Annotated in this window: 58 protein-coding genes and 4 tRNA genes (1 of these 62 cut by a window edge); 24 read left to right on the top strand and 38 right to left on the bottom strand. The window is 70.3% G+C overall.

Annotation, left to right across the window (positions count from 1 at the left end; all coding sequences use genetic code 11):
• The 5 genes from rplK to J4030_RS15055 all read right to left on the bottom strand — a co-directional run.
• A protein-coding gene (gene rplK, locus J4030_RS15075) for a 50S ribosomal protein L11 (RefSeq protein ID WP_208050054.1) crosses the window boundary here: on the bottom strand, window positions 1–377 show its 5' portion. The gene continues 55 nt to the left of window position 1, outside the view; only the first 377 of its 432 coding nucleotides appear in the window; the start codon lies at window positions 375–377; its stop codon lies beyond the left edge, outside the window.
• A gap of 90 nt (window positions 378–467) precedes the next feature.
• Entirely contained in the window at window positions 468–1,448 is a 981-nt protein-coding gene (gene nusG / locus J4030_RS15070) for a transcription termination/antitermination protein NusG (protein ID WP_208050053.1), read from the bottom strand.
• Between the two features lie 100 nt (window positions 1,449–1,548).
• A complete protein-coding gene (gene secE, locus J4030_RS15065; RefSeq protein WP_208050052.1) occupies window positions 1,549–1,806 on the bottom strand; it encodes a preprotein translocase subunit SecE in 258 nt (85 codons plus the stop codon).
• Between the two features lie 81 nt (window positions 1,807–1,887).
• Window positions 1,888–1,960 (bottom strand) — tRNA-Trp (locus J4030_RS15060).
• A gap of 193 nt (window positions 1,961–2,153) precedes the next feature.
• The gene (locus J4030_RS15055) at window positions 2,154–2,618 is read right to left on the bottom strand and encodes an Lrp/AsnC family transcriptional regulator (protein WP_208050051.1); all 465 of its coding nucleotides are present in this window, start codon (window positions 2,616–2,618) and stop codon (window positions 2,154–2,156) included.
• 131 nt (window positions 2,619–2,749) lie between these two features.
• Between J4030_RS15055 and pdhA the strand changes: the two genes are divergently transcribed.
• The 4 genes from pdhA (at window position 2,750) to J4030_RS15035 (ending at window position 7,278) form a co-directional block, all read left to right on the top strand.
• Window positions 2,750–3,856: a pyruvate dehydrogenase (acetyl-transferring) E1 component subunit alpha gene (pdhA, locus tag J4030_RS15050; RefSeq protein WP_208050050.1), complete on the top strand. Its 1,107-nt coding sequence runs from the start codon at window positions 2,750–2,752 to the stop codon at window positions 3,854–3,856.
• Window positions 3,853–4,854: an alpha-ketoacid dehydrogenase subunit beta gene (locus tag J4030_RS15045; protein WP_208050049.1), complete on the top strand. Its 1,002-nt coding sequence runs from the start codon at window positions 3,853–3,855 to the stop codon at window positions 4,852–4,854. The genes pdhA and J4030_RS15045 overlap by 4 nt, the downstream gene beginning before the upstream one ends.
• Window positions 4,851–6,188, top strand: a complete 1,338-nt coding sequence (locus J4030_RS15040; protein WP_208050048.1) for a dihydrolipoamide acetyltransferase family protein — start codon at window positions 4,851–4,853, stop codon at window positions 6,186–6,188. Before J4030_RS15045 ends, J4030_RS15040 begins: the two co-directional genes overlap by 4 nt.
• Window positions 6,189–6,252: 64 nt before the next feature.
• Entirely contained in the window at window positions 6,253–7,278 is a 1,026-nt protein-coding gene (locus J4030_RS15035; protein ID WP_208050047.1) for an adenosine deaminase, read from the top strand.
• 172 nt (window positions 7,279–7,450) lie between these two features.
• Here the strand turns inward: J4030_RS15035 and J4030_RS15030 are convergent, their stop codons facing one another.
• On the bottom strand, window positions 7,451–8,161 hold the full coding sequence (locus J4030_RS15030; RefSeq protein WP_208050046.1) for a TetR/AcrR family transcriptional regulator: 711 nt from the start codon (window positions 8,159–8,161) through the stop codon (window positions 7,451–7,453).
• Between the two features lie 132 nt (window positions 8,162–8,293).
• Between J4030_RS15030 and J4030_RS15025 the strand changes: the two genes are divergently transcribed.
• Window positions 8,294–9,205, top strand: coding sequence for an NAD-dependent epimerase/dehydratase family protein (locus J4030_RS15025; protein ID WP_208050045.1), 912 nt, complete (start codon window positions 8,294–8,296; stop codon window positions 9,203–9,205).
• On the opposite strand, the gene J4030_RS15020 is transcribed toward J4030_RS15025, so the two are convergent.
• From J4030_RS15020 to J4030_RS14980, 9 genes are all read right to left on the bottom strand, one after another.
• Window positions 9,193–10,263: a UDP-N-acetylmuramate dehydrogenase gene (locus J4030_RS15020; protein ID WP_208050044.1), complete on the bottom strand. Its 1,071-nt coding sequence runs from the start codon at window positions 10,261–10,263 to the stop codon at window positions 9,193–9,195. The genes J4030_RS15025 and J4030_RS15020 overlap by 13 nt on opposite strands.
• Window positions 10,260–10,673 (bottom strand): MaoC/PaaZ C-terminal domain-containing protein, encoded by a 414-nt coding sequence (locus J4030_RS15015; protein ID WP_208050043.1) that lies wholly within the window; start codon window positions 10,671–10,673, stop codon window positions 10,260–10,262. Before J4030_RS15015 ends, J4030_RS15020 begins: the two co-directional genes overlap by 4 nt.
• The gene (locus J4030_RS15010) at window positions 10,670–11,122 is read right to left on the bottom strand and encodes a MaoC family dehydratase N-terminal domain-containing protein (protein ID WP_208050042.1); all 453 of its coding nucleotides are present in this window, start codon (window positions 11,120–11,122) and stop codon (window positions 10,670–10,672) included. The genes J4030_RS15015 and J4030_RS15010 overlap by 4 nt, the downstream gene beginning before the upstream one ends.
• A gap of 124 nt (window positions 11,123–11,246) precedes the next feature.
• Window positions 11,247–11,417, bottom strand: coding sequence for a 50S ribosomal protein L33 (rpmG, locus tag J4030_RS15005; RefSeq protein ID WP_179482681.1), 171 nt, complete (start codon window positions 11,415–11,417; stop codon window positions 11,247–11,249).
• A gap of 50 nt (window positions 11,418–11,467) precedes the next feature.
• A tRNA-Met gene (locus tag J4030_RS15000) sits at window positions 11,468–11,541 on the bottom strand.
• Between the two features lie 49 nt (window positions 11,542–11,590).
• Window positions 11,591–11,663: transfer RNA gene (locus tag J4030_RS14995), tRNA-Thr, on the bottom strand.
• 94 nt (window positions 11,664–11,757) lie between these two features.
• Window positions 11,758–12,630 carry a MaoC/PaaZ C-terminal domain-containing protein gene (locus J4030_RS18345; protein WP_208050041.1) on the bottom strand — a complete coding sequence of 291 codons (873 nt, stop codon included), beginning with the start codon at window positions 12,628–12,630 and terminating at the stop codon, window positions 11,758–11,760.
• 1 nt (window position 12,631) lies between these two features.
• A complete protein-coding gene (locus tag J4030_RS14985; protein WP_208050040.1) occupies window positions 12,632–13,996 on the bottom strand; it encodes a 3-oxoacyl-ACP reductase in 1,365 nt (454 codons plus the stop codon).
• Window positions 13,993–15,273, bottom strand: coding sequence for an acetyl-CoA C-acetyltransferase (locus tag J4030_RS14980; RefSeq protein ID WP_208050039.1), 1,281 nt, complete (start codon window positions 15,271–15,273; stop codon window positions 13,993–13,995). The genes J4030_RS14985 and J4030_RS14980 overlap by 4 nt, the downstream gene beginning before the upstream one ends.
• A 94-nt stretch (window positions 15,274–15,367) precedes the next feature.
• Here J4030_RS14980 and J4030_RS14975 point away from each other — a divergent pair, with 94 nt between their 5' ends.
• From J4030_RS14975 to J4030_RS14965, 3 genes are all read left to right on the top strand, one after another.
• Window positions 15,368–16,042 carry a TetR/AcrR family transcriptional regulator gene (locus J4030_RS14975; protein ID WP_208050038.1) on the top strand — a complete coding sequence of 225 codons (675 nt, stop codon included), beginning with the start codon at window positions 15,368–15,370 and terminating at the stop codon, window positions 16,040–16,042.
• Window positions 16,039–18,057, top strand: coding sequence for an acyl-CoA dehydrogenase (locus tag J4030_RS14970; RefSeq protein ID WP_208050037.1), 2,019 nt, complete (start codon window positions 16,039–16,041; stop codon window positions 18,055–18,057). The genes J4030_RS14975 and J4030_RS14970 overlap by 4 nt, the downstream gene beginning before the upstream one ends.
• Before the next feature lie 65 nt (window positions 18,058–18,122).
• Complete coding sequence (locus tag J4030_RS14965) at window positions 18,123–19,613, top strand: ATP-binding protein (protein ID WP_208050036.1); 1,491 nt, start codon at window positions 18,123–18,125, stop codon at window positions 19,611–19,613.
• 19 nt (window positions 19,614–19,632) lie between these two features.
• Here the strand turns inward: J4030_RS14965 and J4030_RS14960 are convergent, their stop codons facing one another.
• From J4030_RS14960 to J4030_RS14950, 3 genes are all read right to left on the bottom strand, one after another.
• Window positions 19,633–21,090 (bottom strand): MFS transporter, encoded by a 1,458-nt coding sequence (locus J4030_RS14960; protein ID WP_208050035.1) that lies wholly within the window; start codon window positions 21,088–21,090, stop codon window positions 19,633–19,635.
• A complete protein-coding gene (locus J4030_RS14955) occupies window positions 21,090–21,347 on the bottom strand; it encodes a hypothetical protein (RefSeq protein ID WP_208050034.1) in 258 nt (85 codons plus the stop codon). The genes J4030_RS14960 and J4030_RS14955 overlap by 1 nt, the downstream gene beginning before the upstream one ends.
• Window positions 21,348–21,456: 109 nt before the next feature.
• Window positions 21,457–21,540, bottom strand: a tRNA-Tyr gene (locus J4030_RS14950).
• Window positions 21,541–21,701: 161 nt separating this feature from the next.
• Between J4030_RS14950 and J4030_RS14945 the strand changes: the two genes are divergently transcribed.
• Window positions 21,702–22,199 carry a YajQ family cyclic di-GMP-binding protein gene (locus tag J4030_RS14945; protein ID WP_208050033.1) on the top strand — a complete coding sequence of 166 codons (498 nt, stop codon included), beginning with the start codon at window positions 21,702–21,704 and terminating at the stop codon, window positions 22,197–22,199.
• Here the strand turns inward: J4030_RS14945 and J4030_RS14940 are convergent.
• Both J4030_RS14940 and J4030_RS14935 read right to left on the bottom strand, forming a co-directional pair.
• On the bottom strand, window positions 22,190–22,855 hold the full coding sequence (locus J4030_RS14940; RefSeq protein ID WP_208050032.1) for an HAD-IA family hydrolase: 666 nt from the start codon (window positions 22,853–22,855) through the stop codon (window positions 22,190–22,192). The two genes, J4030_RS14945 and J4030_RS14940, sit on opposite strands and share 10 nt — an antisense overlap.
• Window positions 22,855–23,448 carry a TetR/AcrR family transcriptional regulator gene (locus J4030_RS14935; protein ID WP_208050031.1) on the bottom strand — a complete coding sequence of 198 codons (594 nt, stop codon included), beginning with the start codon at window positions 23,446–23,448 and terminating at the stop codon, window positions 22,855–22,857. The genes J4030_RS14940 and J4030_RS14935 overlap by 1 nt, the downstream gene beginning before the upstream one ends.
• Window positions 23,449–23,556: 108 nt before the next feature.
• Here J4030_RS14935 and J4030_RS14930 point away from each other — a divergent pair, with 108 nt between their 5' ends.
• From J4030_RS14930 to J4030_RS14920, 3 genes are all read left to right on the top strand, one after another.
• On the top strand, window positions 23,557–24,702 hold the full coding sequence (locus J4030_RS14930) for an acyl-CoA dehydrogenase family protein (RefSeq protein ID WP_208050030.1): 1,146 nt from the start codon (window positions 23,557–23,559) through the stop codon (window positions 24,700–24,702).
• Between the two features lie 79 nt (window positions 24,703–24,781).
• Complete coding sequence (locus J4030_RS14925; RefSeq protein WP_208050029.1) at window positions 24,782–25,936, top strand: molybdopterin-dependent oxidoreductase; 1,155 nt, start codon at window positions 24,782–24,784, stop codon at window positions 25,934–25,936.
• A complete protein-coding gene (locus J4030_RS14920) occupies window positions 25,929–26,360 on the top strand; it encodes a hypothetical protein (protein WP_208050028.1) in 432 nt (143 codons plus the stop codon). The genes J4030_RS14925 and J4030_RS14920 overlap by 8 nt, the downstream gene beginning before the upstream one ends.
• Here J4030_RS14920 and J4030_RS14915 read toward each other — a convergent pair.
• The 3 genes from J4030_RS14915 to J4030_RS14905 are packed head-to-tail and all read right to left on the bottom strand — an operon-like array spanning window position 26,258 to window position 28,226.
• Window positions 26,258–26,956: a methyltransferase domain-containing protein gene (locus J4030_RS14915; protein ID WP_208050027.1), complete on the bottom strand. Its 699-nt coding sequence runs from the start codon at window positions 26,954–26,956 to the stop codon at window positions 26,258–26,260. The genes J4030_RS14920 and J4030_RS14915 overlap by 103 nt on opposite strands.
• Complete coding sequence (locus tag J4030_RS14910; protein ID WP_208050026.1) at window positions 26,953–27,585, bottom strand: DUF2064 domain-containing protein; 633 nt, start codon at window positions 27,583–27,585, stop codon at window positions 26,953–26,955. Before J4030_RS14910 ends, J4030_RS14915 begins: the two co-directional genes overlap by 4 nt.
• Window positions 27,582–28,226 (bottom strand): glycosyltransferase family 2 protein, encoded by a 645-nt coding sequence (locus J4030_RS14905; protein WP_208050025.1) that lies wholly within the window; start codon window positions 28,224–28,226, stop codon window positions 27,582–27,584. Before J4030_RS14905 ends, J4030_RS14910 begins: the two co-directional genes overlap by 4 nt.
• A 239-nt stretch (window positions 28,227–28,465) precedes the next feature.
• Between J4030_RS14905 and J4030_RS14900 the strand changes: the two genes are divergently transcribed.
• Both J4030_RS14900 and fabG read left to right on the top strand, forming a co-directional pair.
• Window positions 28,466–29,500, top strand: coding sequence for an NAD(P)-dependent oxidoreductase (locus J4030_RS14900; protein WP_208050024.1), 1,035 nt, complete (start codon window positions 28,466–28,468; stop codon window positions 29,498–29,500).
• Between the two features lie 83 nt (window positions 29,501–29,583).
• A complete protein-coding gene (fabG, locus tag J4030_RS14895; RefSeq protein WP_208050023.1) occupies window positions 29,584–30,345 on the top strand; it encodes a 3-oxoacyl-ACP reductase FabG in 762 nt (253 codons plus the stop codon).
• Window positions 30,346–30,441: 96 nt separating this feature from the next.
• Here fabG and J4030_RS14890 read toward each other — a convergent pair whose 3' ends face one another.
• The 13 genes from J4030_RS14890 to J4030_RS14830 form a co-directional block, all read right to left on the bottom strand.
• A complete protein-coding gene (locus J4030_RS14890; RefSeq protein WP_208050022.1) occupies window positions 30,442–31,239 on the bottom strand; it encodes a serine hydrolase in 798 nt (265 codons plus the stop codon).
• Window positions 31,236–33,740 carry an aminopeptidase N gene (gene pepN, locus J4030_RS14885; RefSeq protein ID WP_208050021.1) on the bottom strand — a complete coding sequence of 835 codons (2,505 nt, stop codon included), beginning with the start codon at window positions 33,738–33,740 and terminating at the stop codon, window positions 31,236–31,238. The genes J4030_RS14890 and pepN overlap by 4 nt, the downstream gene beginning before the upstream one ends.
• A 105-nt stretch (window positions 33,741–33,845) precedes the next feature.
• Complete coding sequence (gene htpX / locus J4030_RS14880) at window positions 33,846–34,721, bottom strand: zinc metalloprotease HtpX (RefSeq protein WP_208050020.1); 876 nt, start codon at window positions 34,719–34,721, stop codon at window positions 33,846–33,848.
• 53 nt (window positions 34,722–34,774) lie between these two features.
• On the bottom strand, window positions 34,775–36,217 hold the full coding sequence (locus tag J4030_RS14875) for an NADH-quinone oxidoreductase subunit N (protein WP_208050019.1): 1,443 nt from the start codon (window positions 36,215–36,217) through the stop codon (window positions 34,775–34,777).
• On the bottom strand, window positions 36,214–37,719 hold the full coding sequence (locus tag J4030_RS14870; RefSeq protein WP_208050018.1) for a NuoM family protein: 1,506 nt from the start codon (window positions 37,717–37,719) through the stop codon (window positions 36,214–36,216). The genes J4030_RS14875 and J4030_RS14870 overlap by 4 nt, the downstream gene beginning before the upstream one ends.
• Entirely contained in the window at window positions 37,713–39,728 is a 2,016-nt protein-coding gene (locus tag J4030_RS14865) for an NADH-quinone oxidoreductase subunit L (protein WP_208050017.1), read from the bottom strand. The genes J4030_RS14870 and J4030_RS14865 overlap by 7 nt, the downstream gene beginning before the upstream one ends.
• Window positions 39,728–40,036, bottom strand: coding sequence for an NADH-quinone oxidoreductase subunit NuoK (gene nuoK, locus J4030_RS14860; protein ID WP_208050016.1), 309 nt, complete (start codon window positions 40,034–40,036; stop codon window positions 39,728–39,730). Before nuoK ends, J4030_RS14865 begins: the two co-directional genes overlap by 1 nt.
• The gene (locus tag J4030_RS14855) at window positions 40,033–40,566 is read right to left on the bottom strand and encodes an NADH-quinone oxidoreductase subunit J (RefSeq protein ID WP_208050015.1); all 534 of its coding nucleotides are present in this window, start codon (window positions 40,564–40,566) and stop codon (window positions 40,033–40,035) included. Before J4030_RS14855 ends, nuoK begins: the two co-directional genes overlap by 4 nt.
• Window positions 40,563–41,123 carry an NADH-quinone oxidoreductase subunit I gene (locus J4030_RS14850; protein ID WP_208050014.1) on the bottom strand — a complete coding sequence of 187 codons (561 nt, stop codon included), beginning with the start codon at window positions 41,121–41,123 and terminating at the stop codon, window positions 40,563–40,565. The genes J4030_RS14855 and J4030_RS14850 overlap by 4 nt, the downstream gene beginning before the upstream one ends.
• Window positions 41,120–42,079, bottom strand: coding sequence for a complex I subunit 1 family protein (locus J4030_RS14845; RefSeq protein WP_208050013.1), 960 nt, complete (start codon window positions 42,077–42,079; stop codon window positions 41,120–41,122). Before J4030_RS14845 ends, J4030_RS14850 begins: the two co-directional genes overlap by 4 nt.
• Window positions 42,076–42,630, bottom strand: coding sequence for an NADH-quinone oxidoreductase subunit C (locus J4030_RS14840; RefSeq protein ID WP_307864719.1), 555 nt, complete (start codon window positions 42,628–42,630; stop codon window positions 42,076–42,078). Before J4030_RS14840 ends, J4030_RS14845 begins: the two co-directional genes overlap by 4 nt.
• Window positions 42,627–43,214, bottom strand: a complete 588-nt coding sequence (locus J4030_RS14835; protein WP_208050012.1) for an NADH-quinone oxidoreductase subunit B — start codon at window positions 43,212–43,214, stop codon at window positions 42,627–42,629. Before J4030_RS14835 ends, J4030_RS14840 begins: the two co-directional genes overlap by 4 nt.
• Before the next feature lie 13 nt (window positions 43,215–43,227).
• On the bottom strand, window positions 43,228–43,608 hold the full coding sequence (locus J4030_RS14830) for an NADH-quinone oxidoreductase subunit A (RefSeq protein ID WP_307864718.1): 381 nt from the start codon (window positions 43,606–43,608) through the stop codon (window positions 43,228–43,230).
• Window positions 43,609–43,702: 94 nt separating this feature from the next.
• Here J4030_RS14830 and J4030_RS14825 point away from each other — a divergent pair, with 94 nt between their 5' ends.
• Complete coding sequence (locus J4030_RS14825; RefSeq protein ID WP_208050011.1) at window positions 43,703–44,797, top strand: DUF2332 domain-containing protein; 1,095 nt, start codon at window positions 43,703–43,705, stop codon at window positions 44,795–44,797.
• Between the two features lie 124 nt (window positions 44,798–44,921).
• On the opposite strand, the gene J4030_RS14820 is transcribed toward J4030_RS14825, so the two are convergent.
• Window positions 44,922–45,431, bottom strand: coding sequence for an Lrp/AsnC family transcriptional regulator (locus J4030_RS14820; RefSeq protein ID WP_208050010.1), 510 nt, complete (start codon window positions 45,429–45,431; stop codon window positions 44,922–44,924).
• Window positions 45,432–45,572: 141 nt separating this feature from the next.
• Here J4030_RS14820 and ald point away from each other — a divergent pair, with 141 nt between their 5' ends.
• The 7 genes from ald to J4030_RS14785 all read left to right on the top strand — a co-directional run bounded on the left by ald (window position 45,573) and on the right by J4030_RS14785 (window position 51,285).
• Window positions 45,573–46,688 carry an alanine dehydrogenase gene (gene ald, locus J4030_RS14815; RefSeq protein ID WP_208050009.1) on the top strand — a complete coding sequence of 372 codons (1,116 nt, stop codon included), beginning with the start codon at window positions 45,573–45,575 and terminating at the stop codon, window positions 46,686–46,688.
• 156 nt (window positions 46,689–46,844) lie between these two features.
• The gene (locus tag J4030_RS14810) at window positions 46,845–47,147 is read left to right on the top strand and encodes an urease subunit gamma (protein ID WP_208050008.1); all 303 of its coding nucleotides are present in this window, start codon (window positions 46,845–46,847) and stop codon (window positions 47,145–47,147) included.
• Complete coding sequence (gene ureB / locus J4030_RS14805) at window positions 47,144–47,467, top strand: urease subunit beta (RefSeq protein ID WP_208050007.1); 324 nt, start codon at window positions 47,144–47,146, stop codon at window positions 47,465–47,467. Before J4030_RS14810 ends, ureB begins: the two co-directional genes overlap by 4 nt.
• Window positions 47,460–49,187 carry an urease subunit alpha gene (locus tag J4030_RS14800; protein ID WP_208050006.1) on the top strand — a complete coding sequence of 576 codons (1,728 nt, stop codon included), beginning with the start codon at window positions 47,460–47,462 and terminating at the stop codon, window positions 49,185–49,187. The genes ureB and J4030_RS14800 overlap by 8 nt, the downstream gene beginning before the upstream one ends.
• A gap of 1 nt (window position 49,188) precedes the next feature.
• A complete protein-coding gene (locus tag J4030_RS14795) occupies window positions 49,189–49,848 on the top strand; it encodes an urease accessory protein UreF (protein WP_208050005.1) in 660 nt (219 codons plus the stop codon).
• On the top strand, window positions 49,841–50,584 hold the full coding sequence (gene ureG, locus J4030_RS14790) for an urease accessory protein UreG (protein ID WP_208050004.1): 744 nt from the start codon (window positions 49,841–49,843) through the stop codon (window positions 50,582–50,584). The genes J4030_RS14795 and ureG overlap by 8 nt, the downstream gene beginning before the upstream one ends.
• A complete protein-coding gene (locus tag J4030_RS14785; RefSeq protein WP_208050003.1) occupies window positions 50,581–51,285 on the top strand; it encodes an urease accessory protein UreD in 705 nt (234 codons plus the stop codon). The genes ureG and J4030_RS14785 overlap by 4 nt, the downstream gene beginning before the upstream one ends.
• A 42-nt stretch (window positions 51,286–51,327) precedes the next feature.
• Here J4030_RS14785 and J4030_RS14780 read toward each other — a convergent pair whose 3' ends face one another.
• Window positions 51,328–52,173 (bottom strand): hypothetical protein, encoded by an 846-nt coding sequence (locus J4030_RS14780; protein WP_208050002.1) that lies wholly within the window; start codon window positions 52,171–52,173, stop codon window positions 51,328–51,330.
• A gap of 176 nt (window positions 52,174–52,349) precedes the next feature.
• Here J4030_RS14780 and J4030_RS14775 point away from each other — a divergent pair, with 176 nt between their 5' ends.
• Together J4030_RS14775 and J4030_RS14770 are read left to right on the top strand one after the other, a co-directional pair.
• The gene (locus J4030_RS14775) at window positions 52,350–54,209 is read left to right on the top strand and encodes a 2-oxoacid:acceptor oxidoreductase subunit alpha (RefSeq protein WP_208050001.1); all 1,860 of its coding nucleotides are present in this window, start codon (window positions 52,350–52,352) and stop codon (window positions 54,207–54,209) included.
• Window positions 54,209–55,294 carry a 2-oxoacid:ferredoxin oxidoreductase subunit beta gene (locus J4030_RS14770; RefSeq protein WP_208050000.1) on the top strand — a complete coding sequence of 362 codons (1,086 nt, stop codon included), beginning with the start codon at window positions 54,209–54,211 and terminating at the stop codon, window positions 55,292–55,294. Before J4030_RS14775 ends, J4030_RS14770 begins: the two co-directional genes overlap by 1 nt.
• The last annotated feature ends 234 nt before the right edge of the window (window positions 55,295–55,528 follow it).

The following is a 55,528-nucleotide window of genomic DNA, read 5'->3' as shown; positions in this document are numbered from 1 at the left end:
GCCTGCTCGATGTCGTGCGCGTTCAGGTCGTCCATCTTCTGCTCGGCGATCTCGCGCACCTGAGCCTTGGACAGCTTCGCGACCTTGGTCTTGTGGGGCTCACCGGAGCCCTTGGCGACGCCGGCGGCCTTCTTGATCAGCTCGGCGGCCGGCGGGGTCTTGGTGATGAAGGTGAAGGAACGGTCTTCGAAGACCGTGATCTCCACCGGGATCACGTTGCCGCGCTGGGCTTCCGTCGCGGCGTTGTACGCCTTGACGAACTCCATGATGTTGACGCCGTGCTGACCGAGCGCGGGACCCACCGGGGGTGCGGGGGTGGCGGCGCCGGCCTGGATCTGCAGCTTGATGAAGCCGGAGACCTTCTTCTTGGGGGGCATGCTGAACTTCCTTTTCCTGGTGATGGGCCCACGCCGTGGGCGATGACCCGGTTGCAAACCTCGCCGCAGCGGCGAGGGCTGTGCTGCCGATCAGATCTTGGCGACCTGCTCGAACGACAGCTCGACCGGTGTCTCCCGGCCGAAGATGGATACCAGCACCTTGAGCTTCTGGGTGTCGGGGTTGATCTCGGAGATCGTCGCGGGAAGGGTCTCGAACGGCCCTTCCATGACGGTGACGGACTCGCCGACGTTGAAGTCGACCTCGGGCGCCTCGGCGCCCTTGCCCTGCGCGCCCGAACCGGACGTCGTACGACCGGTCTCCTTGCCCTCGGGCTCTTCGAACACCGGGTTCAGCATCGTGACGACCTCGTCGATCGTCAGCGGCGAGGGCTGGTGGGAGTTGCCGACGAAGCCGGTGACGCCGGGGGTGTGGCGCACCGACCCCCAGCTCTCGTCGGTGAGGTCCATGCGGACCAGCACGTATCCGGGCATCCGGACGCGGGTGCCGACCTTGCGCTGGGAGTTCTTGATCTCGGTGAACTCCTCCATCGGCACCTCGACCTGGAAGATGTAGTCCTCCATGTTGAGGTTGGAGATGCGGGTCTCGAGGTTGGCCTTGACCCGCTTCTCGTAGCCGGCGTAGGAGTGCAGCACGTACCACTCGCCGAACTGCGAGCGCAGTTCCGCCATGTAGGTCTCACGAGGGTCCTCGTCGACGGTCAACCCGTCCTGCTCGACCTCGTCCTCGGCGGCGACGTCGGCCTCGTCGGCCTCGGCGTCGACCTCGGCCTGCGTGCCCTCCTTGACCTCCGGGGCGTCGGGGATGCCGGACAGGTCGACGTCCTCGGTGCTCGTCTCGTCGACATCGGTCACGTCGGAGTCGTCGGCGGCGACGTCACCCGGGTCGGGGGTCGCGCGCTGCTCGGAGTCGATGTCGCCGTCGGCGCTCTCCGCATCCAGCTCGGCCGCGAGGGTGTCGTCCGCGGACGCCGTCTCACCGGCTCCGGAATCGACCCTCGCTGCGTCCGCCTCGTCGGCTTCGGCGCTCTCGGGCGTCCATTGATCCGTCATTGACCTGCTTCCTTCATTGCATCGTGCGTGTGTCGTGCGGGGCCGCGCCAGGCTGCCGGTGTCGGCTCTTCCTGCGCGTACGTCGTGCGAGCGGGCTCGGTCAGTCGCCGAGCGCCCAGCTGACCAGGCGTTCGAAGACCTGGTCGAGGCCGACGACGAAGGCCATCACCAGGCAGATGAAGACGACCACCACGGCGGTGTAGTTGAGCAGCTCCTGCCGCGTGGGCCGCACCACCTTGCGCAACTCGTCGATGACCTGCCGGACGAAGAGGACGAGCCGGGCGAACAACCCGAGGCGGGCAGGCTTGCCCGATGCGCTCGCACCGCGCTGTGCAGCGTTGGTGCTGGTATCCGTCACCGGCGGTGCTCCTTCTCATCAAGCGGCTGTCTTCACCGGCGGGAACGGGACGGACGTCCTGCTCCGCCGACGCTGTCGACGCAGGGCACGAGGGACTTGAACCCCCAACCCCCGGTTTTGGAGACCGGTGCTCTACCAGTTGAGCTAGTGCCCTTCACGGGTCACCAGAACGCAACCCCGGGTGGCACGACCGACGACCGCTCGACCGCTGCCGGGGTTCCGGACAGCAAGCAGCTTGGTTGTGGTCAACCACCCAGCGATCGAGTGTACGCGACCGTCTCGACGTGGCGCGAACCCGCGCGCAGCGGCGACCCCGAGCAGGCCCGCGGCCACCTCATCGGCCGCGGTCACAGTCGCTCGAAGATCGCCGCCGTCGCGTCGAGGGCGGGCTCCTCGAAGACGAGGAAGGTGCGTGTGTTGACCACCCCGGGCATCTCCTGGATCACTCCGAGCACCAGCCGGCCGAGGTGGGCGTTGTCCGTGGCGCGCACCAGAAGGATCACATCGAACTCGCCGCCGACGAGTCCGATGTGGACCACTCCGGGCAGCTTCTGCAGCCGTTCGCGGACCACCCGCCAGTCGGCCTGACGCAGGTTCAACGTGACGTACGCGGTGGTGCCGAGTCCGGTGGCCACCGGATCGAGGTCCGCCCGGAACCCGCGGATCACCCCCGACTTCTGAAGGCGGTCCACGCGCGCGTACGCGTTCGCGCGCGAGATGTGCAGCAGTTGCGCCAGCGCACGGACCGACATACGGCCGTCCTTGGACAGCTCGACCAGGATCCGGGTGTCGATGTCGTCCAGCTGTGTCATGTGTCTCACTCTTCGGGGTCGACGGTTCCCTGTTCTGGACGAACGGCCCCCGAGAACGCGGTATTCGTGCACTCTATCTCTGCTTCGGCCGCGGTCTTGCGTACGAGTGGCACTCAGCGCAGCATCTCCCCATGACATCTGAGGACGTCCTGCGACTGCTGCCGACGGACGACCCCATCCGTCTCATCGATGCCGACGGCAGCCGGGTGGACGGATCCGGTGGCGACCGGTACGAACTGCCGTCGGACGCCGACCTGCTCCACGCGTACGAGCGCCTCGTCGTCGCCCGCCGGCTGAACGATCAGGCGAACGCCCTGGTGCGTCAGGGACGCCTCGCCGTCTACCCCTCCTCGCACGGCCAGGAGGCCTGCCAGGTGGGCGCGGCACACGTGCTGCAGAAGGGCGACTGGCTCTTCCCCACCTACCGCGACACGGTCGCGGCGATGGAACGCGGCGTGGACCCGGTCGACGTGCTCACGCTGCTCAAGGGCGACTGGCACAGCGGCTACGACCCGTACGAGACGCAGGTCGCCCCCGCGACGACGCCCCTGGCCACGCAGTTGCCGCACGCGGTCGGGGTCGCCCACGCCGCGCAGCTGCGCGGGGAGTCCACGGTCGTGATGGCGTTGACGGGCGACGGCGGCACCAGCGAGGGCGACTTCCACGAGGCGCTCAACTTCGCGGCCGTCTTCAAGGCCCCCGTCGTCTTCTTCATCCAGAACAACGAGTACGCCATCTCGGTACCGTTGGCGCGCCAGTCCGCAGCGCGGTCGCTGGCGCACAAGGGCATCGGCTACGGCGTGCCCGGCCGGCGGGTCGACGGCAACGACGTCGCCGCCGTACTCGCGGTGCTCGGCGACGCCGTCGAGCGGGCGCGTCGCGGCGAAGGTCCTCAGCTCGTCGAGGCGCACACCTACCGCATGCAGGCCCACACGAACGCCGACGACGCCACGCGCTACCGGCTCGACACCGAGGTGGCGTCCTGGGTCGACCGGGACCCCCTGACGCGGCTGGAGAAGCACCTTCGCGGCCGGGGCCTGCTGACCGACGAGACGCACGAGCAGGCCACGGCGGCCGCCGACGCGATGGCGCAGCACGTCCGCGACGGGCTCAACCGGGACATCGAGCCGGACGCCCGGGAGTTGTTCGCCCACGTCTACGCCGAGCCGACCCCGCAGCTGCGCGAGCAGGCCGCCCAGGTGGCAGAAGAAGCGAGCCGAGAGGTGGCCGGGCGATGAGCGCGGGGCAGATCGACCACGAGAAGCTGACGATGGCGCAGGCGCTCAATCGAGCGCTGCACGACGCGATGGTCGCCGACGACTCCGTGCTGATGTTCGGTGAGGACGTCGGAGCGCTGGGCGGGGTCTTCCGGGTGACCGACGGGCTCACCGCCCAGTTCGGCGACACCCGGTGCTTCGACACCCCCCTCGCCGAGTCCGGCATCGTCGGGATGGCCGTCGGGATGGCGATGAACGGCATGCGCCCCGTCGTGGAGATGCAGTTCGACGCGTTCGGCTACCCGGCGTTCGAGCAGATCGTCAGCCACGTGGCCAAGATGCGGAACCGGACGCGCGGGCGGGTCCACCTACCGATGGTGATCCGAGTGCCGTTCGGCGGCGGCATCGGGGGCGTGGAGCACCACTGCGACTCCTCGGAGGCCTACTACGCCCACACCCCCGGGCTGCATGTGGTGACGCCCGCCACCCCGAGCGACGCGTACACGCTGCTGCGCGCCGCCATCGCCTCCGACGACCCCGTGGTCTTCATGGAGCCCAAGAAGCTCTACTGGAGCAAGGAGGAGGTCGCGCTGGGGACGGACGGACCGGGCATCGGCACCGCCGTCGTACGACGCGAGGGCACCGACGCGACCCTCATCGCGTACGGCCCGACCGTGCCGGTCGCCCTCGAAGCCGCCGACGTCGCGGCGCAGGAGGGCCGCAGCCTGCAAGTGGTCGACCTGCGCTCGATCGTGCCGTTCGACGACGAGACGGTCTGCGCCGCCGTCCGTAGCACCGGTCGCGCCGTGGTGGTCGCCGAGTCCGCGGGCTTCGCGAGTGTGGCCTCCGAGATCGTCGCCCGCGTGACGCAGCGCTGCTTCCACTCGCTCGCGGCGCCGATCGGCCGGGTGACCGGTTTCGACATCCCCTTCCCCCCACCGAAGCTGGAGCACTTCCAGCTGCCAGGTGTCGACCGCGTGCTCGACGCCGTCGACGACCTGCAGTGGGAGGACCAGTGAGCGACCAGACGTTCCTGCTCCCGGATCTCGGCGAGGGGCTGACCGAGGCCGACATCGTGCGGTGGTTGGTCAGCGAGGGCGACACCGTGGTGGTGGACCAGAGCATCGTGGAGGTGGAGACGGCCAAGTCGGTCGTCGAGGTGCCATCGCCGTACGCCGGCGTCGTGGCCTCGCTGCACGCCGCGGAGGGGACCACGCTCGACGTCGGCAAGCCGCTCATCACGGTCGCGAGCGCGACGCCCTCCCCCGACGCCCCCGCGGCGCAAGGGGCCGCCGCGAGCTACCGCGAGGAGGAGCGCGCCGGGTCGGGCAACGTGCTCATCGGATACGGCACGTCCGAGGGCGGCCACACCGGCCGTCGACGACGTCCGCGAGGCGCTCGCGCCGGCTCCGCCCCCGCCAAGGCGGCTGGGCTCGCAGATCCACTGGTGCACCCGCTGCCGTCCGAACACTCCGCGCCCGCCACGAAGCGCGTGCCCCTGGTGATCTCTCCCCTGGTCCGCAATCTCGCGCGCGAGCGCGGTCTGCGGCTGGACACGATCGAGGCCAGCGGCGCCGGTGGGGTCATCACCCGCGCCGATGTCGAGCGCTCCTTCGCCGCGCGATCCGCGGCACCTGCCCTCCCGGCAGTCGGGCCGGCCGACGGCGAACGACGCATCCCGCTCAGCGGATTCCGCAAGGCGGCCGCCGCGGCCCTGAGCCGCAGCCGTTCGGAGATCCCCGAGGCGACGGTGTGGGTCGACGTGGACGCCACCGCGCTGTGGGAGCTTCGCGAGCGCACCCGCGCCGCCGGCGCCCCCGGCCCCGGCCTGCTCGCGTACCTGTCCCGTTTCACGGTCGCCGCGCTCAAGCAGTACCCCGTGCTCAATGCCCGGCTGGACACCGAGCGCCAGGAGATCGTGCAGCTGCCCCAGGTCAACCTCGGCATCGCGGTGCAGGGCGACCGGGGCCTGGTCGCGCCCGCGGTGATCGGCGCCGACACGATGACGACCTCGCAACTCGATACGGCCATCCGGCGACTGACGGCGACCGCGCGCGAGGGCCGCAACACCGCGGAGGAGTTGAGCGCCGGGACCTTCACGCTCAACAACTACGGCAGTTTCCGCGTCGACGGCAGCGCCGCGATCATCAACCACCCGCAGGTGGCGATCCTGGGCTTCGGCCGCATCCTGGACCGGCCCTGGGTGGTGGACGGGCAGATCTGCGCACGCAAGATCACCCAGATGAGCTTCGTCTTCGACCACCGCGTGTGCGACGGGGGCACCGCCGCCGGTTTCATGCGCTGCGTGGCGGACGCCGTCGAGGATCCCGCCGCGGCGATCGCCGGTCTCTGAGGGCGTCGGCGGGCGGGTGTCCGCTCGCCGATCGCCGGCCCCACTCCCGTAGCGTCGGGTCATCATGCGATCGATCGCCCGGCTCCCCAAGGCGCACCTGCACCTGCACTTCACCGGTTCCCTGCGGGTGCAGACGCTGCACGAACTGGCCGCCAAGCACGAGTTGCGACTGCCGGAGTCGTTGCGCGGCGACTGGCCGCCGACCCTGAGCGGCGCCGACGAGCGTGGGTGGTTCCGCTTCCAGCGGTTGTACGACGCCGCGCGGGCCTGTGTGCAGGACGAGTCCGACCTGCGCCGCCTGGTGCGGGAGGCGGTGCAGGACGACGCGGCCGAGGGTTCGCGCTGGCTGGAGATCCAGGTCGACCCGACGTCGTACGCCGGGCGGCTGGGCGGCATCACGCCCACCCTGGAGATCGTCCTGGACGAAGCACGCGCCGCCGGTGCGGAGGTCGGCGTCGGGGTAGGCGTCATCGTGGCGGCATCGCGCATGCGGCACCCGTTCGAGGCACGGACGCTGGCGCGGCTGGCGGCGAAGTACTCCGGCACCGACAGCGGGACCGTGATGGGCTTCGGCCTCAGCAACGACGAACGTCGCGGCGACACCTCGGAGTTCGCGCCCGCGTTCGAGATCGCCCGGTCCGCCGGCCTCGCGTCGGTGCCCCACGCCGGTGAGCTGCTCGGGCCACAGGCCGTGAGCGAGACGCTGGACAGCCTGCTGCCGGACCGGCTCGGTCACGGGGTGCGAGCCGTGGAGTCCACCGCCGTCCTCGATCGCGCGCTGGAGGCCGATGTGGCCTTCGAGGTGTGCCCGGGCTCCAACGTCGCGCTCGGCGTCTACGCCGACCCCGCGGATGTCCCGCTGCGGCGGCTCTTCGACGCCGGCGCGCAGATCGCCCTGGGCGCCGACGACCCACTGCTGTTCGGAAGCCGCCTGGTCGCTCAGTACGACTCCGCACGTGAGGATCTCGGCTTCACCGACGAGGAGCTGGCCGAGCTGGGCCGCCGGTCGCTGCACGCCTCGCGCGCCCCGATCGAGGTCAAGAGCGCTGCCCTGCGGGATATCGACACCTGGCTGACCGAGCCGGCGTAACCGCCCGTCGAACGCCAGACGGCCGCGCACCGTCGGCTACGCGCGGCGTACCGGATCGGGTGGGTTGTCGGCGCTGCGGACACTTTCCTGCGCGCGGCGTACCGGCTCGGGTGGGTTGTCGGCGCTGCGGACACTTTCCTGTACCCGCAGCGGCACAGACCGGCGGCGCAGCTCAGTGTGCTGCGGAGCGCAGACCCAGGTAGTCGCTCATGGCGCGCATCTCGAACTCGAAGAGCGCATCGGCGTCGGTGATCCCTCCCTCGAACCTGCCGAACAGCTCGAAGCTCAGCGCACCGAAGAGCTGGGTCCAGGCGACCAACCCTCGAACGACCAGCGCAGCCGGCACGTCTCCTAGATCCAGGAACTCGGCGGCAGTGACCATGTCCGCCCGCAGACCGCTGGCCAGCCGGTCGCCGGGTGCTGGAAAGACGGCGCTGCCGGCCACGGCGTCGCGCAGGATCTGCGCGAGCAGCAGCTGCGGTCTGCTCGCCGGCCCGACGGTGTCCTCCGGAGCCTGGTACCCGGGCACGGGGCTGCCGTAGAGCAGCGCGTACTCGTGCGGGTGGGCGAGCGACCAGGCCCGGATCCCGCGCGCCAGGGCCATCCACCGGGCGTGCGGGTCTCGGCGCGGCGCCGCGCGCTCGGCCTCGTCGGCGGCATCGGCGAGCTCGTCGTACGCGTCGACCACCAGCGCGGTGAGCAGATCGTCCCGGCTCGAGAAGTAGCGGTAGACCGCCGACGAGACCATGCCCACATCCCGGGCGACCGCGCGCAACGACAGGTCCGCGCCCTCCGTGGCCAGGTGCTCGCGCGCGACACGCTTGATGTCCTCGGTCATCTCAGCCCGGACCCGCTCCCGCGCACCGGTACGACGTTCTGCCATGACCCGATCATGTCACATTCGAGAGCACTGCACTCATAACAGAGCACTGCTCTTGACACGCGGGTCGACGAGAGCAATGCTCTCTAGAAGAGAGCACCGCTCTCGTAACGGAACCGACAGAGGAGAAACACCATGGACAAGCACGTCGTCATCGGAGCCGGCCCGGTCGGGTCAGCAGTGGCGCACCAGTTGCAGGAGCGCGGCGCCGAGGTCGTCGTCGTCACCCGCAGCGGCACCGAGGTGCCCGGCACCACGGCCGTCGCCGCCGACGCATCGGACGCCGCTCGCCTCAGCGAGATCTGCGCCGGCGCTCGCGCGATCTACAACTGCATCAACCCGCCGTACCACCAGTGGCAGGAGACCTGGCCTCCGATGGCCCAGGCCCTGCTCGCCGCGGCCGAGAGCTCGGGTGCGGTGCTCGTCACCACCGGCAACCTCTACCCGTACGGGCCGGTGGACGGGTCGATGACCCAGGGCATGCCGGACAGCGCGACCGGCCACAAGGCCGTGGTGCGCGCCAGGATGACCGCCGATGCCTTGGCGGCCCACCACGCCGGGCGACTGCACGCGGTGGAGGTCCGTGGCAGTGACTACCTCGGCGGCAACTCCTACCTGGAGGCCACCATCACGCCCGCCTTCCGCAAGGGCCGCACGGCGTACGTGCCGGCGGACCTGGACGCGCCGCACACCTTCACCAACGTGCAGGACATGGCGCGCACCCTGATCGCAGCAGCGCACGACCCGAGCAGCTGGGGCAAGGTCTGGCACGCGCCGAGCGCCGCACCGTCGACGATGCGCGAACTGGCGGGCCTCGCCGCGACCCAGCTCGGCGCGAAGCCCAAGGTCCGGTCGATGCCGTACGCCGCCGTGTGGATCGGCGGGGTCTTCAACCCGTTCATCAAGGAGATGCGCGAGACCCAGTACCAGTTCCGCGCGCCGTACGTGATGGATTCGACCCCGGCGCAGGAGCACTTCGGGATCACCCCGACACCCCTGGAGGATTCAGTGCGCCTCGACCTGGAGCACACCGCTCAGAGGGCGTGACCGACCATGACCGGCTCGGCGACCAGGTGCACGCCGAAGGCGTCGTGCACCCCGTCGCGCACCTCGCGCGCCAGGGCCGCGATATCGGCGGCGGTCGCGCTGCCACGGTTGGTGACCGCCAGGGTGTGCTTGGTCGACAGGGCCGCCGGACCGGGCATCGCATATCCCTTTCCGAAGCCCGCCTTGTCGATGAGCCAGGCCGCGGCGGTCTTGACGCCCTCGTCGGAGGGGAACCGCGGCGGGCGCGGGGCATCCGGGCCCAACCGGCCGGCCGCGCGCTGCTCGAAGAGGGCGAACTGTGCGGAGCTCAGGATGGGGTTGGTGAAGAACGAGCCGCAGGACCAGGTGTCGTGATCGGACTCCTGCAGCACCATCCCGCGGCGACCCCGCTGCTCGAGCACGGCGGCCCGCGCGTCGGCCAGGGGCACCCGGTCACCCACCGCGACACCGAGTCCGGCGGCCAGGTCGGCGTACGCGATCGGCTGGGAGAGGTCGGCGGGGCGCAACTGGAAGAGCACGTCGAGCACGACGTACCGCTCGCGGCCCTTGAAGAGCGAGTGCCGGTAGGTGAAGTGGCAGTCGGAGTTGGCGAAGGTGCGCACGGCCTCCTCGCGGCGGTCCCAGACCCGCACCTGCGCGATCGTCTGGGAGACGTCCTGGCCGTACGCGCCGACGTTCTGCACCGGGGTCGCACCGGTCAGGCCGGGAATCCCGGACAGCGCCTCGATGCCGGACCAGTCGCTGGCACAGGCCTGAGCCACCAGGTCGTCCCACGGCTCGCCCGCGGCGACCCGGACGAACACGCCCCCGCAGACGTCGGCGGAGTCGACCTCGACACCGCGGGTCGCGATCCGCACCACGGTGCCGTCGAACCCCTCGTCGGCGATGACGACGTTGGAGCCACCGGACAGCACCAGAAGGGGCTCCTCGGCGTCGTCGCACTCTCGCACGGCGTCGACCAGCTCGTCGGTGGTCGTCACCGTCACCAACCGGCGCGCGGGACCACCCACCCGCATGGTCGTGAGGCCCGCGAGGGGGACGTCGTGCTCCTCGTTCACGCCAGGGTCACGGTCGCGACTGCTCGCGAGAGCACGGCAGTGCCGTCGACCGTCGCCGTCAGGGCGATCGTCGCCGTGCCTGCCTGCTCGTCGACGGACTTCACGCTCGCCTCGACCCGTACGTCGGCGCCCGCGTCGTGCGGCACCGGCACCGGTGCGCTGAATCGCACCGAGTAGTCCGACACCCGGCCGGCGTCGCCCAGCCAGTCGACGACGACCTGCACGGAGGCGCCCATCGTCCACATGCCGTGCGCGATCACGTTCGGCAGTCCCACGGCAGTCGCGGTCGCCTCGTCCCAGTGGATCTGGTTGAAGTCGCCGCTGGCGCCCGCATAACGCACCAGGGTGGCTCGGTCCACATGGATCGTGCGGCCGGGCAGTTGCTCGCCGACCTGGGGAACGGTGCTCATGCGTCGCCTTCGCCGCGAATGACCAGCAGGGATGTGGCGGTGGTGGTGAGGTCGCCACCGGTCGTCGTGATCTGGGTCTCGAGGGTCACCATCGAGTGGCCGCCGGCCGCTCGGACCCGGGCGATCGTGGTCTGAGCGACGACCTCATCGCCGGCGACGAGCGGTCGGTGGTGGATGAACTTCTGCTCACCGTGCACCACCCGGGAGTAGTCGATGTCGGCATCGGGGTCGAGGATCGCGGCCGCCTCGGCGCTCTGGGAGATGCCGATCGCGTACGTCGGCGGCGCGACCACGTCGGCGTACCCACGGCGACCCGCCTCGGCCACGTCGGTGTGCGCGGTGTCGCGCGCGCCGACGGCGGCGGCGAACTCGGCGATCTTCGCCCGGGAGACGACGTACGGGTCGGTCGGCGGATAGGTGCGACCTTCCACCTGCGGATTCACAGCCATGGGACGCGAGCCTAACCGGCCCCCGCGAACCTGCCGACCGGGTGAACGAACGAACCGGCCGTACCAGGAGCGGTCGACGCTCCCGGCACGGCCGGTCCGGTGGTGATGCGGGCTGACCGAAGGGTCAGCGAGTCTCGCGGTGTGCGGTGTGCTTGCTGCAGCGCGGGCAGAACTTCGCGATCTCCAACCGGTCAGGGTCGTTGCGCTTGTTCTTCTTGGTGATGTAGTTGCGCTCCTTGCACTCCGTGCACGCCAAGGTGATCTTGGGACGGATGTCTGCGCTCTTGCTAGCCACTGGGCTACCTGCCTTCGGGTGATACCGGTTTTACTCAAGGACGATTCTCGTAGCGGGAGCGGGGCTCGATCCCGCGACCTCACGATTATGAGTCGTGCGCTCTAACCAGCTGAGCTACCCCGCCAGGTGGAACAGCTGCACCGGGAAAAATCTTCCCGGCACAGGCGTTGCCGAGCCCCCAAACGGAATCGAACCGTTGACCTTCTCCTTACCATGGAGACGCTCTACCGACTGAGCTATAGGGGCCTGCGCGACCTGGGGCGGATCCGGCGCACGCGTGAAAGCGTGCTGCCCGCCGTCCCGGCAGCGCAGCGAAGAGGCTACCTCAGAGCCGCTTCGATCATGAAATCGTCGTCGCTGCCTCCGGCACGATCGATCCGAGCATGTGAACCGTGCCCTTCCGCGCGTTCGTCAGAACCAGATCCCACGACGAGTCGTGTTGTTGTGCAACGAATTCCACCGACGACGGGATGAGGATCGGTTTCTTGAACTCCACCGCGTAGGTGAAACGGTCCGGCGTCCGGTTGGACAGAGCTCCGAGCGCCCGCGACGCACTCCACATCCCGTGCGCGATCGTCGTGGGGAACCCGAGGGCCTTGGCGCCCAGGGAACGCATATGGATCGGGTTCACGTCACCGGAGACCGCGGCGTACCGGCGTCCGATGTCTCCCGGCACTCGCCAGACAGCACCCGGCACGGTCGGCAGCACCGGCTCAGGGCCCCGATCGGCGGCCACCCCCGGCACCTTCTGGCCACGGAAGAGGTACGTGCTGCTCTCCTGCCAGACGATCTCGCCCGCCACCGACACCTCGGCGAGCAGGTCGACCTGCGCACCGCGGAAATGCGGTCGCAGGTCGGCCGCCCGCACCTCGATGTCCAGGGACTCCCCGGCGAGGACCGGGCGGTGCTGGACGATCGAGTTGGTGAGGTGCACGCTGCCGACGAGCGGGAAGGGGAACGCCGCGTCGGCCATCACCTGCGTCTGCAGCGGGAAGACCAGTACGTGGATGAACGTCGCCGGCAGGGCGTCGTTCAGATCGAATCCGCACACGTCGGCGTACGCCGCGAGCTGGTCGCGATCGACCGCGGCGCCTGCCTGCCGGACGACAAGGTCCGGCAACTCGCGCCCCTTGCGGAAGGGGGTACGGATCACGGCTTTGGCGAAGAGCGGCCCGAGGGCGGGCGCTGAGGACAACTCGACGGTACGTGTCACCTCAGGCCCCCAGCTGGCTCTGCCCGCAGACCCGCAGGACCTGCCCGGTGACTCCGGCGGCCCCGGGTTCGGCGAAGAACGCGATGGCCTCGGCCACGTCGACCGGCTGGCCGCCCTGCAACAGCGAGTTCAACCGCCGGCCGACCTCGCGCGTGGCGATCGGGATGCGCGCCGTCATCTCGGTCTCGATGAACCCAGGGGCCACCGCGTTGACCGTGATGTGTCGGTCCGCGAGCTCCTGTGACAGCTCGCGGACCAGACCGATGACGCCGGCCTTGGAGGCCGCGTAGTTGGACTGGCCCCGGTTGCCGCCGATCCCGCTGATCGAGGCGACGCTGATGATGCGGCCGCCGTCGCGCAGACCACCCGTGGTGGACGGGTCGAGCAGCACCTTGTTCATCCGGAACTGGCTGCGCAGGTTGACGTCCAGCACGCTGCCCCACCGCGCCTCGTCGGTGTTGACGAAGAGCTTGTCGCGGGTGATGCCGGCGTTGTGCACGATGACGTCGAGATGACCGGACAGGCGGCTGACGGCCGCGGCGATCCGTTCGCCGGCGTCCGCGGCCGTGACATCCAGTTGCAGCGCGGTGCCGCCGATCTCGTTCGCCACCGCGGCCAGGGAGTCGCCCGCCGCCGGGATGTCGACGGCGATCACGTCAGCGCCCGCCCGGGCGAAGACGCGGGCGATCTGCGCGCCGATGCCGCGCGCGGCGCCGGTGATGACGGCCACCTGGCCGTCCAGCGGGGCGTGCGGGTCCGCGGCCGGCTGCACCGGTGCCTCGAGCACGCGGATCGGCTGGCCGGAGACGTACGCGGAGCGGCTGGAGAGCAGGAAACGCAGCGGAGCGTCGAGCACGCCGCGATCCCCGTGCGCCTCGGGCGCCACCCAGAGCAGGTTGGCGGTGCCTCCGGCGCGCATCTCCTTGCCCAGCGACCGGGTGATGCCCTCCAGCGCCTGCTGGGTCGCGGCACCCTCGGCGTCGTGCACCTCGGCGGGTGTGGTGCCGAGCACGACGAGGCGGCCGTTCTTGCCGAGCGCCTTGAGCGCCGGGCCGAGGGTGGCTCGCAACTGCTCCAACTCATCGAGCGTGCGGGCACCGGAGGCGTCGAAGACGACGGCTGCCGGCTTGTCGGCGTACGACGTGTCCGGCGTCGCCTCGACGTGGGAGATTCCGGCCTCGCCCAGGATCTCCTGGACGGCGGCGACGTTCGGCCCCTGGCCGATGCCGCCCACGGCCACACGGCCGTCGACGAGCACCTGGCCGGGCTCGTAGCGACGCAGGATCGTCGGGCGGGGCAGACCCAGCTGCACCGCGATCTTCTTGCCGATGCCCTGGTTGACCAGGGTCGTCAGGGTGTCGCTCATTCCGATGCCTCCAGGATCGCGACGACGCCGAGGCCGCCGGCGGCACAGATCGAGATCAGGCCACGGCCGGACCCCTTCTCGTGCAACAGTTTCGCGAGCGTGGCGACGATGCGCCCGCCCGTCGCGGCGAACGGGTGACCGGCCGCCAGCGACGACCCGGCGACGTTCAGCTTGGTCCGGTCGATCGATCCCAGCGGCTCGTCCAGGCCCAGTCGCTCCTTGCAGAACGCCGGGTCCTCCATGGCGGCCAGGTGGCACAGCACGGTCGACGCGAACGCCTCGTGGATCTCGTAGAAGTCGAAGTCCTGCAGGGTCAGGCCGTTGCGCTGCAGCAGCCGCGCGATCGCGTAGGGGGGCGCCATCAGCAGGCCCTCGTCCCCGAACACGTAGTCGACAGCGGCCGTCTCGGCATCCACGAAGCGCGCGAGCGGCGTGAGCTCGTGCTGCTGAGCCCAGTCCCGCGACCCCAGGAGCACGGCGGACGCACCGTCGGTGAGCGGCGTGGAGTTGCCCGCGGTCATCGTCGCCGCGTCGCCCTTGCCGAAGACCGGCTTGAGGGTCGACAACTTCTCGACGCTGCTCTCCGGCCGGAGGTTCTGGTCGCGGGTGACGCCGAGGTAGGGCGTCACCAGGTCGTCGAAGAATCCGCGGTCGTAGGCCGCCGCGAGGTGCTGGTGGCTGGCGACCGTGAGCTCGTCCTGCGCCTCGCGGGTGACGCCCCACGCCTTCGCGGTGATCGCCATGTGATCGCCCATCGACAGGCCGGTGCGGGGCTCACCGTTCTTCGGCTGCTCCGGAGCCAGTTGCGAGGGACGGATCTTCAGCAACGCCGAGATCCGCTGCCGCGGGGTCTTGGCGTAGTTGGCCTTGAGCAACGTCTTCCGCAGGTCGTCGTTGACGGCGAGCGGGGCGTCGGACGTCGTGTCCGAGCCACCGGCGATCGCCGAGTCGATCTGACCCAGCGCGATCTTGTTGGCGACGAGCACCGTCGCCTCCAGGCCGGTCCCGCAGGCCTGCTGCACGTCGTACGCCGGCGTGGTGGGCGCGAGATGCGAGCCGAGGACGGCCTCGCGGGTCAGGTTGAAGTCGCGCGCGTGCTTGATGACGGCACCCGCGGCCACCTCCCCCAGGCGCTCCCCCTGCAGGTGGTGGCGCGCCACCAGCCCGTCGATCGCCGCGGTCAGCATGTCCTGGTTGGAGGCCTTGAGGTACTTGCTGCCGGACCGGGCGAAGGGGATGCGGTTGCCGCCGAGCACGAAGACGTCGCGTGGACTCATGGATTCAACTCCTGCGAATGGGGGTCCCCGAGGCCGGGGAAATTTACCGATACTCAAAGTAGCAGATACACCGCGTTTCGGATACTCTTCGATCATGACCGGCTCCCGCAAGCACCGTGTCGACGGGCGAGACGCGCGATGGCGCGCCCACCGCGAAGAGCGCCGCGCACAGCTGACGGAGTCCGCGCTGCGGGCGATCCGTCGCCACGGGGCGGGGGTCGGCATGGACGAGATCGCCGCCGAGGCGGGCACCAGCAAGACCGTGATCTACCGCCACCTCGGGGATCGACTCGGCCTCTATCTCGCGGTGTGCGCTTCCGTCGATCGGCTGATCCTGCAGGACTTCAGCGCCGCGCTGGACACCTCCGACGCGGCGCACCCGTTGTCGGTCGACCCGCGCAGCGCCCTGATCGCGGCGATCGACAGCTACCTGGCACTGGTCGAGAACGACCCCGAGGTCTACCGCTTCGTCACCCGACCGCCCCAGGTCCAGGTGCCTCGGGATTCCGACCCGGTGATCGGCCTGTCGGCGACCATCGCGGAGCGCCTGAGCGAGGTGCTCGCAGCGAATTTGCGAGTGGCGGGACGCGACGAGGGTGTGGCGCCGATTCTGGCCCACGGACTGGTCGGTTTCGTGCGAGAGTCTGCGGACAGCTGGGTCACCGACCCGCACCGGGTGCCGCGTGCAGTGATCGTGGAGCAGCTCGCCGAGTTCGCCGCGGTCGGATTGAACGGATTCGTCGAAAACCACCAGAGAGAGTCACGATGACCACCACCTCGAAGTCGGCCGCCAGCCAGCAGGAGTCCTCGGACGTGCAGGACTCGACCACGGCGTCGTCCAGCCCGTCGTCGGTCACTCCGACACCTGGCATCTCACCGGTGGCGGAACAACTGCGCCGCACGGTGGACGGCGCGTGGTGGGAGCTGCGCGAGCTCGCTCGCACCGAGCTGGCGCCGGAGGACCTCCTCGGCGAGCCGGGGCTGCCCGTCGAGGAGCAGCGGGAACGGGTGCTGCGCCAGCTGCTGCGGGTCGCGGAGCAGGGCTACGGCCGAGTGGGCTTCCCCACCGAGTACGGCGGCACCTACAACTACGGCGCGTCCTGCGTGCTGTTCGAGATGCAGGCCCTCGGTGACCTCTCACTGCTGGTGAAGACCGGCGTGCAGTTCGGCCTCTTCGGTGGAGCGGTGATGCGACTGGGCACCGAGCGTCACTTCGCCACGTACCTCGAAGACATCATGACCTGCAAACTCCTGGGGTGCTTCGCGATGACCGAGGTCGGACACGGCAGCAACGTGCAGCGCCTGGAGACCACCGCGGTCTACGACGGGGACACCCAGGAGATCGTCCTGGACTCCCCCACGGAGTCCTCGGTCAAGACCTACATCGGCAACGCGGCGCGCGACGGGCGGATGGCCGTCGTCTTCGCTCAACTGCGCACGGCCGAGGGCGAGCACGGCGTACACGGGGTGCTCGTCCCGATCCGCGACGCCGACGGCAAGCCGCTCCCGGGGGTAACCATCGGCGACAACGGCGACAAGGCGGGCCTGCCCGGCGTCGACAACGGCACCCTCGCCTTCCACGGCGTACGAGTGCCGAAAGCCAATCTGCTCAACGCCTTCGGAGACATCGACGACGACGGTCGCTACGTGTCCGACATCGAGAGCTCGAACCGGCGCTTCTTCACCATGCTCGGCACGTTGGTGCGCGGGCGGGTCTGCGTCGGTGGCGGATCCGGTGCCGCCGCCAAGAAGGCGCTCGCGATCGCCTTGCGGTACGGCTCGGTACGCCGCCAGTTCGAGGCGCCCGGCCAGGAGGAGGAGACCGTGGTCCTGGACTACCTGGCGCACCAGCGCAAGCTGCTGCCGCGTCTGGCGAAGTCCTACGCGCTCAGCTTCGCCCAGAACTCAGTGACCGAGCTCCTGCAGGAACTGCACGGAACGCCCCAGGTCGACGGTGCCGAGCGCGACGAGACCGCCGGTCGCGAACTCGAGACGCGCGTCGCCGGGCTCAAGGCCACGACCACCTGGCACGCCGTCGACACCATCCAGGTGTGCCGCGAAGCCTGTGGAGGCGCCGGATACCTGGCCGACAATCAACTCGGGCAGATGCGCGCGGACGTCGACGTCTTCGCGACCTTCGAGGGTGACAACACGGTGCTCATGCAGCTGGTCGCCAAGGGTCTGCTCACCGAGTTCGCCGAGGTGTGGGGCGGTCTGGCCGGTCCCGAGCTGGTGAGCAAGCTCAGCAAGCAGGTCGCGGGCGGAGTCGTCGAGCGCACGACCGGGCGCGCGGGCATCCAACGCCTGGTCGACCTGGCCAAGGGCCGCGACAACGAGAGCGCGATGGACGACCACGGCTGGCAGCTCTCGATGTTCGAGCAGCGCGCCGACCACGCGCTGGAGACGTTGGGCATGCGTCTGCGCAAGGCCAACAAGGAGAACGCGTTCCAGCTCTTCAACAACGCTCAGGACCACGTGCTCTTCGCCGCGCGCACGCACATCGACCGCGTCATCCTGGAGGAGGCGCAGGCGGCGTACACCGAGATGACCGGCGGCCCTGCCAAGGAACTCCTCGGTCGCACGCTCACGCTCTACGCGCTGGACTCGATCGAGCAGGACAAGGCCTGGTTCATCGAGCACGGTCGCCTGAACACGACCCGCTCCCGGCTGGTGACCTCCACCGTCAACGAGCTGTGCGGTGAACTGCGCGGGCATGTCACCGATCTGGTGGACGCGCTCGGCATCCCCGACGAGCTCATCACTGCTCCCATCGCGCAGCGCTGAGGGCCGATTCCCCCGCCTCACGTCGGCATCGACGGTTAGTCTCCCCATGACGAGAGGCGGGGGTCATGTCGGGGGATCACGAGGATGCGGCCGCGGCAGCGCGGGAGTTCGGTCACCAGTTCTCCGAATTCATGAACTGGGCGCATACCGTCGGCGCTGCTGACGACGCGCCGCTCACCCGATTGATCAAGGCGCACCTCGGCGGGGCGGACGACGAGCCGGTCGTGAGTCGGCGCTGGGGTGCCTTCGAACAGGTGAACCTCCAGCGAGCGGTCGAGGCGTGGACTGTCCAGCCCGGTCGCGAGGTCAGGGTGCAGGGCCTGTCCATTCCCGACGGCTTCTCCGGGGTCTCCCTCGGCCAGGTCATCGACGGGTCGCACCTGCCGCCGATGCGGCTGTCCGCGCCCGATGTCACGGACCTTCCGAGCGGGCCCGGCGAGAGCCTCGCCTGTTGGAACCGCGCACTGCTCCTGGTGCGTGATGCCGCCGGCCCGTACGCGGTGCTGATCAGCGGTCCGCAGCCGCACGAAGAAGCCAGTGTGCGCTTCGAGATCGCCGGACTTCCGATGGCTGAGGCTCAGTCGGTACTGGGCGACCTCGAGGAGTCGCGGGCACGGTTGAACGTGTACCGCGGCCAGACCGTCATCGCGTCGATGACCCCGATGGGTGGCATCGCCCTCACCTTCGCAACCACCGAGCGGGTGCAGCGCGCCGATGTCATCCTTCCGACGGCGGTGCTCGACCGCATCGAGCGGCACGCCATCGCCATCTCCGCCCACGCCGACCGGCTGACCGCTGCCGGCCAGCACCTGAAACGCGGTCTGCTCCTCTACGGGCCGCCCGGCACGGGGAAGACCCACACGGTGCGGTACCTCATCGGAGCTCGCGACCATGCGACGCGGATACTGATGCAGGGAGAAGCTCTGCGCGCCGTAGGACAGATCACGACCCTCGCCCGAGAGCTGGCCCCGAGCGTCGTCGTCCTCGAGGACGTCGACCTCGTGGCCGAGGACAGGTCGTACGGCGAGATCAATCCGGTGCTGTTCGACCTACTGGACGCCATGGACGGCTCTGCTGCGGACGCCGATCTGCTCTTCGTCCTCACCACCAACCGGGCCGAGGTCCTCGAACGGGCCCTCATCCAGAGGCCGGGGCGCATCGACGTCGCGGTGGAGATCGACCGGCCGGACGAAGGCGCCCGCCGCAAGCTCCTTCGCCTCTACGGCGCGGAGGTACTCGCCGCGCTCTCGGACGAGGACCTGGAGCAGGTGGTCGAGCGCTCTGACGGGGTTACGGCCTCGTTCCTGAAGGAACTGATCCGTCGTGCTGTGCTCAGTGCCCTCAACGACGACCGCGTCTCGCGGTGCACCCTGCCTGACCTGACCGACGCGTTGGACGATCTGCTCGATCAGGCCCAGAGCGTCACCCGGTCGCTGCTCGGCCTAAGCGGCGACGAATCCTCCGATGAGGCGGTCGACGACGGCACCACCGGGTACAGGTCGGTCGCGCGCCCCGGCGTGTACCGGGCCCGCCCGCGGCGCGGCCGCCTGCCGTGAGGTCGGCGGGTCGGCACGGTCAGGTGGTGGCCGATGACGGGTCGCCGTCCGGTGCGCTGGTGACCTCGTCGATCTGACGACCACCGACCGCGACGGTCAGCAGCAGCCCGACGGCGACCAGGCCGGCACACACCCACATCGAGGACCGGTAGGCGCGGGCCACCTCGTGGCCCACGCGGTACTCATCGCCGCTGAGACCGACGAGCAGGGGCAGGGCCGCGATGGCCAGCAGCCCCGCCGAACGGGAGACGGCGTTGTTGATGCCGCTGGCCAGCCCCGCCTCGTGGTCGGGCGCCGCCGCGAGGACGGTGCCCGTCAGCGGGGCGACCAGCATGCTGAGCCCGAAGCCCATCAGCAGGATCCCGGGCAGTAACTGCGTCAGGTACGCCGGGTGGTCGGGCGCGAGCGCCAACCATGCCAGCCCCACGGCGAGCAGTGTGCTGCCCGCCATCATCGGCAACCGTGCGCCGAATCGTGTTGCGACGCCGCCGAACCGGGACGCCAGCACCAGCATGATCAGCGAGACGGGCACGGTGGCCGCGCCGGCTTCCAGCGGCGTCCACCCGCCGCTGACCTGCAGATAGACGGCGAGGAAGAAGAAGCTGCCCGACAGCGCGGCGTACACCGCGAGCGTGACCAGGTTGACGACGGTGAAGACGCGGTCGGCGAAGAGGCCCGGCTGCACCATGGGGTGCTCGGTCCGCCGCTCGACCACGACGAACGCCACGGCGGCGAGCACCCCGACGATCAGCGGCAGCACGGTGCGCAGCTGGGCGCCGTCGTTCGGCCACGCGGTGAGCGTCCAGGTGACCCCCGCGAGCGCGACCGGCGCCAGGACCAGACCCGGGATGTCGAAATGGGTGCTCGCCTCATCGTCCTTGGACTCCGGAGCCCCGCGCAGCAGCCAGAGGACGACGGCCGCCAGCGGGACGTTGATCCAGAACGCGAGGCGCCACTCGATGCCGACCAGCCAGCCACCGACGAGGGGGCCGGCCGCGGTCGCGATCCCGAGCATCCCGGTCCATGCACCGATCGCCTTCATCCGGTCCTCCTTGCGGAAGGAGGCCTGCAGCATCGCGAGCGAACCCGGCGTGAGGAGCGCTGCCGCGACCCCCTGAAGCATCCGGGCGGCCACGAGGATCTGGATCGTCGGGCTGAGCGCGGCGAGCGCCGAGATGACCGCGAACGCCGCGATGCCCGCGCCGTAGACCTTCTTGCGGCCGAACCGGTCCCCCAGCGAACCGCCCACGAGGATCAGCGCGGCAAGGGTCAGGGTGTAGCCGTTCACCACCCACTGCAGGCCGGCGAGGTCGGCGTGCAGGTCGCGCCCGATGCGCGGCAGGGCGACGTTGACGATGGTCCCGTCGAGGAAGGCCATGCCCGACCCGAGGATCGTCGTCGCGAGGAGCCGGCGCCCAGCCGGCTCGCCCATCTGCAACAACGGCTCGTCGGGAGCGCGCACCTCGGACGTGGGCATCAGGGGCGGTTGGGACGATCCGGTCGTGGGAGGCCGTCCACGAAACGGGCCCTGCCCGACCGGTCGGACCGCCATCGGGAGAACACGATCAAGCCGAGCGGGAGCGCGCAGAAGATGACGAGGAAGGCCAGGTACCTCCACCCGCTGAAGCGCACACGCTCCTCGTCCATCAGCGTCGCGGCACCATCAAAGCCGACGAACCACACGACCAGGGCGGCCCACACCCAGGGCGATCGCACGCGACGGATCCTCGACATCGCACCAGTATGGAGGCGACCGACGGGCCGTAGTGCGGTCTCGACGGCAGTCGGCGCCCAGACGCGGACAGCGCGCCCCGAAGGACGCGCTGTCTGCATCGAACACTGCTGGTGCCAGGTGAAGGATTCGAACCTTCGAAGCTTTCGCGACGGATTTACAGTCCGCTCCCATTGGCCGCTCGGGCAACCTGGCAGGAGTGCGAGCGCAAGGGTAGCAACGGGTGCCCGACCACTCCAATCGGAAACGCGACGCCCGCGGTTCGGACGGGCCGATCGCCGCCAGGGCGGGCGGCGCGGAGCGGGTCCGGCATACTCGATTCCCGCCGACGCACCACCCCAGCCGAAGGAGCAGCCATGGCCGACTCGTCGTTCGATGTCGTGAGCAAGGTCGACAAGCAGGAGGTCGACAACGCGATGAACCAGGCCTCCAAGGAGATCGGCACGCGCTACGACTTCCGCAATGTCGGGGCGTCGTGCGACTGGAGCGGCGACACCATCGTGCTGAAGGCCAACACCGCGGAACGGGTGCTGGCCGTCCTGGACGTGCTGCAGACGAAGCTGGTGCGCCGCGGGGTGTCGCTGAAGTCCCTCGACATGAGCGACGACGGCGAACCCAAGCTCTCGGGCAAGGAGTACCGGCTCTCCGCCACCCTGAAGGACGGCATCAGCCAGGAGGACGCCAAGAAGATCAACAAGCTCATCCGCGACGAGGGGCCCAAGTCCGTCAAGTCCCGCATCGAGGGCGACGAGCTGCGGGTCTCCTCCAAGTCCCGCGACGATCTGCAGGCGGTGCAGCAGCTGCTCAAGGGCACCGACCTGGACGTCGCGCTGCAGTTCACCAACTACCGGTAGACCGCGTCACCCTCGACGAGCCGCACGCGTATGCCGGCGGGGGACGCCTCGAAGACCACGTCGGCCAGCGAGGCCACCACCAGGTCTGCGTCGAGCCCGTCGGCGGGAGTGCTGGTGGTCAGCGCGAGACTCGCGCACCCGGCTGCGCGGGCCGCCGTCAGCCCGCTGGGGGCATCCTCGACGACCAGGCACTGCTCCGGGTCGACCCCGAGCAGGCGCGCGGCGATCAGGAACGGCTCGGGATCGGGCTTGCCCCGGGTGATGTCGTCGGCGGTCACCAGCCGGGTCGGGGTGGGGATGCCCGCCGCGCGCAGTCTGGCCGCCGCGAGTTCGCCCGTCGCGGAGGTGACGATCGCGCAACACTCGCGGGTCGCTTCGACGGCCTCGATCGCACCGGGCAGCGCGACCACTCCCGCGGTGTCGCGCAGCTCGAGTTCGTTGATCCGAGCGAGGGCAGGCCCCGGCTCGAGCGTCGGCGCGACCTTGGCGATGATCGCGGCCGCGGGCATCCCGGCGATGCCCTCGAGGGCGGAGCGCGGTACGCCGTGCTCGTCGGCCCATTGCACCCACGCGCGGGCCGCGGCCGGCATCGAATCCACCAGAGTGCCGTCGTTGTCGAAGAGGACGGCACGGAACGTGCGCCCGATGAACGGCATCAGGCGCGCACCATCCGCACGGCGAGGTCGGCGAACTCCCGGGCCAGATCGGTAGCGGTCGTCCCCGCGTCGTCCCGGAACCAGCGAGCGACGTCCACGCCCATCCCGGCGATCGCGCTGGCGGCGACGTGCGTGTCGACAGCGAAGACCCCCGCACCACAACCACGTTCGAGGATGTCGATCAGCGACTCCTGGATCCGCGACCGCCAGTGCTCGACCTCGGCGCGGTGCTCGGGCGTCAGCGCCTCCAGCTCGTAGTTCACGATGCGCGCCGTGGTGTGCCCGAGCGCATGCCCTGTGACGAAGGCCGTCACCCACGCGTGCAGGAGGGTCACCGGATCGTCCGGGCAGTCACGGACCGCGGCATCCAGGGATGCCATCGTCGCGCGGTGTCCCTCCAGGGACAGCTCGTGCAGCAACGATTCCTTGGTGCGGTGGTGCACGTAGACGGCCGCGGGGCTCATGCCGGCGGCGGCCGCGATGTCTCGGGTCGTCGTACCGTGAAAACCCTTGTCAGCGAACGACGTCCGGGCAGCATCGAGCAGTCGGTCTCTCGCTGCTCTGGCCGGCGGCTCGGGAATGGCGGCGGACATGTTGACGAGCATGCCGCAGATTTGGGACGCTAAGCAAGCGCTTAGTCAGCTGCGCAGCGCTCATCGGTCCACCCCCATCTCACCCGTCGACACCACGAGGACACCGCCATGCCCCGCAACATCTACTCCGAGGACCACGAGTCGTTCCGCGCTTCGGTGCGCGAATTCGTCGAGCGCACCCTGCGTCCGCGGGCCGAGGAGATGGTGCGGGACAAGTGCATCGCCCGCGACATGTGGCGGGAGGCCGGCAAACAGGGCTTCCTCGGCCTGGACATCCCGGAGGAGTACGGCGGCGCCGGGATCGACGACTATCTCTTCAACGCGGTGTGCTCGGAGGAGATCTCGAAGTTCAACGCGGCGGTCTCCTCCTGCTTCGGCATCCACTCCGACGTGTGCCCGCCGTACATCGTCGACCTCGGCACTCCCGAGCAGAAGCAGCGGTGGCTGCCCGACATGGCGGCCGGGGAGAAGATCTGCGCGATCGCAATGACCGAGCCGTCCGGCGGCTCCGACCTCGCGGCACTGAAGACGACCGCCGTACGCGATGGCGACGGCTGGGTGATCAACGGATCGAAAACGTTCATCACCAACGGTTTTCAGGCTGACCTCGTCATCGTGGCGACCCGCACGGACCCGGCCAAGGGCGCGAAGGGCATCACCCTCTTCATGGTCGAGGACGGGATGGCGGGCTTCACCCGCGGCCGCAAGCTCGACAAAGTCGGCCAGGAGGAGTCCGACACCGCCGAGCTGTTCTTCGACAACGTCCGCGTCTCGGACGAGAACCGGATCGGCGAGGAGGGGATGGGCTTCATCGCGATGATGCAGCGCCTGCCGCAGGAGCGCGTCGGTGCCGCGGTCAGCAACATCAGCCACGTCGCGCAGATCCTCGCCGAGACCCTGGACTACGTGAAGGAGCGCAAGGCGTTCGGGCAGTCCATCGGCAGCCTGCAGCACAACAAGTTCAAGCTGGCGGAGATGGTGACCCGGGTCGAGGTGACGCAGGCGTACGTCGACGACTGCCTGGTCGCGCACGCGAACGGCACCCTCACCTCGGTCGACGCGGCGAAGGCCAAGTGGTTCAGCGCTCAGGTGCAGAACGACGTCCTCGACGAGTGCGTACAGCTCTACGGCGGCTACGGATTCATGAACGAGTACCGGGTCGCGCGCGCCTGGCGGGACGCACGGGTCACCAAGATCTGGGCCGGCTCGAACGAGATCATGAAGGAACTGATCGGGCGTGATCTGGGGCTCTGACCCCGCTGTGGTCGTGGCTTCCCCAAGGTAGGGACGCCGCGGCACCGCGCGGCGTCGCTCGGGGAGGCATGATCGTCGTATGCCGTCCCTGAAGTTGCGCCTGCCGAGCACCCCACCGCCCGGCTGGCCGAGCGAGGACCGCGGCCGGCTGCACCACGAATCGGTGACCGCGCGGCTGGGGAGCGCCGTCGGGATCGCCTTCGGCATCTGCTTCGTGACCGGCGTGCTCAGCCACTACCAGTCCCACCCCTGGGCATGGCTGCCGCCGCCCGCGACACCGGCCGGCGGATACCGCTTCACACAGGGCCTGCACGTCATCACCGGCTTCGCCTCGATCCCGCTGCTGCTCGCCAAACTCTGGTCGGTGCAGCACAAGCTGGCGCAGTGGCCGCCGGTCCGCTCCGTGCTGCACGCGCTGGAGCGCGCCTCGGTCGCGGTCCTGATCGCCACGGCGCTGGTGCAGCTGACCACCGGGATCCTGAACACCCTGCAGTACTACCCGTTCAAGTGGCCCTTCGCGTCGGTGCACTACGGAATGGCCTGGGTCGTCATCGGCGCGCTCCTGCTGCACATCGCCGTCCAACTGCCGGTGATCCGCCGCGGGCTCGCGACGAAGCTCGACGGACCGCTGGTCGACGAGCACGGCCTGACCCGGCGCGGTGCGGTCACCGGAGTCGGTGTCGGTGTCGGGATCGTCGGCCTCACGACCGTCGGTCAGGTGGTCGGCCCGCTGGCGAAGGTCGCGCTGCTGGCTCCCCGTCGACCGGACCGGGCACCGCAGCAGCACCTGCCGGTCAACAGGACCGCCGCCGCCGCGAACGTGCGCAAGACCGCCGTCTCTGCCGACTACCGGCTGACCGTGCGAGGCACGAGCACCCGGACGCTGACGGTGGCGCAGATCGAGGCCATGCCGGCACAGACGCGCGACCTGTCCATCGCCTGCGTCGAAGGATGGAGCCGGGGCGCGACCTGGACCGGTCCCTCACTGCTCGACATCGTGGCGATGGTGGGCGGCACCGCGGACAGCGTCGTGACCATCAGCTCGCTGGAGAAGGGCGGTTTCAGCAGGTCCACCATCACGGCGGGACAGTTGAAGGAGGCCCTGCTGGCCACCCACCTGCACGGGGAGCGGCTCACGCTCGACCACGGATACCCGCTGCGCCTCATCGCGCCGGATCGCAAGGGCGAGCTGCAGACCAAGTGGGTCGACACGGTGGTGGTCTCGAATGTTTGAGCGCGTCACCCGGGGCGGCATCGGCGTCCTCGGGATCCTCGCGGCCGCCTGGGGCCTGCACCTGCTGTGGGTGGACCGGCCATACATCAAGACGCTCAACTTCGGCGAATGGCTCATCAGCGGGATCCTGCTGCACGACCTGATCATCGCCAACGTCGTGCTCCTGGTGGGGTGGCTGCTGGCCAAGCTGCTGCCCCCACACCTGCGCGGCTTCGTGCAGGGAGCGCTGACCGTCATCGCCCTCGTCGGCTCCATGGCGTTCTTCGTCATCTGGCGCCAGGGCACCGCGAGCAGCCCGGCGCTAGCTCTCCTGCGGCAGAACTACGTGGCGAACTTCGGGATCATCGCGGCGGCCGTCGTGGTGTGCACGGCGGTCCTGTACGCGTTCTCGCTGCGGACCATCAGGAAGTCGCGGCCGGAGTGAGTCCACTGCTCCACGAGCGCCATGCCCGCCTGTTCGGCGTACCTCTGGAGCACATCGGCTGAGGCGACGGCCCACGGGAAGGTAGGCGCACCCTCGCCGTCCGTGCTGAAGCTCGCGGTGAGGACCTCGTCGGTCCCCGGCACGCTGGTGGCGGCCTCAAGGATCACCGTGCCGTCCGCCGCGGTGAGTTCGCGCATCCGGCGCAGCAGTGCAGGCACGTCCCCGCCGATGCCGCAGTTGCCGTCGAGCACCAGCACCGTGCGCCAGCGACCCTCCCCGGGCAACCGGGAGAAGATGTCCCGGGCCAGGGCCAGCGCACCGCGCTGCTGGGTGATCTCCACGGCGGCGTCGGCGATGTCGACCCCGAGAGCAGCCGTGCCGGCGGCGGTCAGCGCGCCGACGATGCGACCCGGGCCGCACCCAACGTCCAGCACCGGGCCCACGCAGCGTTCGAGCACCGTGGAGTCGGCGGCATCGGCGTCGGCCAGATAGCGCGCCATGTCCAGGTCGATCCGGTGTCCTGAGGTGGTGTGCAGCCCCAGGGGTCCACGGTCGCGCAGCGCCTGCTCGTACGCCGCGAGCGCGCCGATCCTCATACAGTCGCCCCGACGGCCGAGGTCCAGGCCCGGGCGAACGCGCTGCCGGGCACGAGCGAGGCGACCTGGGCGGCGTCCTGCGGGGTGTCCACGTCGAGCAGGGGCGGCAACTCCTGCACGCGCAGGCCGGCGTCCAGCATCCGGGCGAGCTGATCGGCGCCGGTGTGGTCGGTCGACATGGGTACTCCTTCGATCACCTCGGGTGCGTTGGCGGGATCCGCGAAACCGATGGCCCAGTAGCCGCCGTCGGTTGCCATTCCCAGGCACGCGTCGTAGGAGTTCGGATCGAAACCGCAGACGGATGGGGTGACCTGCGGGGTGTCCATCCCCACCAGCAGGCACGGACCGGTCGGGAGACCGCCGAGGACCGTTGCCAGCCGGTGGTCCAGCCCGCCCTCCGGCTGGGACACGACGTCCCACCCGGCCGGCACCCAGTCCCCGGCGTCGCCGTCGAGGGCCAACACGTGCCGGTCGGCGGGCACCCGGCTCATCGCGTCCAGGGTGTCGCCGATGGCCGCGGCCGCGACCGCGGCCGCCTGTTCGGGGCTGATCGCGACGGTGAGCCGCGTCTTGACCCGCCCGGCCACCGGTTCCTTCGCGATGACCACCACGCTCGCGAGCGCGCTCATCGGGCGAGGACCACGGTCATGTCCCGCATGGCCTGGACCGTGCCGCGTACCGTCCCCGTGACCTTGGATCGGCCCTGCCGGGGGTGGTAGTCCACGTCGGTCTCGACGACCCGCCACCCGGCCTTGGCCGCGAGCACCATGGTCTCCAGCGGGTATCCACTGCGCCGGTCGATCTGGGCCAGGTCGAGCAGGGCCGTCCGACGGCCCACGCGCACGGCACCCACGTCGTGCACGGGCAGCCCGAGCCGCCGCAGCCGCCAGGACAACACCCCGTTCGCCAGACGCGCGTGGGCGGGCCATGCGCCACGGGCCACCGGTCGTCGACGGCCGACCGCCAGGTCGGCACTCCCACCGAGGACGGGGGCGGCGAGATCAGGGACGACCGACAAGTCGAAGGACCCGTCGCAGTCGACGAACGCGACCACGTCGGAGGTCGCCGCCATCAGGCCGGCATGGCAGGCGGCGCCGTAGCCCCGCTGAGCCGCGGTCACCACCTGGGCGCCCAATGAGCGCGCGATCTCGGGGCTGCCGTCGGTGCTTCCGTTGTCCACGACGAGTGCTCGGGTGCCGTCCGGAAGGTCGCCGAGGACGATGGGGAGCGCCGCTGCCTCGTCGAGGCAGGGCAGGACGATATCGATCATTACCCCACAGCCTGCCCTATCACGGGTCCGGTTGTTGCATTCGCGCGTGGCGCGAGACGGCCGTCACGGCGTCGTTGGCGTGGGGACGATCCGATCACAGCCTGACAGGGGACTGTCCCGGAGGGGCGACGATCCATGAAATCGTGGGCGCGCACGACGACGGCGCCGCCCCGTTCGAGAACACCGACGACGGCTGCGCCTCGATGATCGTGCTCCCACTCGCGAGCTGAGGCCCCGTTTTGCGCATCCTTCTCACCGGCGGTGCCGGTTTCATCGGGCAGCACGTCCTCGCCGTCGCGCTCGCCGCCGGTCATGACGTGCTCGTCCTGGACAACCTGCGCTCCGACGTGCACCCCGTCGCGACCTGGGACCCGCCCGGCACCGCGCGCTTCCTGCGCGGCGACGTACGGGATCCCGACACCTGCGACGCGGCGCTGCGGGAGATCGACTCGGTGATCCACCTCGCCGCCAAGGTCGGCCTGGGCGTGGACATCTCCGACCTGCCCGACTACGCGTCGTCCAACGACGTCGGCACCGCCACGCTCCTTGCCCGGATGGCGGCCGCGGGACGCCGCGAGCTCGTGCTCGCAGCCTCGATGGTGGTCTACGGCGAGGGACGCGGCGAGTGCGAGGTGCATGGCCTGAGCCAGGGTCTCCCCCGGACGCCGTCGCACCTGGAGGCCGGCGACTTCGAACCACGGTGCGCGACGTGCGGGCGCGTCCTGACCCCGGCGCTGGTCGGCGAGGACGTCCCCGCCGATCCCCGCAACGCGTACGCCGTGTCCAAGCTCGCGCAGGAGCACTACGCGACCACCTGGGCCCGGGAGACCTCGTCCTCGGCGACCGCGCTGCGTTTCCACAACGTGTACGGCCCTGGCATGCCGAGCAACACGCCGTACGCCGGCGTGGCCTCGCTCTTCGCGGCCGCGCTCCGGAGAGGTGAGGCGCCCCGCGTCTTCGAGGACGGCGGCCAGCGACGGGACTTCGTGCACGTGCGCGACATCGCGACGGCAGTGGTCGCAGCGGCCGAACAGCCGCGAGAGGGTTTCCGCGCGTACAACGTGGGGTCGGGCACCCCGCGGACCGTCGGCGATCTCGCCGCGGAACTCGCGACGGCCCTCGACGGGCCCACGCCGGTCGTGACCGGTCAGTGGCGTCTCGGGGACGTACGGCACATCACCGCCGATTCCGCCGCGATCCGCCGCGATCTGGGATGGGCGCCGCGCGAGGACTTCGCGGCGGGCGTCCGCGAGTTGGCGATCAGCGGCTCGTGAGAATGTAGGGGACGGAGCCGGTGGGCGCCGCCCCGCGACGCCTCACCACCACACCGCACCTGCCAAGAGACAAGGACGTTTCCATGCCAGCACAGAGCACCCGCACCGCCATCGTCACCGGATCGGCCCGAGGGATCGGCGCCGCCGTCGCCGAGCGGCTCGCCGCCGACGGGATGGCCGTCGGTGTCCTCGACCTCGACCAGGACGCCTGCACCGCAGTCGCCGAGCGCATCACCGCGGCCGGCGGCAAGGCGATCGGCGTGGCGTGCAACGTCGCGGACGAGAGCGACGTGCAGGCCGCCGTGGAGAAGGTCGCGACCGAGCTCGGCGCCCCGACCGTGCTGGTGAACAACGCCGGCGTGCTGCGCGACAACCTCATCTTCAAGATGAGCGCGGACGACTGGGACACCGTCATGAACGTGCACCTGCGCGGCAGCTTCCTGATGACCCGCGCGGTGCAGGCGCACATGACCAAGGAGAAGTACGGCCGGGTCGTGAACCTGTCGAGCACCTCGGCGCTGGGCAACCGCGGCCAGGCCAACTACGCCGCCGCCAAGGCCGGCATGCAGGGCTTCACCAAGACCCTGGCCATCGAGCTCGGCAAGTTCGGCGTCACCGCCAACGCGATCGCGCCCGGCTTCATCGAGACCGACATGACCAAGGCGACCGCCGAGCGCGTCGGGATGGACTTCGAGGACTTCAAGAAGGCTGCAGCCGCGGGGATCCCGGTCGGCCGCGGTGGCAAGCCCGAGGACATCGCCGCCGCCGCATCCTTCTTCTGCAGCGAGGAAGCCGGCTTCGTCAGCGGCCAGGTGCTCTACGTCGCCGGTGGCCCCCGCGACTGACCCAGCGCCTGCTTTCCATCGAGCGGAGGGGTCCGCGGTCGACTGGAGGGGTTATTGCCCCTCCACTCGGCGCCGGACCCCTCCGCTCGATGCGTTTCAGGGGGTGGGCGACTCGAGGCGGTCGCGGATCTGGCGGCCGATGTCGCGCATCCGGGCGACCACCTCGGGCAGCCGATCGCCGTCGGTCGCCTCGTCCCAGTGCGCGATCACGGCGTACGCCGTTCGCTCACCTCCCGCGTGCACGAGGCCGGTGTCAGCGCGGATGCCCTCGTTCGTGCCGGTCTTCTGCAGCAGCGTGAACCGGCCCGGATCGCCACCACCGATGCCGTTGTGGGCCAACGGATCCAGTCCGAACGCGTCCGCCACCATCGACAGGTCGGTATCCAGGGAGAGCCACTCTCTTACCTCGGCGCCGATCCGGCCGGAGTCCAGCAACTCCATGAAGCGGATCAGCGATGCCGCACTCGCGACCGAGAGCGTCTCCGCCACCTCAGGATCCGCCGGATCACGTGAACCCCGCGCGTAGTCGAGCAGCGCCAGTGGAGCGAGGCGCAGACGATCGGCGTACTCCTCGACGGATGCGAGACCAACACGTTGCAGTAAGACGTTGGTCGCCAGATTGTCACTCACCAGACCGATGAGCCGGCACACATCGACGGCGGGCAGCACGTCCTGACTCAAGGCGTGCCAGATCCCGGAATCCCGCACGAAGACCCCGTCGGACCGGTGGAGCGGCTCCTCGCGCGCGAGCGTGCCCATCTCGAACATCTCGGCGGCCAGCCCGAGCAGGAGCAGCTTGCCGATCGACGCGGCGGGCAGCAGCAGGCTCGGGTCCTCAGACAGCCACGGCGGAGCACCCACCCGGCCGATCTGGGTGCTCCAGCGCAGCGTCACAGCGAGTCGGGGAAGTACCTGCGCCGCGAGGTGATCCGCTCCTGCAGTGCGGCGGTCTGGTCGATGAGGGCGCGTCGGATGCCCGCCGACAGACCGTCGCCGTCGATGGCGGCGCGGGCAGCGTCCAGGGTCGCGGACTCCACCACGACGTGCGGGAAACCCACCCGGGTGAGTTGTTCGGCCGGCATCCCACCGAAGGCGCCGGCCAGCGAGCCGACCTGCGCGAAGTAGCGCGCGACGTACGGCCGGACCAGGTCGATCTGGGAGGGTCGGAAGATCCCTCCCAGCACCGCAGCGGCCTCGTAGTTGGACAGATCGTGCCCTCCGAAGACCTGGTCCCAGGCCCATTCCTTGGCGTCGGCCGTCGGGATCGACGCCTTGGCCGTGAGTCCGTCGAGCGCGGCGGACATCGAGCGATCCTGCGCCAGGTGGGAGTCCACGTCGACGGCGGTGAGGGCGCCGAGGGTGCACAACCGGCGCACCGCGAGCCACCGGAAGTCGGGGTCGCCCTCGAGGGCGGACGGCGTGTTCCTACCGTCGGCCCAGTCCCGCAGGAGCGCCTCGTCGTGGGTGGTGTGCGCTGCCATCGTCGCGGCGGCGACGCCGGCCGGGAGGCTGACCTCGGCCGCGGCCAGCATCGACCGGGCAGCCTCATCGAAAGCCGCTGCCGCTGAGGTCGATTCGTCCGGCGGAAGGTAACCCCCGAGCAGCGCGGCACGGCTCTGCGACGCGACGTACGCCAACAGGATGAAGCTGGACTCACTCGGCCAGAAGTCGAGCACGCTGTCGCGCACCAGTCGCGGATCGACGCCACCGGTCAACATCCCGTTGAGCAACGCCGACCAGGCCGCGGCCCGCGTCCCCGGGTCGGGCAACGTCCGCAATCCGGTACGCAGTGCCGCCAGGCTCCGCTCGTCGAGCGCGACCTGCGCCCAGGTGTCGTCGGAGGCGTTCGGCAGCAGGATCTGCGGCACCCGTGCGCCCGCGAGCTCGGTCAACGCGGTCACGTCCGCCGTGGCCTCGACCTGCGTACGCCAGATCTGCTCGCCCCCGGCGTAACCCGCTACGTCGAGCACGTGCGGACGGTCGGCGGGGTGCGAGGCCGGCGGCGTACGCCGCAACTCGGCGCTCGCGATCGTGTCACCGTCGGTCTCGGCGGACACCTCCAGCACGTCCGCACCCGAAGTACGCAGCCACTGCTCACTCCACTGCGTCAGTTCACGCCCGCTCGCCCGCTCCATCGCGGCCAGGAAGTCGGCCAGCGTGGCGTTGCCGAACGCGTGCCGCGACAGATAGTCGCGGACTCCCGCGACGAAGGCGTCGTCGCCGACGTAGAGCACCAGCTGCGCCAGTGCCGAGGCGCCCTTGGCGTAGGAGATGCCGTCGAAGTTGGTGAGCGCCGACAGGGCGTCGGGCGCGGGCGAGCCCGCGATCGGGTGGGTCGAGGGAGCCCGGTCGGCGGCGTACCCCCAGCTCTTGCGCTGCGCGGAGAACGCGATCCGCGACTCCTCGTAGTCGGTCGCCTCGTCGACGGCGCGGCCCGCCATGTACTCCGCGAAGGACTCGTTGAGCCACAGGTCGTCCCACCAGCGCAGCGTGACCAGGTCGCCGAACCACATGTGCGCCATCTCGTGGGCGATCGTGTTGGCCCGCGACAGCAGCTGGTCGGGCGCCAGGGTGCCGCGCATGATCATCGTGTCGCGGAAGGTGACGCAGCCCGGGTTCTCCATGGCTCCGGCGTTGAACTCCGGCACGAAGAACTGGTGGTAATCGCCCCACGGGTACCGCACCCCGAAGAGCCGGTGGTAGTGGTCGAACGACTGCTTCGTGACCTTGAAGATGTCCGGCGCCTGCTCGTCCAGCTCCTTCGCGAGCGCGGCGCGCACGTGCACCTCCAGCCGGATGCCGTCGTGCTCGTCGGTGACGGTGGCGTACGGGCCGCCGCAGACCGTGAAGAAGTAGGTGGCGATCGGTTTGGTGGTCGCCAGGGTCCACTCGCCGGGCGCCGTGCGGGTCGCATCGCCGTTGCCCGCGATCACCCAGTCCTGGGGAGCGCGGACGCGCACGTCGTACGGCGCCTTGAGGTCGGGCTGGTCGAAACACGCGTACATCCGGGGCGCCGCGTCCATGAAGGACATGCCGTAGACGTAGGCCTTGCCGTCCTCGGGATCGACCGCGCGGTGCAGACCCTCACCGTCGCGGCTGTAGCTCATCGTCGCCGCGACGTGCACCTCGTTGTCCGCGGCGAGGTCGGTGAGGGTGACCCGCCCGTCGTCGATGGCCGCGGGATCGATCGCGGTGCCGTTGAGGGTGATCGAGCCGACACTCGCGGCCTTGAGATCGAGGAACGTGGACTCGCCCGGCTGCCGGGCGCTGAACCGGATGGTCGTCACGGAGCCGAACTCGGTGTCCCCCCGGTCGAGATCGAGCTGCACGTCGTACGACGTGACCTCGATGAGGGCTGCTCGGGCCTCGGCCTCAGTACGCTGCAGAATCGCCATGGGCACACCCTGGCACGCCGCCGAACTCCCCCACCAAGGGGTCGACTGCGCATGTCGCGGGAAGTCTTGGGCCGTTCTACCGCCACGACATGCGCAGTCGGCGGATCACTTGCGGATCTGGCCGTACGCCATGCCCTGCAGCCGCTTGATGCGCTCCTGCGTCGGGGGGTGCGTGGAGAACGCACGGGACACGTCCTGCGCGCGGAACGGGTTCGCGATCATCATGTGGCTGGCGTTGACGACCTTGGGCTCGGGCGCGAGGGGTGCGCGCGCCACACCGTCCTCCAGCTTCTGCAACGCCGACGCCAGGGCGAGCGGATCGCCGGTGAGCTTGGAGCCGTCCTCGTCGGCGTCGTACTCGCGGGTGCGGCTGATGGCCAGCTGGATCACGGTCGCAGCGATCGGTGCCAGCAACGCCATGGCCAGCATGGCGATCGGGTTGGGCCGGTCGTCGTCGCTGCCGCCGCCACCGAACATGCCGAAGAACATCATCATCTGCGCCGCGGAGGTGATGATGCCGGCGAGCGCTGCCGCGATGGACGAGGTCAGGATGTCGCGGTTGTAGACGTGCATCAACTCATGGCCGAGGACGCCGCGCAGCTCACGCTCATCGAGCAGCTGCAGGATGCCCTCGGTGCAGCACACCGCTGCGTGGCTGGGATTGCGGCCGGTCGCGAAGGCGTTCGGGGCCTGGGTCGGTGAGATGTAGAGCGCAGGCATGGGCTTGCCCGCGGACGTCGACAGCTCCCGGACGATGCGGTACATCGCGGGCGCCTGCGCCTCACTCACCGGGTAGGCCTGCATCGCCCGGATCGCCAGCTTGTCGCTGTTCCAGTACCCGTAGGCGGTGGTGCCGACACCGATCAGGGCGAAGATCCAGATGAAGCGGCCACCTGCGACCAACGCGCCCACAGCGAGGAGAACGGCCCAGATGCCGCCGAAGAGCAGCACGGTCTTGAGGCCGTTGAAATGCTTGTGCATATCCTGAAAACGCCTATCGCCCAGCGCTTTGTTCCGCGACGAGGGCATGGGCGTCAGCCGAACAGGCCGAGCGCGGCCTGGGGCACCACGCTGCAGACGATCAGCGCGACTGCCGACACCGCCACGACAGCGGTATGCACCGGGTGCACCCGGTCCGATTCCTCGGGGTCCATCGACGCGCCGAGCATGATCCGGACCCACCGCAGGTACGCCGCCACGCCGAGCATCGCGTTGGCGGCTGCGATCACGGCCAGCAGCCACAGGTGCCCGGCCGTGATGGGCTCCAGCGCCACGACCTTGGCGGTGAGACCGGCGATCGCCGGCGGCAGGCCGGCGTAGGTGAGCAGGGCGAGCAGCAGCGCTCCCCCGAGGAAGGGATGGCGGCGCAGCACGCCGCCGTACGACGCGATCCGGGTGACGTGCTGACGCCCCTCGGCATGCGCGAGGGCGGTGATCACGGAGAAGGCCACGATGGTGGCGAGTATGTAGACCGCGAGGTACTGGGCGCTGCGACGGCCGGAGTCCGCGGTGGCGGTCGTGAACGGCAGCACGATCCAGCCGGCCTGCGCGACCGTCGACCAGCCGAGGAAGCGCAGCGCTCCGCGTTCGCGCAGGGCCATCAGGTTGCCGACCGTCATGGACAGCACGGCGACCACCCCGACGGCCGCCATCGACGCGGAACTGAGGTCGGTGACCGTCCGGAAGACCGCGACGAGCCCGGCCACCGCGGCCACCTTCGACGTGGTGGACAGCAGCGCGCCGACCGGCACGGAGGACGCGCCGACGGTCTCCGGCATCCACAGGTGGAACGGCGCGAGAGAGAGTTTGAATGCCAGCCCCGCGACGATGAACCCGACCGCGAGCACCAGGATCCGGCGCAGGTCGGCGTTGTTGCCGGCCTGCAGCGCCGCGTGCGACTCCAGCTGGGCCGTGCCGGTCGCCGCGAACCAGAGTCCGGCGCCCATCGCCAGCACGGCGAACGAGACCAGGGAGGTCGTGAGCAGGCTCAGCCCGGCGTCGATGGCCGAGTGCCGCGCCCGCAGCACGACCAGCGCGATCGTGGGGAGCGTCGAGACCTCCAACGCCACCAGGAACGAGCCCAGATCGTGCGCCCCGGCGACGGCGACCGCACCCGAGGTGCTGGTGAGCAGGAGGGCGACCTGGATCGGGGCCCGTTCGTGCGGGATCCGGATCGGGAAGGCCAGCAGGGCCACGCACGCCGACGCGAGCAGCGCGACCAGCTGGAGCCCGGCACCGACGTGATCCACGGTGTACCAGCAGGTGCCCCGGGTGCAGAGCGTGGCGCGCGGGCGGTGCGCACTGTCGAGGAGCACGGGGGTCGCGGCCGCCGCGCCGCCCGCGAGCAGCAGCGCGCCGAGGATCCAGTGCACCCGACCGAGCCGTGGGAAGAGCGCGTCGAGCAGGAGGACGCCGATCGCCCCGACCGCGGCGATCAGCACCGGCGCCAGGGTCAGCCATCCGAAGGTCGGGTTCACGGCGCACCCCCGACGAGGACCCGGGAGACGTGGGCGAGGCCGTACGCCGTCTGGTGCATCAGCGGGGTCGGCCACACGCCGAGGGCGACGACCGCGGCGACGAGCACCGCGATGACGATCCACTCCACCGCGTGCGCGTCCTGGGCGACGACGCTCCCCCCGTCGGTGACGACATCGGGAAGGGAGTCGGTGCCGGCCCAGACGGTCCGGAGCACCCGCAGCGCGTACGCCGCGGCGAGGACCGAGCCCGTGGCCGCCGCGACGGCGAGGACCCGGAAGAGGGTCAGCGGCCGGTCGCCGGGCGACCAGGCCGAGAAGAGGGTGAGGACCTCGCCCCAGAAACCGGCCAGGCCGGGGAGCGCGAGGGAGCCGGCGAACCCGACCACCAGGGCGAGTCCGAGCCGCGGGCTGACCTGTCGCAGCGCACGACGCGCGGTCTGCAGGTCGTCGTCGCCCCAGCGCTTCTTCAGGCCCCCGACGACGACGAAGAGCAGCGCCGAGATCACGCCGTGCGCGATGTTGCCGTAGAGCGCCGCCTGGACCCCGAGCGTCGTACCGGTCATCAATGCCAGCACCACGAACCCCATGTGCGCCACGGAGGACCACGCGATCAGCCGTTTGAGGCTGCGCTCGACCAGGCAGACGAGCCCGCCGATCAGGATCCCGGCCACCGCGAAGACCGCGACGACGGGCGCGATCGCGTGCAGACCGCGCGGCAGGGGGAAGACGACCAGGCGCACCACGGCGTAGGTGCCCATCTTCAGCAGCACGGCGGCGAGCAGCACGGAGCCGCCGGTCGGCGCCGCGGTGTGCGCCGCGGGCAGCCAGGAGTGCAGCGGCCAGATCGGGATCTTGATGCCGATGCCGATCATCAGCAGGGCGGCGACCACGGTCTGGGTGCTCCTCGACAGGTGCGCGGTCTGCAGATGGGTCAGGTCGGAGGTGCCCGCGGACACCACCAGCACCAGGATGCCGACCAGCATGAGCGTGGAGCCGAGCACTGTGTAGAGCACGAACATCGTTGCGGCGCGGTCGCGCTCACCCGGACGGGTGGTGTCCCCGAAGCGCGCGATCAGCAGCCACATCGGCACCAGCACGAGTTCGAACGCGAGGAAGAAGGCGATCGCGTCCTGCACGAGGAACGTCGCGAGCGCTCCCCCGGTGACCATCAGCAACGCGCCGAGATAGGTCGCCGACGGCTCCCTCCACCCGGCGTGCAGGACGACGAGGACGCCGATCGCGGCCGTGAGCACCACCAGCGGTGCGCTGATGCCGTCGATCGCGAGGTGCAGCCGCATGCCGATGGCCGGGACCCAGGAGTGATCGATTCCGGGACGTTTCCAGACGGCGAGGAGCGCCGCGGCCAGCGCGACCACCGCGAGCGTGAGGGCGACGCCGTACGCCGCGGCGGTCGCGATCCGCAGGCGGCTGCGGTCGGCGGCGATCAAGGCGGTCCCACCGAGCAGCGGTGCCAGGGGGGCGACGAGGAGTGCTGCTACCACAGGGATATCCCGATCAGGCCGACGGCGACGACGCCCAGGGCGACCGCCACGAGACCGGCGGTCGGCGTGCCGTTCTGCAGGCGCGCACCGACTCCGGCCAGCCCACGGGCGCCACGCGCGGTGGAGTGCACACCGGTCTCGAGACCGCGCTCCGCGCCCGCCACGAGTCGCGCCAACGCGACCACCGGGCGGGTGAGGGCGACGTAGACGCCGTCCATCCCGAGGCCGCGGTCGGCAACGCTGCGCAGGGTGAGGGGCAGGCGCCCCGCCGCATCGCCGTACGGCGTGCCCAGGGACTGCACGCGCACGAACACGGCAACTGCCGCCATGAGCAGCAGGGTGGCGGCGATCAGGGCCCACGCCGGGTGGTTCCAGTCGAGGCTGAGCAAGGGGGTGGTCACGAGCAACCCGCCCACGACGGCCAGCAGGGCCAGCAGCCGGAGGCCGAGCCGCGAGGCGGCGTCGGGCGCGACCACCGTCACTGGTTCGGGTTCCGGCTCCGGAACGATCGGTACGAGCGGCTGCCCCACCTCCCGGCCGCGTCGGTCGACCTGTGCGCTGGTGACGAAGAGCTCGACGATGCCGACCTCCTGGACGGTGACCGAGTCCTCCACGATCTCCAGCGCCGCGTTTCGCTCCACGACCGAGCGGTGGTCGAGGATCAACCACGCGCGCATGCAGTACGCGGCGGTCAGAGCGACCGAGAACGCCAACGCCACGAACGCGATCCGGCTGACGCCGTCACCGTTCACCGCGCGCGTCGCAGCCTCGTCGACGATCAGGTCCTTGCTGACGAACCCTGCCATCGGGGGCACCCCGGCCAGCGACAGCAGCCCGATCGCCACCAGGGCGCGGGTCGCGGGGTGGGCACGGACGGCGCCAGACATCCGCGCGACGACCGTGCCGCCGACCAGGACCGAGATCCATCCGAACACCAGGAAGAGCAGCGCCTTGAACATCGCGTGCGCGACCAGGTGGTTCAACGCCAGGTCGGCCCGGTGGCCGACCGGCACGATCGCGAGACCGAGGAGCATCAGACCCACCTGGGAGACCGTCGACCACGCGAGGAGGCGCTTGAGGTCGGTCTGGCAGTAGGCGAGGAACCCGGCCAGCACGGTGGAGATCCCGGCGATCAGGACGAGGACGGTGCGTGCGGCGTCGGAGCGCTCGAGCAGCGGCAGCAGCCGGCCCAGCACGACGGTGCCGGCGGCGACCATGGTGGCGGCGTGGATGAGCGCGGAAGCCGGCGTGGGGCCCTCCATCGCATCGGGCAGCCAGTCCTGGAACGGCACCTGGGCGGACTTGCCCGCCACCCCGACGATGACGGCGATGAGCCCACCGGTGAGCAGTGTTGACGGCTGCCCCGACCAGTGCCGGACGATCGCGGAGAGGGACGTGGTGTGGGCACCGGTGGCGAGCAGGACCAGTCCGATCGCGAACGGCGCGTCGGCCAGTCGGGTCACCAGGAACGCCTTGTACGCCGCCCGCCGCGCCTTCTCCCGCTCGCTGTCGTGGCCGATCAACAGGTAGGAGCACCAGCCCATCAGCTCCCAGCCGACGATGGTGAGCAGCACGTCGTCGGACAGCACCACCAGCTGCATCGCGGCGGTGAAGAGGCTGACGGTGGCGGCGAACGCGGCGTACCGCCGGTCCTCACGCAGGTACCAGCGGGCGACCAGCTGGACGACGAGGGCGACCACCGCGACGGTGACGGCCAGCAGCACCGCGAACCGGTCGACGCCCAGGCGCATCGGCGCGTGCAGCACCGGCTCGAGGGGCAGGGGGCCGACGGTGGCGCTGGATGCCTCGGCCGTGCCGCCCAGCTGCTGGGCCAGCAGCTGGGCGGCCGCGGCCAGACCACCGAGCGCGCCGAGCAGGGCGACGACGAACGCGGGGATGCGTGCGCGGCGTACGAGCACCAGGGAGACCGCGGCGGCCAGCGCCGGCAGGAGCACGATCAGCTGGGAGGGGTGCACCGGCCAGCCGCTGCTATCGGACAGCGTGCCCATCACAGGTCGTCCTCGCCGGCCACGGTCACGTCGATGTCGCCGCGCGAGCGGTAGACCGCGAGGATCACCGCGAGCGCGACGGCGATCTCGGCGGCCGCGATCGTGATCAGGAAGATGGTGAGCACGTGCCCCGCGCGGGCGGTGTCCCGGATGGTGGATCCGAAGGTCACGAAGAGCAGCCCGGCGGCGGCCAGCATCAACTCGACGCCCACCAGGACGAGCACCGCGTTGCGGCGGGCCAGCACGCCGTAGAGCCCGGTGCCGAAGAGGATCGCGACCAGCAGCAGCGGTGGCCAGAGGTGGATCACGAGTCCTCCCCGGTGCGGCGGGTCGCGCGGGCGGGCACCAGCGAGCGGCTCATGGCCAGCGCGCCGACGAGCGCGATGAGGAGCAGCAGGGACAGCAGCTCGAACGGCCAGACCCAGCTGGTGAAGAGCATCCGGGCCAGCGCGTTCGTCGAGCCGCCGTGCACCTGCACGGTGCCGTCGCGGACGCCGGTGATGAGCACCGCGCCGAGCAGGACGGCGGCGGAACCGGCGATGACCAGGGCGACCGCACGCTGCAGGAGCGGGGTGTCGTGGTCGTGGCTGCGTCCGATCGGCGCCCGGGTCAGCATGAGCGCGAAGAGCACCAGCACGACGATCGCGCCGACGTAGACCAGCAGCTGCACGAGGGCCACCAGCTCCGCGCCCAGCACCAGGTAGCACCCGGCCAGCGTGGCCAGGCACACCGTCAGCCACAGCGCCGCATGCATCAGGTGCCGGGTGGTGACCGCGGCGAGCCCACTGGCGGCGCAGAGGACTCCGAGGATCGAGAAGAAGATGTCGTACGTCGTCACGGCGCCGGATCTTCGTCGGGGGCCTGCGCGGGTTGCGGCTCGGATGGGGCGGATTCGGTCGGCTCGGGCTGGTCGACCGGCGCGCCCTGATCCAGAGCGGGCGGCGCGGGGACCGTGGCCATCCACTGGCCCAGCCGGTCCTTCTCGTGCAGCAGGTCGCGGATGTCGGTCTCGGCGTACTCGAACTCCGGGCTCCAGAAGAGGGCGTCGAAGGGACACACCTCGATGCAGATGCCGCAGTACATACACAGACTGAAGTCGATGGCGAAGCGGTCGAGCACGTTCTCCTTGCGCTCCCGCCCGCCCTCGGTGGTCGGCGGCACCGTCTCCTTGTGGGAGTCGATGTAGATGCACCAGTCCGGGCACTCGCGCGCGCACAGCATGCACGAGGTGCAGTTGGACTCCTCGAGCGCGATCACCCCGCGCGACCGCGGCGGCAGCTGCGGCGAGACGTCGGGGTACTCCTGGGTGTGCGCGTGCCGGGTCATCGCCCGCGCGGTCGTCCCCATCCCCTTGAGCAGTCCGGGGACGAAGCCCTTCTTGTCCTGATCGGTCATGTCGTCAGCACCACCCCTGCAGCGGTCAGCACGATCTGCAGCAGCGCCAGCGGCACCAGCCCGAGCCATGCGACTCGCTGCAGCTGGTCTTCACGCAACCGCGGCCAGGACATCCGCATCCACAGGATGATCACGGCGAAGAAGAAGCCCTTGAGCAGCACCCAGAACGGTCCGATCTGGTGGTCGAAGGGGCCGGTCCAGCCGCCGAGGTAGAGCACGGCCAGCACCAGCGAGACCACCACGATCCCGGCGTACTCGGCGAGCAGGAAGAGCGCGAACCGCAGGCCGGTGTACTCGGTCCACGGGCCCATCACGAGCTCGGAGTCGGCCACCGGCATGTCGAACGGCGGACGCTGCAGCTCGGCGGTGCCGGCCACCAGGAAGACGATCGCGCCGGGCAGTTGCCACAGCAGCCACCACGGGGTCCAGGCGTGCGCGATCGACACCAGCGAGAACGATCCGGCGGCCATTGCGAACGACGCGGCGGCCAGGATCAGCGGCACCTCGTAGGAGACGAGCTGGGCCGCGGAGCGCAGGCCGCCGATGAGCGCGTACTTGTTGCCGCTGGACCAGCCCGCCATCAGCGTGCCGACCGTGCCGATCGCGCCGACCGCGAGCACCCACAGCAGGCTGCCGGTGATCCCGGCGGCGACGAGGTGCGGCCCGAACGGGATCACGGCCAGCGCGAGCAGGTAGGACACGATGCCGAGGGCCGGCGCCAGGCGGAAGACCGGCTTGTCCGCGGCCAGGGGGACGATGTCCTCCTTCTGGGTGAACTTCACCCCGTCGGCGACGAGCTGCGCCCAGCCGTGGAAGCCGCCGGCGTACATCGGCCCGAGACGTCCCTGCATGTGGGCCATGAGCTTGTGCTCGGTCTGGCCGACGAGCAGCGGAAGCACCAGGAAGGCGATCAGCACGCACAGCGAGCGCAGCACGACCTCGCCGAAGGTGCTCATCTCGGTCCCCAGGTGGGATCGGGGATGCCCGGCGGTTGCATCCGGCGGCGCGGTGCCCGTGCGGGTTTGGCGCCGGCCTTCGTCGGGTCGGCCTGACCGGCCGGGACGTCGGCAGGATCCTTGGCGCCGGGCCACGGCTTGCTGACCCGGGCGGTGAGCACGAAGGACTTGCGCAGCGGCGTGCCGTCGAACCCGTCCGGAAGCAACAGCGGTCGCATGCCGAGCCCGGTGCCGTCGTCGAATCCCTCGAAGGGGATGCCGAACATCTCGTGGGTCTCGCGCTCGTGCCAGGCGGCACCGCGCCAGAGCCCGGTGCAGCTGGGCACTGCCGCGCCGTCGGGAACCGTTGTCCTGACGAGGGTTTCGCGCAACGCGCCGGGTGTCGGGTCGTAGAGGTGGGCGACGATGTCGAAGCCCGGCTCCTCGTCGCGATCGGTCTCGTCGACCGCCGTCAGGAAGTCGAACATGGTGAAGCCGCCGCCGCGCGCATCGCGCAACGTGTCGATCCAGGCCGTGAGTGCGCAGCGGACGGTGGGGATCTCGGAGGTCACGTGCCGGCCTCCGGGGGTGCCACGAGCGGGCGGCTCACCTCGGCCGCGGACGCGCGGCGACCGGCGTACGGGCCGAGCTTCTCCCGCAGCGAGGCGTGGCTGGGGCGCTCGCTCGCGATCCGGTCCTGGAGGGTGAGGATGCCCTGCAGGAGGGCCTCCGGGCGCGGCGGGCACCCGGGCACGTAGACGTCGACGGGGATCAGCTGGTCGACGCCCTTGGTGACGCAGTACGAATCCCAGTACGGGCCACCGGAGTTGGAGCATGCACCGAAGGAGATGACGTACTTCGGCTCGGGCATCTGGTCGTAGAGACGGCGAATCGCGGGCGCCATCTTGTCGGTGACCGTGCCCGAGACGACCATGAGGTCGGCCTGCCGCGGGCCCGGCGCGAACGGAATGACTCCGAGACGGATGAAGTCGTGGCGGGCCATCGACGCCGCGATGAACTCGATGGCGCAGCACGCGAGCCCGAAGTTGAAGACCCACAGGGAGTAGCGCCGGCCCCAGTTGAGCACCAGACGCATCGGTTTGGGTGCGGCGACCTGTGCCGGGCCGACGCGCGGCAGGGGGAGATCGGTCGTCATGGCGGCTCCCCTCTCAGTTGTCGAGCGTCCAGCGCAGCAGCCCGCGCCGCGCGGCGTGCGCCAGCCCGACCAGGATGACGGCCGCGAAGATGCCCATCTCCAGCAGGCTGGCGTGGTTGATGGACTTGTTCCGCAGCACCAGCGCCCACGGGAAGAGGAAGACGGAGTCGACCGCGAAGACCAGGTAGAGGAACGCGAACGTCATGTAGCGCACGTGGGTCTGCGCCCATCCGCCCGCCACGGGGTCGACGCCCGACTCGTACGTCGACGCCTTGGCCTGGCTGGGCGCGCGCGGCGCGAGAAGCCGCCGCGCGAACATCGCGGCGACGAAGAGCAGCACGCCGGCCGCCGTCACCCCGGCGAGTACGAGGTACCCGCTCAACCCAGAACTCACGGACCGCAGCCTAACGAGCGGGGGTGTCCGCGTTCGGCACCGTCCATTTCCCGTGTCGCCCGCCGCTGTCGCTCCCCGGTGTGATGATGCGCGGATGAGCGATCTGGAGTCGATCGAGGACCGGCTCGCGGCGTGGTCGCGGGAGTACGCCGATCTGCCGCTTTACAGCGCGATCACCGCGAACTCGGCCCGCGACGACGAGGTCGCGGGGCTGCTGTTGTCCGCGCAGCCCGGCCAGGCCCGCCCCGTGCTCCTCCTCGCGGCTCTGCACGACCTCGTGCTCGACCACCCCGATCTGCCTATGGCGCAGTGGTATTCGAGCGTGGTCGGGGCCGACGCGGCGGCCACGGGCGACCCGTGGCCCGAGGTGCGCAACGCCGCTCTGGCGCACGCCGACCGGCTCCGCCAGGTCATCGCCACCCGCTCCACCCAGACCAACGAGGTCAACCGCTGTGTGTATCTGGCCGCGCTCCTGCAGCGCGCGTGCGCGGATGTGCCCGATCTGCCGGTCGGGTTGGTCGAGATCGGGGCCAGTGCCGGGCTGCTGCTGGGGATCGACCGCTACCGCACGACGATCGAGGCCGTCGAGGCCGCAGGCGGTGAGCGGGCGGCGTACGGGCCGAGGGACTCCCCCGTGCAGTGTCTGGGCGAGGACCGCTCCACCCGACCCGCCGCGCAGTTGCGGCTCCCCCCGATCGCGAGCGCCCGCGGGATCGACCTGCACCCCGTCGACCTGACCGACGCCCCTGCCGTCCGCTGGCTGGCGGCGTGCCTGTGGCCGGAGGTGCCGGGGCGGTACGAACGCTTCACTGCCGCCGTCGACCTGCTGCGGCCCGATCCGCCGACGGTCGACCGAGGCGACATGATCGACGACCTGCCGGCCACCCTGGTGCGCGCCGACGGCGATCATCTGGTGCTCTTCAGCTCCTGGGCGCTGACGTACGCCGAGCGGTCCCGGCGGCCGCAGGTGGCGCGCCACCTGGCCGACGCGGCCCGTGACGGGCGACCAGTCAGCTGGATCACCGCCGAGCCGCCGCGCTGCATGCCCGGGGTGGAGCTGCCGCCGCACCTGCGGGACGCGCAGGGAGGCACGGTGCTGGCCGCCCGGCGGTGGCGTGACGGCGCGGAACTGGCGCCGGCGTACTGGGGCACGGCCCATCCGCACGGCCAGTGGTTCGACTTCGCCTGACGGATACCTCGTTTCCCCGCGTGCGCACCCGACCCTGACGGTGTTCACCACCATTGACGGCGTTCAAACGCCGTCAACGAACGCGAACGCCGTCAACGCCGTCTGGGACTTCACCCCGGCCTGATCACCCGAGGTGGGTGTGCCGGGTCTGAGCGCGGCCGGCGACGTGCTCGAAGATCAGGGTGGTCTCGGTGAGCGCCACGTCCTGCGAGGCGCTGAGGTTGTCGACCACGAAGTTGCTGAGTGCGGAGGGAGATTCACACGCCACGTGCAGCTGGAAGTCGTTGGCGCCGGCCAGGAAGTAGACGTTCAACACCCCCGGTAGCGCAGCGAGTCGGCCCGTCAACTCCCTGATCCGCGACCGCGATCCCGCACGCAGCCGGACCGAGACGAAGGCCTGGATCGGCCGACCGATCGCCTCCGGATCGATGTCCGCGTGGTAGCCGCGGATCACGCCACGCTCGCGCAGCAGCCGCACCCGATTGAGGCAGGTTGAGGGCGCGATGCCGGCCGCTCGCGCCAGGGCCTTGTTGGCCATCCGAGCGTCCGCTGCGAGCAACCCGAGCAGCACCTGATCGGTGTCGTCCAGCTGGGCCGCGTTGTGACCCGCACCACCGGACCGAACTTCCTTCATCAACACCCGCTCCATGGCAGCAGAATCGGCAGAAGTTCATCCTGGCTGGAGTCTGGCGAATAATCAACAGAGTCCTGGCGTCACGACCCCTCCAAGTTCGATCCTGTGACGACGAGTTGTCATCGACCCAGGAGGATCACCGTGCGCGTCGGCGTACCCAAGGAAGTCAAGAACCACGAGTACCGGGTGGCCATCACCCCGATCGGCGTGCACGAGCTGGTCGCCCAGGGCCACGACGTCCACGTCGAGAAGGGCGCGGGCGTCGGTTCGTCGATCTCCGACGAGGAGTACGTCGCCGCCGGCGCGCGGATCATCGACTCGGCAGATGACGTGTGGGGCGACGCCGAGATGATCCTCAAGGTCAAGGAGCCGGTGGAGCAGGAGTACCACCGGATGCGCGAGGGGCAGCTGCTCTTCACCTACCTGCACCTGGCCGCCGACAAGCCGCTCACCGACGAGCTGCTCAAGCGCAAGGTGACCGGCATCGCGTACGAGACGGTGCAGCTGCCCTCCGGCGGCCTGCCGCTGCTCTACCCGATGTCCGAGGTGGCCGGATGTCTCGCGCCGCAGGTCGGTGCGCACTCCCTCATGAAGGCGCAGGGCGGCCGCGGCGTGCTCATGGGCGGTGTCGGCGGTGTCGCCAACGCCAAGGTCGTCGTCATCGGTGCCGGCGTCTCCGGCCAGAACGCCGCGAACATCGCGCTCGGCATGGGCGCCGACGTCACGATGCTCGACACCGATCTGGACAAGCTGCGGATGTCGTTCTGGCGCTACAGCAACCGGGTGCACGGGCTGGCGTCGTCGTCGCTGGCGATCCGCCAGCAGCTGCTCGAGGCCGACATGGTCATCGGTGCGGTGCTCATCCCGGGCGCGCGTGCGCCGAAGCTGGTCACGAACGAGCTGGTCTCGCAGATGAAGCCCGGCTCGGTGCTCGTCGACATCGCGGTTGACCAGGGCGGCTGCTTCGAGGACACCCACCCGACCACGCACGCCGACCCGACGTACATGGTGCACAACTCGGTCTTCTACTGCGTGGCCAACATGCCCGGAGCGGTGCCGAACACCTCGACGTACGCGCTCACGAACGCCACGCTGCCCTACACGGTCGCGCTCGCGCGCAAGGGCTGGCAGCAGGCCTGCCGCGACGACCACTCCCTCGCGCTGGGGCTCAACACGTACGACGGCTCGCTCACCAACGCCCCGGTCGCCGAGGCGCACGGGCTGACCTCGACCCCCGTGGAGGACGCGATCGTCTGACCGGGAGCACCCGCAGCGAGAGACATGCAGTTCGTCGTGTCGTCGCCGGTCGATCCGCGCTGCTGCGCGGATCGACCGGTGGCGGCACAGCGAACTGCATGTTCGTCGTTACGGCCCGAAACGTGGCCGACACATTGAGTTGCTTCACTGGCCCGCATGCACCTGACACCCGCCGACACCGAGAAGCTGCTGCTCTCGGTCGCCGGGATGGTCGCCCGCGACCGGCTCGCGCGCGGCGTCCGGCTCAACTACCCCGAGAGCGTCGCCCTGCTCTCCACGTGGGTCATCGAGCGGGCCCGTGAGGGCGCGCTGGTCGCGGATCTGATGGAGTCCGGCCGCGAGGTCCTCACCCGTGAGCAGGTGATGGAGGGGGTCGCCGAGATGATCCCCGACGTCCAGGTCGAGGCCACCTTCCCGGACGGCCGCAAACTCGTGACGTTGCACCACCCGATCGCATGAGCGGCGGCAGCGACGGACCCGGGGCCATCCGCGTCGCACCAGGCACCCTCACCATCAACGCGCGCGCCGACGGCGACCGCATCACGCTCGTGATCGTCAACACCGGTGACCGGCCGATCCAGATCGGCTCGCACCTGCACCTGCCCGATGCGAACACCGCGCTGGACTTCGATCGCGCTGCGGCGCAAGGCTTCCGGCTCGACGTACCCTCCGGCACGTCGGTACGTTTCGAGCCCGGGATGTCCCGTGAGGTCGGCGCCGTGCGTCTGGCCGGGCGGCAGCGGGTGCCGGGCATCCAGACGGGAAAGCACGATGGCTGAGCTGGATCGCGCGAAGTACGCCGCCCTCTACGGCGGGACGACCGGCGACCAGGTGCGCCTCGGCGACACCGACCTGTGGATCCAGATCGAGCGCGACCTCACCGCGACCCTGCCCGACGGGTCCATCTCGTACGGCGACGAGGCCGTCTTCGGCGGCGGCAAGTCGATCCGCGAGTCGATGGCGCAGGGCATCCGCACCAGCGCCCAGGGCGCCCTCGACACCGTCGTCACCGGTGCGATCGTGCTCGACCACTGGGGCGTCGTCCGCGCCGACGTCGGCATCCGCGACGGACGGATCGTCGGGATCGGCCGCGCCGGCAACCCCGACATCACCGACGGCATCACGCCGGAGCTGGAGATCGGCCCCGGCACCGACGTCATCTCCGGCGAGGGCCGCATCCTCACCGCCGGCGGCATCGACATGCACGTGCACTTCCTGTCGACCAGCCAGGTACACGAGGCGCTCGCGACGGGCCTGACTACCCTCGGCGGCGGCGGCACGGGGCCGTCGGAGGGCTCCAAGGCCACCACCGTGACGCCCGGGCCGTGGCACCTGCAGTCGGTGCACCGCGGACTGGACCACCTGCCGGTCAATCTGCTGCTGATGGGCAAGGGCAACACCGTCAGTGCCGAGGGCCTGCGCGAGCAGGCGCTGGCCGGCGCGGCGGCGTACAAGGTGCACGAGGACTGGGGATCGACCCCGGCGGCCATCGACGCGGCGCTGCGGGCGGCCGACGCGTACGAGATGCAGGTCGCGCTGCACTCCGACAGCCTCAACGAGGCCGGTTACGTCGAGTCGACGCTGCGCGCGATCGGCGGCCGGTCCATCCACGCGTTCCACACCGAAGGCGCCGGGGGCGGCCACGCACCCGACATCCTCTCGATCGCCTCGGAGCCCAACGTCCTTCCGGGGTCCACGAATCCGACGCTGCCCCACACCGTCAATACCGTGGCCGAACACCTCGACATGCTCATCGTCTGCCACCACCTGAATCCCGCGGTGCCGGAGGATCTGGCGTTCGCGGAGTCCCGCATCCGCGCGACCACGATCGCCGCGGAGGATCTACTGCACGACATGGGCGCCCTCTCGATCACCTCCTCGGACGCGCAGGCCATGGGGCGCATCGGCGAGGTGATCACCCGCACCTGGCAGGTGGCGCACGTGATGAAGGCCCGCCGCGGGTCGCTCGGCACGTCGCTGCCCGCGGACAACGAACGCGCGCGCCGTTACGTCGCGAAGTACACGATCAACCCCGCGATCGCGCATGGCATCGAGCACGAGGTCGGGTCGATCGAGGTCGGCAAGCTGGCGGACCTGGTGTTGTGGGAGCCGAAGTTCTTCGGGATCCGGCCGTCCGTCGTCGTCAAGGGCGGCGCGATCGTCTGGGCCGCCCTCGGCGACCCCAACGCCTCGATCCCGACCCCGCAGCCGGTGCTGATGCGGCCCGCGCTGGTGGCGTCGGCGGGGGCCGACCTCTCGATATCGTTCGTGTCGCCGCTCGCGCTGGACGGTGGATTGGCGGACCGGCTCGGACTGCGGCGCGCGCTGGCCGCGGTGCGCGGCACTCGCGACGTCGGCAAGGCGCAGATGGTCAACAACTCCGCCACCCCGCGCATCGACATCGACGCCGAGACCTTCGCCATCGCCATCGACGGCGAGGTCGTGCAACCCGCACCCGCCACCGAGTTGCCGCTGGCGCAGCTGTACTCGATGTTCTGAGATGTCCTCTGCCACAGGGTCGCTCGCGGTGCTGCTGCTCGGCGACGCCCGGCTGCCGACCGGCGGACACACCCAATCCGGGGGCCTGGAGCCGGCGCTGCTCGCCGGTATGGCGGCCGGCGACATCCCGGCGTACCTCACCACACGCCTGCGCACCACGACCCTCGTCGACGCGGCGACCGCGGTGGTGGCGCTGCGGACGTTGCGTGCCGGTGGTGCGGTCGAGCTGGTCGAGCAGGCGTGGGCGGCGCGGACGCCGAGTCACGTCGTACGGCAGGCGTCGGAGGAGCTGGGTCGCGGGTACGAGCGCCTCCTCACCCGCCTGGATGACCTCACCCCACGACCGGTACGGCGAGGTGAGCCGCGGCCGATCGCCGTCGCCCGGCTCGCAGCCCGCCTCGATGTGGCAGCCACCGATCTGGCCAGGGTGATCTGCCACGACGACGTGCAGTCGGTATGTGCCGCCGCGCTCAAACTTGCGCCGCTGGACCCGGTGGACACCGTCGCGTGGGCCCTCGACGTCGCGCCACTCGTGGAACGCGTCGTCGCGCAGGTCGCGGATCTGCGGACGCCGGCCGACATCCCCGCACCGGCCGCACCCGCCGCGGAGATCTGGCAACACGCCCACGCCACCGCCCCGAGGAGACTCTTCCGTGCCTGACTCGCCTGACTCGCCTGATTCGATCCACGCCCCTACCCGCGCGCTGCGCCTGGGCATCGCCGGCCCGGTCGGCACCGGGAAGTCCTCCCTGATCGCCACCCTCTGCCGGACACTCGCCGACCGGCTGCAGATCGGGGTGGTCACCAACGACATCTATACCGACGAGGACGCCCAGATGCTGCGCGCCGCAGGCGTGTTGGACCCTGCGCGGATCCGGGCCGTCGAGACCGGCGCCTGCCCGCACACCGCGATCCGTGACGACATCACCGCCAACGCGATCGCGGTGGAGGACCTGGAAGCGGACTTCGCACCCTTGGACCTGGTGCTCGTGGAGTCCGGCGGCGACAACCTCACCGCGACCTTCTCCCCGGCACTGGTCGACGCGCAGATCTTCGTGCTCGACGTCGCCGGTGGCGGTGACGTGGTCCGCAAGGGCGGGCCGGGGATCGCGCGCGCCGACCTGCTGGTCGTCAACAAGATCGATCTCGCCGAGTACGTCGAGGTCGACCACGAACTCATGGTCGAGCAGGGCCGCGACGCCCGGGACGGCCGACCGGTGCTCGGCCTCTCCCGCAAGCGCCCCGAAACCGTTGCCGCGCTGGCCGACTGGGTGCAAGCGACCCTTGTCGCCCACCGCGACGGCACGCACGAGCCGGTCGACCCGGGACCGATGGCGCCGCACGCCCACACCGACGGCACGGTGCACTCGCACGAGCACGCCGCGCACACTCCTTGACCGATCGGGAGACCGTCGTCCGGGTCGAGTCGACGTGCGCCGGGCCGGCGAGGGTGCGACTGCAGACCGGGGTGCTCGCGCCGCGGTTGGTCGCGCGGACCGCGGCCACCGTCGAGGTGGCGCTGGTCGCGACGACCGCCACCCTGCTCGGCGGCGATCACGCGCGCGTGCGCCTCGAGGTGAGCGGAGGGTGCCGGCTCGTCGTACGGGACGTGGCGGCGACCGTCGCGTACGACGGACGGGGCGCGACAGCGCTCTGGGACAACGTCATCCAGGTCGGAACAGGTGGGGTGCTCGTCTGGCAGGCCGAGCCCTTCATCGTGAGCGACGGAGCCGAGGTACGCCGGTCGACCCGGGCCGACGTGGCCGAGGGCGGCCGATTGCTCCTGCGCGACACCGTCGGCATCGGGCGCTCAGGGCAGACCGGCGGCTCGTTGACCTGCCGTACCCGGATGTCGTACGCGGGAACGCCCGCCGTCGCGGAGGATCTCGACCTGTCGCCGGAATCCCGTGCGCTACCAGGGATGCTCGGCAACGCGCGGATCGTCGACACGATCACCGCCCTCGGATGGCGACCCACCGCGGCTACCGACCACTTCGAGCTGGCCGCGCCCGGCGCGATGGCTCGCCGCCTGATCCGCGATGCCCACGCATCGGACGTGGACTCGACGTGGGCCGACTGGCGCTCGCAACTCGACTAGATCACCAGGCGCTCGACGGCGGGTCGTCACATCGGCCGGAGGTCACGTCCTACGGGCGTCTGGGCCGACGCGTTCACTGCGCGATGGTTCATCGTGGTCCGCCTGGGACGATGCGACAAGAAGAGTCGAGCGCTCGGCGGACTCGGCCGCGGCGTCCTCGCGGGTGGGTGCGCCGGCCACCAGATCCCCGAACCAGGTCAGCCGGTGCGCGACATGCCTGTCGAAACCGCCCGCGCGCGCTCGTGCGCGCACCTGCTTGCGCGAGCCCTCGGCGTACCGGCGGTACCAGGGGGACCCGGGCCGCGCCAGGCGCACCGCGCCGACGTACGCGACGATCGGCACGATGGCCGCGAGCACCACGAGCCGGTACTTGCCCTTGGCGGCGCAGATCAGGCAGCACACGAAACTGCTCAACAGGATCGCGGCGGTGGCCCAGCGGACCGGGGCGTTGCGGTCGGTGAGCTCGTCGACGTTCTCGGGGGTCAGACCGAGCAGCGTCAGACCCATCACCATCCCGGCAAGCGCGACCGCCTGCACGGACGCCCGTCCCTGGTGTGCCCAGTAGACGTCCCGCAGATGCAGGATGAGGGCGAACTCGTCCAGGACGAGCGAGGCACCTGCGCCCACACACAGGCCGGCGATGTTGAGCGACGACGAGTCGTACGACGCCAAGGACGTCAGAGAGCCCGCGAGGAGCAGGAAGAGACCGGGCACCGCGTGGTGGATGTGCACCCCGCCGGAGCTGACGTTGTTCCTGAAGGGGCCGCGTCCGCTGCGGATGGTCCGGGTCACGAGGCGGGTCAGCAGGAAGGTCACGATGAACGCCAGCAGGCACAACGCCACGGGCTCCTTGCCGGCCGCCACGATCCGGTCCTGCCACCACGTCACAACTGCGAGCGTATGCCGCGCGCCTGAACGATGGCTCCTTCCCGCACGTGCACATTCTGAAAGCGAGCTGTCGCGCAGGGGCAGGAAATCCTGTGAAACCCGGGGGTACGGCCGGGATGAAATCGCGCGCGGCCTAGGTTGGAGAAGGTAGCCGTGACCCTATGGAGCTTCGCCATATGAGCAGCAAGACCCAGCAGATCCTCGATCGTGTCGTGATTCGCTTCGCCGGAGACTCCGGTGACGGGATGCAGTTGACCGGCGACAGATTCACCGCCGAGACCGCGAGTCTCGGCAACGACCTGTCGACCCTGCCGAACTTCCCCGCCGAGATCCGGGCCCCCCAGGGCACCCTGCCGGGCGTCTCCTCGTTCCAGCTGCACTTCGCCGACCATGAGGTGCTCACCCCCGGCGACGCGCCCGACGTACTCGTCGCGATGAACCCGGCCGCGCTGCGCGCCAACCTGGGCGACCTGCCCCGCGGCGGCGTGATCATCGCCGACGCCGACGAGTTCACGAAGCGCAACCTGGCGAAGGTCGGCTACCCGACCAACCCGCTCGAGGACGAGAGCCTCGAGTCCTGGGCGCTGCACGCCGTACCGCTCACCTCGATCACGGTGGCGGCACTGGCCGAGTTCGACCTCACCCGCAAGGAGAAGGAACGCGCGAAGAACATGTTCGCGCTCGGGCTGCTGTCGTGGATGTACTCGCGCCCGACCGTCGGCACCGAGAGCTTCCTGAAGCGCAAATTCGCGGGCAAACCCGCGATCCTCGCCGCCAACCTCGCGGCACTGCACGCCGGCCACGCGTACGGCGAGACGACCGAGTCGTTCGCGGTGTCCTACACCGTGCAACGCGCCCCGAAGGCCATCGGCACCTACCGCAACATCACCGGAAACCTGGCGATCGCCTACGGATTCGTGGCGGCCGCGCACCGTGCGGGCCGTCCGCTGGTCCTGGGCAGCTATCCGATCACGCCGGCCTCCGACATCCTGCACACGCTGTCCGGCCTGAAGCGGTTCGGCGTGACGACCATCCAGGCCGAGGACGAGATCGCCGGCGTCGGTGCGGCGCTCGGCGCGGCGTTCGGCGGCGCGATCGGTCTGACCACCACGTCCGGCCCGGGCCTCGCGCTCAAGGCCGAGACCATCGGTCTCGCCGTCTCCCTGGAGTTGCCGCTGGTGATCGTCGACGTGCAGCGCGGCGGTCCGTCCACCGGGCTGCCGACCAAGACCGAGCAGTCCGATCTGCTCCAGGCGATGTACGGCCGCAACGGCGAGTCACCGGTGGCCGTGATCGCACCGGCCACGCCGGTCGACTGCTTCGACGCGGCGCTCGAGGCCGTCCGGATCGCGACGACCTACCGCACCCCGGTCATCCTGCTCTCCGATGGTTCCCTGGCCAACGGGTCCGAGCCGTGGCGGCTGCCGCAGGTCGGTGATCTGCCCAATCTGCACGTCGAGGCGCCGACCGAGCCGAACTCGGTCGACGACAAGGGCAACCCGACGTTCGCGCCCTACCTGCGCGACCCGAACACGCTGGCGCGGCCGTGGGCCGTGCCGGGCACGCCGGGGCTCGAGCACCGCGTCGGCGGTATCGAGAAGGCCGACGTCACCGGCAACATCAGCTACGACCCGGACAACCACGACCACATGGTCCGCACCCGCCAGGCCAAGATCGACGGCATCGACGTGCCCGACATCGTGGTCGACGACCCGTCCGGCGACGCGCGGGTGCTGATCCTCGGGTGGGGTTCGACGTACGGCCCGATCGCGGAAGCAGCCCGTCTGTGCCGTGCCGCCGGAGCGAAGGTCGCGCGGGCGCACCTGCGCCACCTGGCGCCGTTCCCGGGCAACCTCGGCGACGTGCTCCGGGCGTACGACCGCGTGGTGCTGCCGGAGATGAACCTGGGCCAACTCGCATTGCTGCTGCGCGGGAAGTACCTGGTCGACGTGCGCAGCCACACCGCCGTACGCGGCCTTCCCTTTACGTCAACGGAAATCGCGACCGTCATCCACGAGCACCTGGAGGCTCTCTGATGAGCATCGACCTCGGTATGCCGACGCTGGGCACCTCGGGTGTCCCCCGTCTCGGCGAGGACGAGAGCCAGACGAAGAAGGACTTCACCTCCGACCAGGAGGTGCGCTGGTGCCCCGGATGCGGGGACTACGCGATCCTCGCCGCGATGCAGGGCTTCCTGCCCGACCTCGGGTTGCGCCGCGAGAACATCGTGTTCATCTCCGGGATCGGCTGCGCCGCTCGCTTCCCCTACTACCTCGACACCTTCGGGATGCACTCGATCCACGGGCGCGCGCCCGCGATCGCGACGGGGCTCGCGACCTCCCGCGAGGACCTGTCGGTGTGGGTCGTGACCGGTGACGGCGACGCGCTGTCGATCGGCGGCAACCACCTCATCCACGCGCTGCGGCGCAACGTCAACATCAAGATCCTGCTCTTCAACAACAAGATCTACGGCCTCACCAAGGGTCAGTACTCCCCGACCTCCGACGTCGGCGCGGTCACCAAGTCCTCGCCCCTCGGCTCCGTGGATCAGCCGTTCGACCCGGTGTCGCTGGCGCTCGGTGCGGAGGCGAGTTTTGTTGCCCGCACAATGGATTCGGACCGCAAGCACCTGACCGCGACGCTGCGCGCAGCAGCCGAGCACCGAGGCAGCGCCCTGGTCGAGATCTACCAGAACTGCCCGATCTTCAACGACGGCGCCTTCCAGCTGGTCAAGGACCGCGACGAGGCGAGCGCCCGCATCATGCAGCTGGTCGACGGCGAGCCGATCCGGGCCGGCGAGGGCGACGCGGCGCGGGTCGTCGTACGCGGCCCCGAAGGCCACCTGGCCGTCGAACCGGAAGCCACCGCGGATCCGGCACGCGTCGTACGGCACCGGGTGAACGACACGGACCCGAGTCAGGCGTTCGCGCTCAGCCGCCTCGACGATCCGTCGTTCGCACAGCTGCCGATGGGGGTCTTCCGGTCGGTGTCGCGCCCGACGTACGACGACGGGGTCCGCAGCCAGGTCGCCGCCGCGATCGACACGGCCGGCGGCCCCGCTGACGACCGGGCGCTCGAGCAGCTGCTGCACGGTCACGACACCTGGACCGTCTCCGACTGATCCCTGCCCTGCTCCCCGATGAGCGGTCCGGGGTCGAGGGTGCCGGTTTGCGTCCGTGGCCAGGACTGCAGTCCTGGCCACGGACGCAGAACCCCCACCCCTCAGGGCAGCAGCGGTCGGCCCGATAGCCTTCGATTTCAAAGCCTCCACCGACCGATCGAGGAACCGTCCGATGGCGAACGGCAAGCCGGCCCGCTCCGAGACGAGCACGGGCACGGCGTACGGGTTCGTCGC

The organism is Allobranchiibius sp. CTAmp26, from assembly GCF_017565405.1.
In the GTDB taxonomy this organism is placed as follows: domain Bacteria; phylum Actinomycetota; class Actinomycetes; order Actinomycetales; family Dermatophilaceae; genus Allobranchiibius.
This window is presented reverse-complemented; position numbering and strand designations above follow the sequence as displayed.

Coding starts and splice junctions, on each gene's coding strand:
- J4030_RS14930 (WP_208050030.1), top strand. CDS start 23,557: ATGCCCCGCAACATCTACTCCGAGGACCACGAGTCGTTCCGCGCTTCG.
- J4030_RS14910 (WP_208050026.1), bottom strand. CDS start 27,585: ATGAGCGCGCTCGCGAGCGTGGTGGTCATCGCGAAGGAACCGGTGGCC.
- J4030_RS15055 (WP_208050051.1), bottom strand. CDS start 2,618: ATGACACAGCTGGACGACATCGACACCCGGATCCTGGTCGAGCTGTCC.
- J4030_RS14820 (WP_208050010.1), bottom strand. CDS start 45,431: ATGAAGGAAGTTCGGTCCGGTGGTGCGGGTCACAACGCGGCCCAGCTG.
- J4030_RS14970 (WP_208050037.1), top strand. CDS start 16,039: ATGACCACCACCTCGAAGTCGGCCGCCAGCCAGCAGGAGTCCTCGGAC.
- J4030_RS14975 (WP_208050038.1), top strand. CDS start 15,368: ATGACCGGCTCCCGCAAGCACCGTGTCGACGGGCGAGACGCGCGATGG.
- J4030_RS14945 (WP_208050033.1), top strand. CDS start 21,702: ATGGCCGACTCGTCGTTCGATGTCGTGAGCAAGGTCGACAAGCAGGAG.
- J4030_RS14980 (WP_208050039.1), bottom strand. CDS start 15,273: ATGAGTCCACGCGACGTCTTCGTGCTCGGCGGCAACCGCATCCCCTTC.
- J4030_RS14810 (WP_208050008.1), top strand. CDS start 46,845: ATGCACCTGACACCCGCCGACACCGAGAAGCTGCTGCTCTCGGTCGCC.
- J4030_RS14915 (WP_208050027.1), bottom strand. CDS start 26,956: ATGAGGATCGGCGCGCTCGCGGCGTACGAGCAGGCGCTGCGCGACCGT.
- J4030_RS14905 (WP_208050025.1), bottom strand. CDS start 28,226: ATGATCGATATCGTCCTGCCCTGCCTCGACGAGGCAGCGGCGCTCCCC.
- J4030_RS15015 (WP_208050043.1), bottom strand. CDS start 10,673: ATGAGCACCGTTCCCCAGGTCGGCGAGCAACTGCCCGGCCGCACGATC.
- J4030_RS14960 (WP_208050035.1), bottom strand. CDS start 21,090: ATGCCCACGTCCGAGGTGCGCGCTCCCGACGAGCCGTTGTTGCAGATG.
- pepN (WP_208050021.1), bottom strand. CDS start 33,740: ATGGCGATTCTGCAGCGTACTGAGGCCGAGGCCCGAGCAGCCCTCATC.
- J4030_RS14850 (WP_208050014.1), bottom strand. CDS start 41,123: ATGACCGATCAGGACAAGAAGGGCTTCGTCCCCGGACTGCTCAAGGGG.
- J4030_RS15045 (WP_208050049.1), top strand. CDS start 3,853: ATGAGCGCGGGGCAGATCGACCACGAGAAGCTGACGATGGCGCAGGCG.
- J4030_RS15010 (WP_208050042.1), bottom strand. CDS start 11,122: ATGGCTGTGAATCCGCAGGTGGAAGGTCGCACCTATCCGCCGACCGAC.
- J4030_RS14965 (WP_208050036.1), top strand. CDS start 18,123: ATGTCGGGGGATCACGAGGATGCGGCCGCGGCAGCGCGGGAGTTCGGT.
- J4030_RS14770 (WP_208050000.1), top strand. CDS start 54,209: ATGAGCATCGACCTCGGTATGCCGACGCTGGGCACCTCGGGTGTCCCC.
- fabG (WP_208050023.1), top strand. CDS start 29,584: ATGCCAGCACAGAGCACCCGCACCGCCATCGTCACCGGATCGGCCCGA.
- J4030_RS14940 (WP_208050032.1), bottom strand. CDS start 22,855: ATGCCGTTCATCGGGCGCACGTTCCGTGCCGTCCTCTTCGACAACGAC.
- J4030_RS14925 (WP_208050029.1), top strand. CDS start 24,782: ATGCCGTCCCTGAAGTTGCGCCTGCCGAGCACCCCACCGCCCGGCTGG.
- pdhA (WP_208050050.1), top strand. CDS start 2,750: ATGACATCTGAGGACGTCCTGCGACTGCTGCCGACGGACGACCCCATC.
- ureB (WP_208050007.1), top strand. CDS start 47,144: ATGAGCGGCGGCAGCGACGGACCCGGGGCCATCCGCGTCGCACCAGGC.
- J4030_RS14800 (WP_208050006.1), top strand. CDS start 47,460: ATGGCTGAGCTGGATCGCGCGAAGTACGCCGCCCTCTACGGCGGGACG.
- J4030_RS14825 (WP_208050011.1), top strand. CDS start 43,703: ATGAGCGATCTGGAGTCGATCGAGGACCGGCTCGCGGCGTGGTCGCGG.
- J4030_RS14865 (WP_208050017.1), bottom strand. CDS start 39,728: ATGGGCACGCTGTCCGATAGCAGCGGCTGGCCGGTGCACCCCTCCCAG.
- J4030_RS15035 (WP_208050047.1), top strand. CDS start 6,253: ATGCGATCGATCGCCCGGCTCCCCAAGGCGCACCTGCACCTGCACTTC.
- J4030_RS15030 (WP_208050046.1), bottom strand. CDS start 8,161: ATGGCAGAACGTCGTACCGGTGCGCGGGAGCGGGTCCGGGCTGAGATG.
- J4030_RS14845 (WP_208050013.1), bottom strand. CDS start 42,079: ATGAGCACCTTCGGCGAGGTCGTGCTGCGCTCGCTGTGCGTGCTGATC.
- nusG (WP_208050053.1), bottom strand. CDS start 1,448: ATGACGGATCAATGGACGCCCGAGAGCGCCGAAGCCGACGAGGCGGAC.
- J4030_RS14920 (WP_208050028.1), top strand. CDS start 25,929: ATGTTTGAGCGCGTCACCCGGGGCGGCATCGGCGTCCTCGGGATCCTC.
- J4030_RS14955 (WP_208050034.1), bottom strand. CDS start 21,347: ATGTCGAGGATCCGTCGCGTGCGATCGCCCTGGGTGTGGGCCGCCCTG.
- htpX (WP_208050020.1), bottom strand. CDS start 34,721: ATGCACAAGCATTTCAACGGCCTCAAGACCGTGCTGCTCTTCGGCGGC.
- J4030_RS15025 (WP_208050045.1), top strand. CDS start 8,294: ATGGACAAGCACGTCGTCATCGGAGCCGGCCCGGTCGGGTCAGCAGTG.
- J4030_RS14795 (WP_208050005.1), top strand. CDS start 49,189: ATGTCCTCTGCCACAGGGTCGCTCGCGGTGCTGCTGCTCGGCGACGCC.
- J4030_RS14935 (WP_208050031.1), bottom strand. CDS start 23,448: ATGTCCGCCGCCATTCCCGAGCCGCCGGCCAGAGCAGCGAGAGACCGA.
- J4030_RS14835 (WP_208050012.1), bottom strand. CDS start 43,214: ATGACGACCGATCTCCCCCTGCCGCGCGTCGGCCCGGCACAGGTCGCC.
- J4030_RS14775 (WP_208050001.1), top strand. CDS start 52,350: ATGAGCAGCAAGACCCAGCAGATCCTCGATCGTGTCGTGATTCGCTTC.
- J4030_RS14985 (WP_208050040.1), bottom strand. CDS start 13,996: ATGAGCGACACCCTGACGACCCTGGTCAACCAGGGCATCGGCAAGAAG.